Here is a 57,671-nt window from a genome sequence, read left to right on the forward strand (position 1 = left end):
GGCTCTATAATAATTGTTGGGGTATCCAAACAATTAGGTTAGTGGTGATATTCTTCTTTTTTGCTTCATGGGCGTAGCCCATGAAGCAAAAAAGAACACGCAACCTACCAATTCTTTTATACTTGAATTGACGAGAAACAAGTAAAAGATTGGGGTTGCGTGTGAGTGAATTTTATCATAGATTTGCCAGGATTGAAAGATGTGCTCATTAAGAAGGTTGAAGAGGTTGATCATGTCATACGATTTTTTGTGGAGGTGGAGCGTAAAGCTCAAAGGTGTCCTAGATGTAGGTCTATCACAAAACGAGTACATGATTATCGAATTCAACGTGTACAACACTTAAAGATGTTTGAGCGTTTAACACAGTTGTATTATAGGAAGCGCAGATATGTTTGTCGTTGTGGTAAGCGATTTGTAGAAAAAAACTCCATTGTAGAGCGTTATCAAAGAACATCGATCGAATGGAATCAAGCTGTTTCTATTCGGGCTATTAAAGGAAAAACGTTTAAAGAAACAAGTGAGATTTACGGTACTTCAGCTACGACAATCGTACGACGTTTTGATCGGATTTCAAAGAATGAGATTCGAAAGATAGAAGAGCTACCAGCGGTCATAGCTATTGATGAATATAAGGGAGATACAAAAGAAGGCAAATACCAATTAATCATCGCTAATGGTGAAACTCGTGAACCACTGGATATTCTACCAAACCGTTCGAAAAAAACANTTAAAGAGTACCTTAGAAAGCATGGTTCACAGGTAAAGATCGTCATTATGGATATGAGTTATTCATTTAAAGCAGCGGTTCAAGAAGCTCTTGGTCGCCCTGTTATCGTGGCAGATCGTTTTCACTTTTGTAGATATGTGTATTGGGCGTTAGATGGAGTAAGGAGACGTGTCCAAAAAACATTTCATGCCTATGATCGCAAGAAGTGTAAACGAATGAGGTATGTCTTTCATAAAGCAAATGATNTATTAACAGACGATGAAAGGTGGCACTTACACAGATATTTAGATATGTCAGATGAGCTAAGAAGCGCCTATGAATTAAAAGAAGCTTACCGTTTATGGTTTGATCGAGCAAAAAAGTTAGGTCCCGAAGACCTTAATCAAGTGAAAAATGAATTGTTTCAATTATACGAGAAGTTTCAAAAAGAGGGTATTTCGGAGTTGTCAAAGGTTGTACAGACGTTTAAAAATTGGCAGATCGAAATCTTAAATAGTTTTGTATACAAGTATTCAAATGGATTTTTGGAAGGGATAAATAATTCTACAAAAGTCTTAAAAAGAAATGCTTTTGGCTTTAGAAATTTTGATCGGTTCCGAGCGAAAATATTATTGTCACATCAGTATAAAAGAATAGGGTCTCATGTCGGATAGTAGGCTTTAGTATAAAACCCTTATCATTTTTCGAGGGAATTCCCTCGAAAAATGATAAGGCCACCAAGCGTAGCGCGGTAGCCTAAGATCTATCTACCCCAACATTTGACGTAGAACCNGAAGGGATAAATAATTCTACAAAAGTCTTAAAAAGAAATGCTTTTGGCTTTAGAAATTTTGATCGGTTCCGAGCGAAAATATTATTGTCACATCAGTATAAAAGAATAGGGTCTCATGTCGGATAGTAGGCTTTAGTATAAAACCCTTATCATTTTTCGAGGGAATTCCCTCGAAAAATGATAAGGCCACCAAGCGTAGCGCGGTAGCCTAAGATCTATCTACCCCAACATTTGACGTAGAACCAAAATTTCTAACTTGGAAACTGTCTAGCTTCAGCGCCCTATCGACTAGAAAGCTTCCTTCGTCTCGTCTACGATAAGTCGAGAACGAAAGTCTAACGACTTTCGACTCTCCTATATCTCACTCGACTCAGTCCAGCTTATTACGTCTAGAGCTGCGGCGCTTGCGCTTTTCTTACGGTGTTATACACTTTTCATGATTTATGTGGAGTTTTCCGATACAGTAGAAAAAGCATCTACATAGTGCAATTGGGTCCGTATCAAAAAAAGCCATACCACTTATCAATGCGTGGTACAGCTTTAAAGGTTTATTATGAAAAATAAGCAACCAAAATTGTGAAAATAAAAAACAAAACGGCCAAAATAACGGTAGACTTTTGAAGAACTGCATCAATTCCACGTGCTTTTTGCTTACCAATTAATTGCTCAGCTCCACCTGAAATAGCACCTGCTAAACCTGCACTGCGACCAGATTGTAGTAAAACAACAATGATAAGTAAAAGAGAAACAATTACTAATAACACTGTAAAAAACGCTTGCACGACATACACCTCCAACGTAAGTTCACATTATTTTAAATTTACCACAATAATTACGAATGTACAAGTCTGTCCCAGTAATATTATATATTAATGAAACAAAAACGGTGACACATACGTAGAACTAGAGTAAGATTGTTACAATTGCCAATATATTCTTAAACTATTTTTTGACCTACACAATCATCATTAAACTTCTTACATAGTAGACTCCGTAACGTATCTATTAAAAAGGTGAATGATCAAAGTATGCTACACTTATAAATAGTGGGTGATAAAATGATCGGTTGCTTATGTATTCATGGATTTACTGGAGAAGCTAAAGAAGTAGAACCCCTCACTAACTTTTTGAAAAAGAAAAGAAATTGGCTTGTTTACTCACCAACGTTACCGGGTCACGGTAGCAGGGATGGCTTAAAAAAAGCGACATTTAAGCAATGGCTCTATGCTGCAGAAGTTGCGGTTGAGGAGCTATTAAATCGTTGCCACAAAGTCTATGTACTTGGATTTTCTATGGGCAGTATGATTGCCACACATATAGCATCGAAATATCCGATTCATAAGCTAGTACTTTTAAGCGCCTCTGCCTATTACTTAAACCCGAAGCAAATAGTCGAAGATATGAAAGGCTGGATTATTGAAGGATGGCGAGGTGAGTTAAGAAGTGATGCCTTGTATAGGCTTTATCGGAAAAAAGTAAAAAACACACCATTGAAAGCTACTATAGAATTTGCCAAAATCGTGTATAATACTAGACCGATTTTAAAAAAAGTAATAGTTCCAACACTAATTGTTCAAGGCGAATGTGATGGACTTGTCCCAGCTAAAAAAAGTGCTGAATATATTTATGAAACAATAAGTTCGACTAATAAACAGCTATATTACTTTAAAAATTCAAAGCACTATATTTGGCTAGGAGAAGAGCGTGAAAAGTTATTATCAATCATTAATAATTTTCTTGAACAGTAGAACATACACGCGGACGGTAAGTCTGAAATAATCGAAGTTTCTACTAAAGCAAAGGTATGATGGAGGTTACATGAAATGAAAGCAATTGCGCCAAAACCATTCACTTTCACAGGAGGGGATCGTGCCGTCTTATTACTTCATGGGTTTACTGGGAGTTCCGCTGACGTTCGAATGTTAGGGAGACATCTTCAAAAAAAGGGCTATACGTGTCACGCCCCTCAATATAAAGGTCATGGTGTACCGCCAGAAGAACTTGTTCACACTGGGCCAGAGGATTGGTGGAATGATGTTGTTGACGGCTATCATTACCTAAAAGATAGAGGTCATGAGGAAATTGCTGTAGCAGGTCTATCTCTAGGAGGGGTATTTTCCCTTAAATTGGGTTACACTTTACCTATAAAGGGAATTATCCCAATGTGTGCGCCGATGCATATTAAGAGTGAAGAAGTCATGTATAGAGGTGTACTTGCTTATGCTGAGGAGTACAAAAGACGTGAACAAAAAAGCAATGAAGAAATTAGAGTTGAAATGGAACAGTTTCAAAAGACTCCGATGACTACTCTTAAATCCTTACAAGGTTTGTTGCAAGAGGTTCGTGACAATGTAGATATGATTTATACCCCAACATTTGTCGTACAAGCCCGACATGATGAAATGATTAATACTGAAAGTGCTACTATTATATTTGAAGAGGTCGAAGCTGAGTTAAAAGAATTAAAATGGTATGAAGAATCTACCCACGTTATTACGTTAGGGAAAGAAAAGGAACAACTACACGAAGATGTGTATAATTTCTTAGAAAAATTAGATTGGGGGGTCTGACCCCCACTGGTTTAAAGCTTTAAAGCGATGGGGGTCAGACCCCCAAAAAGGAGGTTAGAAACATGGATTATAAAAAAAGAACAGAACAGTTGCTAGCATTTATGCGAGAAGAGGCTTACAAGCCACTATCTGTCACAGAGCTAGAAGAAGCGTTCGGGATTGAAGATTCTAGTGAATTTAAAAATTTCGTTAAAGCATTAAACGAAATGGAACAAAAAGGTATGATTGTAAGAACGCGAAGTAACCGATACGGTTTACCAGAGAAAATGAATCTCGTTCGTGGTAAAGTACAAGCAAATGCAAAAGGCTTTGCTTTTGTTATCCCGGAAGATAATATGACAGAAAAAGATATTTATGTGACAAGTGCAGATATGAATAGCGCGATGAATGGTGATGTCGTTTTAGTACGACTTCATCCAAAATCTACAGGGGCTCGTCCGGAAGGGCAAGTTATTCGTATTTTAGAACGAGGGCTTACTCAAGTAGTAGGTACATATTCTGAAAACAAGCACTTTGGTTTTGTCATTGCTGATGACAAGCGGATCCCTAACGATATTTTTATCTCTAGGGAAGCTAACGGTGGAGCCGTTGACGGTCATAAAGTGGTTGTGAAAATCGTAAAGTACCCAGAAGGAAGAATGAGTGCAGAAGGGGAAGTTGTCACGATATTAGGTCACAAAAATGACCCTGGTGTTGATATTCTTTCAATCATTCACAAACATGGGTTACCGCAAGAGTTTCCAGAAGAAGTTATAGAACAAGCGAATGCCGTGCCTGATGAAATTGACCCTGAAGAAATTAAAGGTCGCCGTGATCTTCGGGAACAAACGATTGTTACGATTGACGGTGCAGACGCAAAAGATTTAGATGACGCTGTTAACGTAGAACGTCTTGATAACGGTAATTATAAGCTTGGTGTTCATATAGCCGATGTTAGTTATTATGTAAAAGAAGATTCACCAATTGATAAAGAAGCATTTGAGAGAGCTACTAGTTGTTATTTAGTAGACCGAGTAATTCCGATGATCCCACATCGTTTATCAAACGGTATTTGTAGTTTAAATCCAAAGGTGGATCGTTTAACCCTATCATGCGAAATGGAGATTGCACCTGATGGACAAGTGGTCGCACATGAAATTTTTCAAAGTGTAATCAGGACAACAGAGCGAATGACGTATACGGATGTACGAAAAATTTTACAAGATGAGGACGACGAAGTAACAAAACGTTATGAGCCACTAATTCCATTTTTTAAACAAATGGGTGAATTAGCTGATATTTTACGTAAAAAGCGTATGGAAAGAGGCGCAATTGATTTTGACTTTAAAGAATCAAAAGTGCTTGTCGACGAAGAAGGAAAACCAACAGACGTTGTTATTCGTGAGCGTTCAATTGCAGAACGCTTAATTGAGGAATTTATGTTAGCGGCCAATGAAACGATTGCTGAGCATTTTCATTGGATGAAAGTACCGTTCATGTACCGAATCCATGAAGACCCTGATGCTGAGAAGCTAACGAGGTTTTTAGAGTTTATTACGAATTTTGGCTATGTTGTTCGTGGAACTGCAAACACACTCCATCCAAGAGCGTTGCAAATGTTACTCGAAGAAGTACGAGGTGAGCCAGAAGAAACGGTCATTAATACTGTCATGCTACGTTCAATGAAGCAGGCAAAATATGATCCAGAGAGCTTAGGTCACTTCGGTCTTTCGACGGAATTTTATACACATTTCACATCGCCAATTCGTCGTTATCCTGACTTAATCGTTCATCGTTTAATTCGTAAATATTTAATCGAAGGAAGAACAGATGAATTTACAACAAGCCACTGGGCTGAAAAGCTGCCAGTAATTGCGAGTCATTCTTCTGAAATGGAAAGACGTGCGGTGGAAGCAGAACGTGACACAGACACATTAAAGAAAGTTCAATTTATGGAAGATAAAATTGGTGAACAATTTGAGGGAATGATCTCAGGTGTTACTAACTTTGGTATCTTTGTTGAATTACCAAATACGATCGAAGGGCTTGTTCATGTTAGCTACTTAACAGATGATTATTATCATTATGATGAAAAACAATATGCTATGATTGGTGAACGTACTGGAAACGTGTTCCGTATCGGTGATGAAATCGAAATTAAAGTTATTGGGGTCAATACTGAAGAAGCATCTATTGATTTCGAAGTTGTCGGTATGAAAGCAAGAAAAGAACGTGCACCAAAGTCAAAACCAAAAGTTATCGTAGGTGCTGGCAAACGTAAAGAGCGTGGCAAAGGTAATAGATCTGAAACAAAAAAACCAGATACAAATAAGTCTGCCGAAGACAAATCAAAACGCGGTAAAAACAAAAAGAAGAAAAAGTTTTATGAAAATGCTCCAAAAAACAAACGTAACAAAGGTAAGAAACGCAGTAGGTAAAAAACAAAGCCCCTTGTGGAATTCCAATTCCACAAAGGGCTTTGTTTAGTAAGGTTAACTCCTGTGAGAAACATAATAGAATGGATGGACTTGAGGTGGGTTTATTTTAATGATATTTTAAATCCAAATTGTATTACATAGTAGTCAATGTTCTACTCTTTTTTAATTTGATCCCTTATTAACCCCATCGATCCCTTGATATGTCAAAAGAAAAATGGTATTATTTCATTCTAGGACAACAAAGCTTAAAGCTTGTGTTTTCCTAGTCAAAGGTGTTGTAGAGGAGGTTCTAGTATGGCTAAGCTTGAGGGCAAAGTTGTTGCACAAAATAAAAAAGCTAACCACGATTACTTTATTGAAGAAACGTACGAAACGGGCATAGTGCTTACAGGTACGGAAATAAAGTCAATTCGAGCTGGGAAAGCTAATATTAAAGATTCTTTTGCTCGTATTAAAAATGGTGAAGTATTTTTATGGAATGCTCATATTAGTCCATACGAACAAGGAAATCGTTACAATCACGATCCTTTGCGAACACGCAAACTTTTAATGAAGAAAAAAGAAATTAGTAAACTGATCGGTACGACAAAAGAACAAGGATACACACTTGTCCCGTTAAAAATTTACTTAAAAAATGGTTTTGCGAAAGTATTAATTGGCTTAGGTAAAGGTAAGAAAAACTATGATAAGCGTGAATCTCTTAAAGAAAAAGATGCTAAGCGCCAAATCGAAAAAGCATTTCGCGAAAGGCAAAAACAATAATTACCATTTATGTCGAATGATCTTTGTGCTATAATTGTTTTTGTAAGAGAGAAACACCAACAATTAAATAAAGTTAGTTAAGCATACTTTGCACAAACTTTCTTATAAACAGTTGTCCAACAACTGTCTTACTCAGAGAATTATCTCTGAATCAAAAGGGGACGTTTTGGATTCGACAGGGATAGTTTGAGCTTAAGTTGCGAGTCGAGGGGGTCGGCCTCGTTAAAACGCCAACGCCTATAACTGGCAAAGATAATTACGCTTTAGCTGCTTAATATAAAGTAGCTGCTCCTCCCTCCATCGCCCATGTGGTAGGGGTCGGGGCTCAACTTAGTGGGATACGCCGGCTGTCCACCGTCTGAGGACGAAGGAAGAGATGAACCAGACTAGCATCAAGAACGCCTGTCACTAGGCAGATTTGATTGCGAAACTCGAATATAGTGACTACACTCGTAGAAGCTTAAGTGCCAATATTTCTGGACGTGGGTTCGATTCCCACCGTCTCCACCATACATACGAACATCAACCGAGTAGCCGTGTTAGGCTACTCGGTTGTTTTTATATTTTAAAGAAGTTTTCTGGCTCTATTTTCTTTTCAGGATACAAACTGAATCCCCATCTCTCCAAAGTGTTGAATAATAGTTAGGATATCTAATCTTTTACGTCCAAGATGAGAGATACTTTCAACAACAACCGTATCGCCTTTCTTACCACCTCAAACAACTGATATAAACCACTACGATCTTTAATGGTACCGGTGAACTTTTCCTTTATAATTTTTTCACAGCCGTATTCTGAAAGCATACTAATTTGTCGATCTAAAATTTGTTCGACAGTGTACACGAGTGTAACCAATAATCATATGCCACCCTCCAGAAAGTATGTTTATTTTACATAATAAGAATTTATAAATTTCTAACTTGGAAACTGTCTAGCTTCAGCGCCTACGAGCTCGGTCACTTCAGGCCCTTTCGGAAGCCAAAGAGCGACTTCTGTCAAAGGCCGCCCCAGTGAAGCTACTACTTGGATTACTTCGAAGCGGCTTTGCGACGAGCAAACGGAGTGGCACAGGAGCAGCTGCTCGTGACCAAGGCGCTTGCGCTTTTCTTGTTTTACTTCAGGTTTAATTGTTATAAAGGTATTTGGTAATATTTTTGGTAATCACTTTTGGTAATGAAGAAACTTAATAAAATCAGAGACTAGTAGCATGATAAGAGATTGTTACAAAAAATATGGTTTTTGGTAATGATATGTATTTAAATGACATAAATGTTATTCAGCAAACGGACCATATTCTTGAATAAGAGAAGGAATTATTCGTAAGTAAAATCGATCTATAAGTTATTCAATAACAGGGAGTTTAGTAAATAAGCTAGTTAATGAGAAGGGATTTTAATGGACATCAATCCAAAAATTGGTTATCCTAACAGCGGATCTGTTATCAAACAGAGGAATTATAAATCCGGTGATTGTCTGAAAAATCTGTTTACAAAATACAGAAAAGGAAGGTTCATTCACATGATGGGAATGGAGAGTAAAAAACAAGAAATTATAAAAACTTACCAGTTCGGTCATGCTTGCAAGGCATTTGATATCAACAAAAAGATTTCGGATGGAGATTTTCACTTTATTTTGGAAACAGGAAGATTGTCTCCAAGTTCATTTGGCTTCGAGCCGTGGAAGTTGTCGTGATCCAGGATGCAGCGCTTCGCGAAAAATTAGAACCTGTATCCGGAGGTGCCTAGGGACATCTACCCACTGCGAGCCATTTTGTAGTTATATTGGCAAGATGTAGTCTGGCTTAAAGAAGGTACTACTCCAGAAAAGGAATTAGAAAATGTTGATGACTAGGTTATGCTCTATATGAATAAATATATTAGGTTGTGATTGAACAGAAAAACAAGCAGGATTAAAAAGGAATGGAATTTAAGAAGGAGTGAAAAGCTTGAACAAAACATTTAATAAGTCACAAGAATTAGCAATTGAAGTAAAGAATCTTGTCAAAGAATTTGGTGAAAATCGTGCCGTAGATGGTGTAAACTTAACGATACCTAAAGGGACTGTATATGGTTTCTTAGGGCCGAACGGTGCTGGTAAAACAACTACAGTCAGAATGCTTGCTACACTACTTCCGCCAGATGGCGGCAGTGCAAGTATACTTGGTTATGATCTTGTAAAAGAAGCAGATGAAATTCGCAGTCGGGTAAGCTTGACGGGACAATATGCTTCAGTAGATGAGGTTTTAACTGGGTTAGAAAACCTTATCTTAATTGGTCGGCTCTTAGGTTTTTCAAGAAAGCAAGCAAAGGAGAGAGCGATGGAATTGTTGAATGCCTTCGGGTTGGAGGAGGCTGCAAATCGCCAAGTGAAGAAATATTCTGGTGGTATGCGGCGCAGATTAGATATCGCGGCAAGTATTGTCGTTACACCGGAATTGTTATTCCTTGATGAGCCAACGACAGGGCTGGATCCACGCAGCCGAAATCAAGTGTGGGATATCGTTCGAGCATTAGTTAACTCAGGAACTACTGTATTATTGACTACGCAATATTTAGAAGAAGCAGATCAACTTGCTGACAGGATTGCTGTCATTGATCAAGGTAAAATTATTGCGGAAGGAACGAGTGGGGAGCTTAAATCATCTGTCGGTTCAAGTACGCTACATGTTCGTTTACTAGACCCAAAAGAAAGACAAAAGGCAGAAAAAATACTTGCTCAAAAGCTAAATGTGCCTATTCTTTTTGCCTCTGATCCGACTGCACTTTCAGCACAAGTTTCGGACACGGAGAAGGCAACAGACGCATTAGGAGAATTGATTCGTTCTAATATTACGGTTACTGATTTTTCACTTGGTCAACCTAGCCTTGATGAAGTATTTCTTACATTGACAGGACAACCTCCTTTAGAAGAAGTTGATAAGGAGAATAAAACGGATAAAAATAAAAAAGTCAAGGAGGCAGTACAGTGAAAACATCCAATCAAACGACAGTAGACCAATCGATGACGGATAAAATCCAAAAAGTATTATCCGTACGTACACGTCCGCAAAGACCTAATGGTTTAAGATCTTCTATGACAATAGGCTGGCGTGCTCTTCTTAAAATAAAATACGTCCCTGAACAGCTTTTAGATGTTACTGCATTTCCAATCATGTTCCTGTTAATGTTCACCTACTTATTCGGCGGTGCTATAGCTGGCTCAACAAGTGAATATTTGCAGTTTCTTCTTCCGGGTATTCTAGTAATGACCGTTGTACAGATTACGATGTACACGGGGGTGGAATTAAACAATGATATTTCAAAAGGGATTTTCGATCGTTTCCGTTCCTTGCCTATTTGGCGTCCTTCTATTTTAGTCGGGATGCTCCTTGTGGATTCTGTCCGCTATACGTTAGCATCTGCGGTTATGATTTCCCTCGGTCTTATCATGGGCTTTCGGCCAGAAGGAGGAGCACTTGGTGTAGTTGCTACAGTGGCGCTTCTCATCTTATTTTCATTTAGCTTGTCTTGGATTTGGACGACACTTGGGTTAATTTTACGATCAGAGAAATCCCTCATGGGTGTAAGTATGTTAGTCATGTTCCCATTAACTTTCATCAGCAACGTTTTTGTCGATCCACGGACACTACCTTCCTGGTTACAGGCTTTCGTTGATGTGAACCCAATCTCACTGCTTGTAACAGCATCACGAGGTTTGATGCACGGTACGGCCACATTTGAACAAATTGGATGGGTAATTATAGCATCCGTAATCATTATGGCGATATTTGCACCTATTACGATGTATTTATATAAAAATAAAAAATAATGTGTTCGAGTAATTGGTAAATATGACTGGTATTACCGAAAAAACCTAGTGAGTTAATTCTCGCTAGGTTTTTTCGATTTAGTATTTAAAGTATTCTTATTATACAACTTCACTTAAAAAGGATCTTAATTCGTTCGGTCTTCCTCATTTATCTGAAAAGCATGCTCGATATAGGAGCGCTAGTTTGCACGAAGTTAGGAGCAATTTCTGCAATTCCGACTATAGATGAAGTTTCTGATTCAAAGGAACATAAACCGATGTCATCAAGTTAGGGTTACAAATAGTTACCGTAGTGTATATTATCGTTTTATAAGAATATATATTAATGTTGAAAAAGAAAAAGCGTGAAGGTTTAAAGGAGGTATTTGGAATAGGATGAATAATGATGGTATGATCATGTATCAAGTTCAGCCAGGAGAAACGATTTATTCAATCGCATGGAAATATAATGCCTCGGTTTTTGATATTATGACTTTGAACAGGTTATTATATCCTATTTTAGTTCCAGGTCAACTACTTCAAATACCTATTCGTTTTGTAAAACATGAAAGTCACCCATATCGTACAACAACGAGTTTTCCTGTTTCAAAGACAGAATCTTCATGTGAAGAAACTATATATGATCAATCTATCGATGGTACCTATTGTATATCTTCACCAGATGGAAAAGTTCAAGTTACTTTTATGCTACAGCAAGGTATTCCTTATTATCATGTACGATATTTCGATAAAGATATTATTAATCCTTCCGCACTTGGGCTTACTTTTAAAGATACTGAACCGCTCGATCATAACTTTCGCAGCGTAAATGTTACGTATGGCAGTTTTGATCAAAGTTGGACACAGCCTTGGGGGGAAGTGAAGGAAATTCGTAATCAATATAACGAACTTCGAGTCGCTCTTGAAAAGACCACTGAAACTCGCCTTAGAATGACCATAGCTTTTCGGGTGTATAATTGTGGGCTTGGTTTTCGCTATGAACTGCCTAAGCAAGAGGAACTTATTAATTTTAAACTAATAAACGAGGAAACTGAATTTGCACTTACTGATGATCATCAGGCATGGTGGATTCCAGCATACCAACCAGAACGTTATGAATACCTATATAGAAATACTCCCATTAGCTCTATCTCCAAGTCTTTCCGTGCTGTTCACACACCGTTCACCATGAAAACAGCAGACGGATTATATCTCAGTATTCACGAGGCTGATCTAAATGATTATGCCTCTATGACATTAATGCCTTATCAGAATCATACCCTAAAAGCTGATCTTGTTCCTTGGTCAGACAGTGTAAAAGTAAGAGGATCTTCTCCTTTAACAACCCCTTGGCGTACGATCCAGATTGCAGAAAAACCAGGTGATTTACTGACATGTTATTTGAATTTAAATCTTAACAAACCTAATAAGTTAGGAAATGTTTCGTGGGTAAAACCAGGTAAATATATTGGGATATGGTGGGGTATGCATCTTGGGAAATATACTTGGAGCTCGGGTCCTAAACATGGTGCAACCACTGAAAATGCAAAGAGATATATCGATTTTGCAGCTAAATATGGCATTCCAATGGTGCTCATTGAGGGGTGGAATATAGGTTGGGATGGTGATTGGCTAAAGCATGGAGAACAATTTGATTTTACAACCCCACATGAGGACTTTGATTTAGAAGAAGTAGCATCATATGCAGCGAAAAAAGGCGTAAAAATTATGGGGCATCACGAAACTTCTTCAGTTATTCAAAATTATGAACAGCAAATGGAAGATGCTTTTGCGCTTTATAAAGAATTAGGAATTGATTCTGTAAAAACAGGTTATGTAGGTCAGGATCCCGCGATTGAACGCCGAGATAATCAAGGAAACTTAATAGGGATGGAGTGGCATCATGGACAATATATGGTAAATCATTACAAAAAAGTAATAGAGACTGCAGCCAAATATCAAATCATGTTGAATGTCCATGAACCAATTAAGGATACCGGAGAAAGACGTACTTATCCAAATATGATGACACGTGAGGGGGCACGAGGGCAGGAATATAATGCCGGGAGTCCTGATGGAGGGAATCCACCAGACCACACGACGATCCTTCCATTTACGAGAATGCTTGCGGGTCCTTTTGACTACACACCTGGAATTTTTGATTTATTTTTTGACGAATATAGACCATATAATAGAGTGAAACATACTTTAGCAAAAGAACTAGCTTTATATGTTGTACTCTATAGCCCGTTGCAGATGTTAGCGGATCTCCCTGAAAATTATGAGAAAAACCTTCCAGCATTCAAATTTCTTTTAGATGTACCTGTAGATTGGCAAGATACGAAAGTATTAAATGGAGAAATAGGTGAATATATTACGGTTGCTCGTAAGGATAGAAATAGTGAGGATTGGTATTTAGGCAGCATCACGAATGAAATAGGGCGTATACTTGAGGTACCTCTCACCTTTCTTACCCCATCTAAAAAGTATATGGCTGAAATTTATGCTGATGGTGCTAATGCGGATTGGATCACAAATCCATATTCCCTTCATATTCATCAGTTACTAGTAGATAGCAATACCGTACTAAACATAAGGCTAGCTAACGGTGGTGGTCAAGCGATACGTTTTCAAGGTGTCTGAGACCCACCGAGTGAGAAATGAAAAGCTAAGTTTTAAGAACACCAATTCGGTGTTCTTTTCTTTTGAATCGCATATTGAAACTAGTAACTCAACAGAAGCAACTATTTCAAATGGAAAAAAAGAAGCATTAAAATTGCTCAACTTAAAAGATCCTCCAACGGCTATCTTTGCTTGTAATGTTTTATTGGCAATTGGAGTTATAGAAGCAGCAAGTGAAATGGGACTTCATATTCCAGCGGATTTATCCCACTCTTAAGGGGCAAGTAAGACCCCCACCTCAAAACTTAAGAAAATCGAGAAGTTTAGGTGGGGGATAAACTGCCCCTAAAGGTCCGATATAGAATAACTTTCATCAGCAAATGCTGATGATTAGTTATTCTTATGCCCGTGGTATAAGTTGAACTAACAATCAGTGGGGGATGAAGGAAAACCCCCACTGATTGAAGTTCAGCTTTAACTGTTGTTGGTTTTGATGATACTATACTTTCTAGAATTATTACTCCACGTATGACGACTATTTCACAACCGATTCAAGAAATGGGTAAGAAGGTTTTTGACATGTTACTAGATAAAGATTTTCAAAATCAGAAGGTACTTTTTTTACCAGAATTAGTTGTTAGGAATTCTACAGGAGAAATACGAAATAGATAATTACCCAGATTACCAAACGACCAAGATCTGTAAAGAGGAAAAGGTGCGTTGTGTATAACAGCGCCTCTTTGTCTTTTGTGAAAAAAGAGAGTTACGAAAAAGTAACTCTCAAAATGCATACTGTTGCTTATTTGTCGCCTGGAACAATAAAACCATAGTCTTCCATAATAGGTTTACCAATTGGTCCTTTAATAAAATTAATAAATTCTATTGCTAAATCTACTTCATTTGTGCGATTAATAACGGCGATGGATTGTTCAAGAGGAGCATGAAGAGCATCATCAATTAGATGAAAATTGACTTCACCTTCTTTATAGAGCGATAAAGCGATAATCCCTGCTTCAGCATTTTTTGTTTCAATAAAAGTAAGCGTTTCGGATATATTTCTACCAAAAACAAGTTTATGTTCTACTTGATCCCAGAGACCTGCAGTTTCTAGTGCTTGTTTGGCAGCTAGCCCATAAGGAGCATGTTCAGGATTAGCAATTGCAATCTTTACAACCTCTGGCTTTAACAAATCTTCTAATGTTTCGATTTCGATCGTCGTACTATCTGGTACAGTTGTAACACCAATTCTGCCGAATGCATATGTTGTTTGAGTGTCAGGAATAATTAAGTTTTTTTCGCGTAGGTTGTCCACAAAATCAATGTTTGCTGCCGCAAATATGTCAAATGGTGCACCGTGTTCAATTTGATCGGCTAATTGACCTGTTGATCCAAACGAAAAGGTAATTTTCGAATTTGTTTCTTCCTCAAATAATTTCCCTACTTCCGTGAAGGCTAATGTTAAGTCTGAAGCTGCAGCAACTGTTAACTCACGGACTTCATCATTTATTTCTTCTGATAATTGTTTTTCATTACAACCACTACTAAATAAAACAAGTAGGATGGTAAATGATATAATAAAATAAAAATTTATATTTTTCATTAATAGATTCCCTTCATTTATAATTAGTTATATCTAGTTATAATTATATATATCTAGTTATAATTATATATATCTAGTTAATGCTAGGCAATGGAAGGTGTCATAATATATTACCTTAAATATATCTATTAATCGTTCACGACTAAAAGGAGGTTTTTTAGTTGGAGAAAAAGTCATATACTACTGAAGAGGTTGCCCAAATATTAAAAGTTTCGAAACTAACGATTTATGATTTGGTTAAAAAAGGATTATTGCCGACTTATCGTGTTGGAAGACAGATGAGAATTGATCCTGAAGATTTAGAAGCTTATATTAATCGTTCTAAAAAAGGTGCCTCTACTATTTCTATTAAAGAAAACGAATTTCCAGAAAGCCCAGTTAGTAACGGTAAGGGGCAACGACAAGGATTTAATAATACTAGGCAAATCGTGATTAGTGGTCAAGATTTTAGTTTAGATATTTTAGCGAATCATATTGAAAACTCTTTAAATGGCATTCGACCACTTCGTTCTTATGTAGGAAGTCTCGAAGGATTAATCTCCATGTATCAAGGCTACTCTGATATCGTGAGTACACATCTGATTGAGGCTGAAAGTAGAGAATATAATTTACCGTACATAAATAAAATTTTAGTTAACTTTGAATATGTAGTTATTAACCTTTTATCAAGAAAGGCTGGCTTTTTTGTTCAAAAAGGAAACCCTAAAAAAATAAAAAACTGGCTTGATTTGAAATCCCCAAATATAAAAATAATCAATCGGGAAAAAGGGTCTGGCGCACGGGTTTTAATAGATGAAAGCCTAAAAAAACATCAAATTTCAATTCATGAAGTTAATGGTTATGGATATGAGGAAACAAACCATTTAAGTGTAGCGAGTGCGGTCGCAAAAGGGGTCGCAGATGTTGGTGTCGGAATAGAAAAAACGAGCAACCTTGTTCATGGTGTAGAGTTTATTCCTCTAATTAATGAAAGATACGACTTAGTGATTTTAAAGACTCCTGAAAATAAAGCACTAATTCCACAAATTCAATCAATATTAAATTCAAATAGTTTTAAAAGTGATCTAGACGCATTAGGCGGTTATGATCTGTCAAAAACAGGACAAATCATCTATGAAACGTAGGAATCCCCCTCAAGTTGAGGGGGATTATTACATGATGAATGGTTTTGGCAATTATGATTTGACTCAATTAATAAATTCAACACTTATCACCACTGAAAGAAAAACTTCATCGACATCGTAAGCGTCGTATAAGCTACTACTTTGACAATCTTCGACTTTTGTAATGTAATTTTAATAATACCTACATAATCTCTTCAAATGTTGTTGATAGATTCATCATGTAAAAAATTTATTTAAATAACAGCATTTAAGGAGTGAGTTGTTTTGAAGAAAGTAAGAGCAATAAAAGGGTTTATTTTGACTTCGGTCATTACGGGTGCATTAATGACAAATGCATCGTATAGTGAAGCTGCATTAGGAGACCAAATACTTCGAAAAGGAATGGTTCATTCAGATGTGATTGAATTACAGGAGAAGTTAAATATTAAATCCTACTATAACTATAGTATTGATGGAATTTATGGTCCAATCACAGCTCAGGCAGTTAGGGATTTTCAACGGAATAATAGTCTGATCGTTGATGGGATTGTTGGGCCACAAACAGTTTCCGCACTAAAGGAAAAAAGGATAGATGCTCCCGTAACAATGATAAAGTCAGCAGTTGCTTCAGCAGATTCATCCGTTATACTAAGACAAGGTGACAGAGGGAAGCACGTGTCTGAGTTACAAAAAATGCTACAGGCTCATGGTTACTACAATTATTCAATAGATGGGATTTTTGGGCCGATTACAGAGCAAGCGGTAAGAAACTTTCAACAACAAAAAAATATACAAGTCGATGGAATCGTAGGCGCACAAACGTTTCGTGTTTTAAAAGCTGCTGCATCAAATAATACATCAACTTCTAATAATAGTGAAAAAGGTTCATCGTTTAATATAAATAACTTAATAAATGATGCGAAAAGTTTACTAGGTTCACCTTATGTTTGGGGAGGAACAACTCCTAGTGGATTTGATAGTAGTGGTTTTATTACCTATGTATTTAATAAAAATGGGGTATCATTACCACGTACTCACAGCGAGTATTGGAAGTTAGGTATCGCCGTAAGTCAACCTAAAAAAGGAGACATTGTTTTCTTTGAAACATATAAAACTGGTCCTTCACATGCAGGTATATACCTAGGGGGTGGCGAGTTTATTCATAATAGTTCATCACAAGGGGTTATTATTTCAAGAATGGACAACCCATATTGGAATCCACGTTTTATTGGTGCTAAAAGATATTCATAATATTGTTGTTGAAAAACAGATTCTATACAAAAGGATCTGTTTTTTCATTTGAGCGGGAGAAATTTCTAAGAGTTAAGCAATCAACATATTTTCTTTATATCACCACCATACTTTTCACATAAATTACAGGTATGCTAAAAAATGAGAATTATTTCACTTACAAAATTCTGGGTATAAATTAAGGAGGATGTTTGATGACTGATGTATTAAAACGACCTAAAATTGCTAGAAATATTACGGAGTTAATTGGAAGAACTCCATTGGTACGACTTAACACCATAAGTGATGCTACTGGTGCCGAAGTTCTTGCAAAACTAGAGTATTTCAATCCGTTATCAAGCGTTAAAGACAGAATTGGGGATGCTATGATTCAATCTGCCGAGGTGCAAGGATTGATTACAAAGGAAACTGTAATTATTGAACCAACAAGTGGTAATACAGGGATTGCCTTAGCCTTCGTTTGCGCTGCGAAAGGTTATCGGTGCATTCTTGTTATGCCTGAAACAATGAGTATCGAACGACGAAATCTTCTAAAAGCACTAGGGGCAGAGCTAGTATTAACAGAAGGAGCAAAAGGGATGAAGGGAGCGATTGAAACAGCAGAAAAACTACTTGAAGAAACACCTAATGGTTTTATGCTACAACAATTTAGTAATCCTGCAAATCCACAAATACATCGCGAAACAACAGCAGAAGAAATTTGGTATGACACTGATGGACAGGTAGATATATTTATTAGTGGAATTGGTACTGGTGGAACGATCACAGGTGTGTCAGAAGTGTTAAAAGAAAGAAAACCTTCTATTCGTTCAGTTGCTGTTGAACCATATGATTCTCCTGTTTTATCAGGTGGAACTCCAGGTCCACATAAAATTCAAGGTATCGGAGCGGGGTTTGTTCCTGAAGTGTTAAATGTTTTAATCTTTGATGAAATCATTCAAGTGAAAAACAAAGAAGCATTTCAAGCAGCCCGTAGCCTTGGAAAGGAAGAAGGAATTTTAGTGGGTATTTCTTCTGGAGCAGCGGTTCATGCTGCAACGGTTGTTGCAAAGCGACCTGAAAGCAAAGGGAAGACAATTGTTGTTACTTTACCTGATACTGGTGAAAGATATTTGTCGACCGCATTATTTCAAGAGGAAGAATAAAACTAATTTTTTTTTCAAGAAAAGACCAATTTACTAAGTTGGTCTTTTTTACTTGCGTTCCTAGCAAGCCGTATTGGAGGAATAAGAGATGGAGAAGCAATTCGTAGGGAAGTTGGTGCAGAAATCTTATGGTTACATAATCTAGAAGCTGCAACAAAAGAGGATATCGACAATGGCGAAGACTATTTTAGTTTAATGAGAAAAAATATTGAAACATTAAAAATCGCCTTAAATTAAAAACGAAAAGCAACTTGGGATTCCCAGGTTGCTTTTCGTTTTATGGATTATATCAAAATCTCAGAAGATTTGTAAAAGCTTTATATAGCTTTAGTTAAAGTAAAGAAATAAGCCTAAATTCCGATTAATTTTCTCAATTTTCTTAGGGGAAATTCAGTAATGGTAACCGACAATAAATATTAAAAGTACTGTATTTACTGTTACCAATATATTTATGTTACTTTTGTCGAACTTTCAACAAACTTTCTTCGAATTTTAATGTTAATTTATATTTAATGAATCAAAAGGAGGAATTAGTGTGAAAAAATTAAAAATCGTGTTAATAATTTTGTTTTTAGGAGTACTATTTTCAGCATGTAGTAACCAATCTTCAAATGAGGAAGAAAGTATTGGGGAAACGACAGACATAGAAGAAACAGTTACACCAATAGAAACAGCATCAGATGATATAAAAATATTTACGATTGAAGCAGTAGAAGAGAATTGGCAATATACAACCGATAAAGTGACTAAAGCTTGGATGTATAATGGAATGCTTCCAGGTGAAGAAATTAGAGTAAATGAAGGTGACGAAGTGGAACTCCGCTTTTTAAATTCATTACCAGTATCGACGGCATTACACTTGCACGGATTACCCATTGTAAATGAAATGGATGGAGTTCCAGGAGTTACACAAAACGTTATACAACCAGGAGAAGAGTTTATTTATTCCTTCAAGGCAACTTTACCAGGGACGTATTGGTATCACTCACATGAAAATAGTGCAGAACAATTGTTTAGAGGTATGTACGGGGCAATTGTAGTTGAAGAAAGTACAAATAAAAATCATAAGATTGATCAGGTTGTATTTATTAGTGAATGGTCAGCGATGGTAGAAGAAATGTATGACGAGAGTGAAAAAGATGGTGGGGAGCATGGAAGTACTGGTGGTGCTCATGGTGCTCATGGAAACGGAAATGGCGTTGAATTACCTCACAATGAGATGATGAATGATGTATACAATACGGTTGTTATAAATGGAAAAGCAGGAGCAGATATTAGTGGATTTGTAGTGAAGGAAGGGGAATCTAATCGCTTAAGATTTATTAATTCAGGCTTATATACACAGACAATCGTTATTCCAAATCACGAATTTAAGGTAACACATTATGACGGTCAGCCTGTGAACGAACCAACAGTAATTAAAAATGAAAAACTTTTAATTGCACCTGGAGAAAGATATGATATTGAGATTATTTTAAACAATGCTGGAGCATGGGGCATAGAAATATTTGCTGAAGCAAATAAAGAAAAATTAAATAGTATCCTGCCTCTTGTTTATGAAGGCTATGAAAATGAACGTCTTCAGATTAACAATGAAAAATTGTCTACCTTTGATATGACTAAATATGGACAGAGTCAACAAATTGAAAGAATTAATAGTGTAACAAAGGAATTTGAGATGGTCTTAGCTTCAAATGATGGAGATGAGACATTCACTATTAATGGTAAGAAAGCCCCTGATTTAGAGGTATATGAAGTTAACGAAGGGGATGTAATCAAGATGACTATTACGAATATTAGTGGTGTTGATCACCCGATGCATAGTCATGGACACTTCTTTTATGTGATTTCAAAAAATGGAGTATCCGTTCAAGGTTCACCAATCTTAAAAGATACGTTAAATGTTAGGCCTGGTGAAACGTATGAAATAGTATTGATTGCAGATAATGCTGGAAAATGGTTTTTTCATTGTCATGAGCTTCATCATGCGGAAAGTGGAATGATCTCATTAATTGATTATGCAGGTAACTAATCAATATTGGAATAATAAAAACTTCTACATGACATGTTTCTGTAGGAGTTTTTGTTTTTACTAGTTAAATTTTTGAAATACGTAATTTTTTTAGGAGTTTGAAATTATACAAACTTTCTTTGTTGTTTTTTCAATAATTTATTTTTTAAGCAATAAAAATTTAAATATTTCGTGAATACATAATTTCTTTATAAAATAACCATATTTCTCACAAAACTTGTAGTTATTTTAAAAATTAAGTTTTATTTTTTTATCTAAAACCTACGTTTAAGAAAGAGGAAAGTCATCTTGGTAGAGATTAGAGTATATGGGCATCTGTTTCAGGACTAATAGATATTAGCTAAGAAACATGCAGTGGTAGAAAAAAGATTCGAAGAAAAATGGAGGTAACAAAAGATATGTCAATTAAGCGAAGAAAAATTTCCGTTATTGGTAGTGGATTTACTGGTGCAACAACTGCACTCATGGTAGCTCAAAAAGAACTTGGGGATGTAGTTTTACTAGATATTCCTCAATTGGATGGTCCTACGAAGGGTAAGGCGTTAGATATGTTAGAAGCAAGTCCAGTTTTAGGATTTGATGCAAATATTGTTGGTACTTCAAACTATGAGGACACCACTAGTTCTGACGTAGTTGTGATTACAGCAGGGATTGCTAGAAAACCAGGTATGAGTAGAGATGATCTCGTTAATATCAATTCTGAAATTATGAAAGCTGTTACGAAAGAAGTTGTAAAGTATTCGCCTAACTGCTTAATTTTAGTGTTAACAAATCCAGTAGACGCTATGACTTATATTGTTTCCAAAGAATCAGGGTTTCCAAAGAACCGTGTTATTGGTCAATCAGGAATATTGGACACTGCTCGGTTTCGTACATTTGTTGCTCAGGAATTGAATGTATCGGTTGAAGATGTTATAGGACTTGTTCTAGGTGGCCATGGGGATGATATGGTGCCATTAGTTAGATATTCCTATGCTGGTGGGATACCGATTGAGAACCTATTACCGAAAGATCGCCTAGATGATATTGTTGAACGTACACGTAAAGGTGGTGAAGAGATCGTTAATTTGCTAGGGAACGGAAGTGCCTACTTTGCACCATCTGCTTCAATTACACAAATAGTTGAAGCAATCATAAAGGATAAAAAGCGAATTATTCCTACAATTGCGTACCTTCAGGGTGAATATGGCTATCAGGACCTTTACTTAGGTGTTCCAACAATTATAGGTGGGGACGGTATAGAAAAAATTATTGAGTTAGAATTAACTAATGATGAAAAAGCAGCATTAAAAAAGTCGGTTCAATCTGTATATAGTGATAAAGAGTTTTTAAAATAGAGAAGATATAGGCGATGAGCAAAAGGAGACGTACAATACAAACCAAGAGATAAAGATGAGTTTAGGAGGAGAACCGATGCTAGCTTATGATGTAGTAGTAGTTGGAGCAGGTGGAGCTGGAATGATGGCAGCACTTTCTGCGAGTGAAGATAAAAGTTTAAAAGTTGCATGTATATCTAAAGTATTTCCGACAAGGTCACATACCGGTGCAGCTCAGGGTGGAATTAATGCAGCGATGGGGTACCGTGATTCAACGGACTCTCCTGAAAAGCATTTTATGGATACAGTAAAAGGGAGCGACTTTTTAGCTGACCAAGATGCAGTTGAATTTTTCACTTCAAAAATGCCAGAAATTATTTCTGAATTAGATTATTATGGTGTACCTTTCTCACGAGATGGAAATGGTAACATCGCACAACGTCCATTCGGTGGTGCATCAAGCCCTAGAACTTGTTATTCGGCAGATAAAACAGGGCATGTCATTCTTCATTCGATTTATGAACAGTGTTTAAAAAATGAAGTAGAGTTTTTTGATGAGTGGTTAATTCTTTCTTTAACTGTGGAAGAAGGAAACTGTACTGGATTAGTAGTGATGGACCTAAAAACGGGTGATATTGTTCCGATGAAAGCAAAAACAGTCGTCATTGCTACTGGTGGTTTTGGAAGAGTTTACTGGAATAGAACGACAAATGCGATCAATATGACAGGTGATGGTACAGCGGCTTGTTTTAACGCGGGAATTCCATTAAAAGATCCTGAGTTTGTACAGTTCCACCCAACAGGATTAGCTTCTACAGGAATCTTATTATCTGAAGCCTGTCGCGGTGAAGGTGGATATCTATTAAATAAAGATGGCGAACGCTTTATGGCTAGATACGCACCAGAAAAAATGGAATTAGGACCACGTGACTTAGTTTCTAGAACAATCGAAACAGAGATCAAAGAAGGCCGTGGTTTCGGTGAAGGAATGAATGCCTATGTGTTAATGGATTTAAGACACCTAGGTAAAAAGAAAATTATGGAGCGTCTACCACAGGTACGTGAGCTGGCGATGGAGTTTGAAGGAATCGATATGCTAGAAGCACCTGTACCAATTCGACCAAGCTGTCACTATATGATGGGTGGTATTCATGTAGTAGATCCACAAACTCTAAGCACAACGATTGATGGCGTACATGCTGCTGGTGAATGTGCTTGTGTATCGCTTCATGGTGCCAATCGTTTAGGTGGAAATTCAGTAGCAGATGTTGTGTTATTTGGAAAATATGTAGGGATTGGTGCGAAAGAATCAGCTCACCGTCGCTCATTTGGTTCAGAAGTTAAACTAGAACAAGAAACAGAAACATGGAAAGAGAAATTTAAAATGATTCGTAATAAAAAGAGCGGATCAAATATTGTTGAGATTCGAAATAAAATGGCTCAAACGATGTGGGATAATGTTGGAATCTTCCGTGAAGAAAGCGAAATGAAACAAGCTTTAGCGGATATTGAACACTTGCTCGTTGATTATCAAGATACGTATATCGGTGACCCGGCAGTTCGTTATAATATGGCATTTGTAAACTATGTTGAGATTGGCAACTGTTTAACGTTAGCAAAAGCCATCGTAATGGCTGCGCTCAATCGAAAAGAGAGTAGAGGCTCGCACACGAGAAAAGATTTCCCGACGCGTGATGATGCGAACTTCTTAGCACACACACTTGTTCATAAAAAGGGAGATCAGTATGAACTAGAATATATCCCTGTTAAGATTACAAAGTATAAACCAGAGGAGCGAAAATACTAATGGAAAAATTTATTTTTAGAATTCATCGCTATGACGGGACAACCAAGTGGGTTCAAGAATATCAATTCCCTTATGAAAAAAATAAAACTGTCCTTTGGGCATTAACAAAAATTAAAGATGAAATGGATCCGACATTAAACTTTACTTCTGCCTGTCGTCACGCTATTTGTGGGAGCTGTGGAGTAAGAATTAACGGAACATCTTATCTAGGCTGTAAAACGCCACTAGATGAAATCATCGAAACGTTCGAAACAAATGTTTTAACATTTGAACCGTTACAAAATTATGAAGTAATTAGAGATTTAGTTATTGATTGGAAGCCAAAAGTGGAGAAGCTTAAGCTTGTTAAGCCATGGTTAATCCCTTCTGAGGACGGAAGTGTAGAGAAAGGCTTTAAGCAAAGTGAAGCAGAATTTGCGAAAATTGCTTCACCAACTGCCTGTATTCTTTGTGGGGTATGTACATCAGAGTGTGGACAGCTAAATGTAAATGATGGTGGGTATCTTGATCCGTTCGTTTTAAATAAAGCTTACCGTTTTGCTGTTGATTCAAGAGATGCTGATCCACTACAACGTATTCAGCCAGTACTAGAAAATGAATTATGGAAATGTATTCACTGTATGCAGTGTGTAACGAACTGTCCAAAAGGTATTCCGTTAACAGACCAAATTGCCTACTTACGAAAAGTTTCGATGAAAATGGGTGCTAAAGATAACCAAGGTGCTCGCCATGCTTATGCATTCTATGATGATGTTCACAAGACTGGTAGATTAAATGAAATGATGTTACCAATTAAGACCGATGGAATGGCAAAGACAATTGGAAAACGAGTTCCGATGGCTACACGAATGATTTTAAAAGGGAAAATTAATCCACTACACATGCCAAAGAAAGTAAAAGGTATAGAGGGAATAAGAAAAATTTATCAATATGCCCAGGAGGTGAGCAAATAATGAGATACGGATTTTTTCCAGGTTGTACATTAGAATCTGCTGCTGGAGAATTAATGATTTCTACAAAAAAGGTAGCAAGTGCTTTAGGTATCGAACTCATTGAGCTTGAGGGGTGGACTTGTTGCGGTGCGAGTCACATTCAAGATGTTGATGACTTTTTAGCAACGAGCGTTAATGCTAGAAACTTAGCGTTAGCCGAAGAATTAAATGCTCCATTAATGACTGTTTGTAACACCTGTACGTTAATGCTTCGAACAGCAAAAAAAGATTTAGATGAAGACCAAGAATTAAAGGAAAAAGTAAACACGGGTTTACAACAATCTGGTTTAGAGTATAAAGGTACGAGCGAAGTAACTCATTTACTTTGGGCAATTATTCAAGACTATGGAATTGAAAATTTAAAGAAGCTAGTAAAAAGGCCACTAAAAGGTTTAAAAGTAGCTAACTTTTATGGGTGTCATATTGTAAGACCACCTCAAATCATGGGGTTTGAAAATCATAGAAATCCACGTTCAATGGAAATCGTTGCAGAAGCATTAGGTGCTGAATGTGTTGATTTTGATCAAAGATTAGCTTGTTGCGGATTCCATGCTGTTTTTCCAGCAGAGAAAGAAGTGTTAAAACTAACGGCGATCAATTGTATATCCCCTAAGATGGCAGGCGCTCATTGTATCGTTACACCATGTCCATTATGTCAAATGCAATTAGATATGTATCAACCAGATGCACAAAAAGGGTACAGTGAAGATATTGAAATGCCAATTTTACACTTACCACAGTTAATTGGTTTAGCATTAGGATTTAGTCCAGAAGAGCTTGCAATTAACCGTCATATTGTTGATGCAGTACCGTTTTTAAAAGAGAGTTTAGGAGTTTAATATTTTTAAGGGAGTAGCTTTATATGAAATACGTGCTTAAAAGACATGAGAAAAAAGCGAAACTTGTAGGAATGGCCAATTCAAACCAACTTTGGCTGCAAAATATGAGAGAAGAGTGGATCCATGATATCTATGAAGAAAGTGATATTCACTACGGTATGATTTATTCTATTCATAAATCTTTCCACCGTCTATCAACGTCGATTACTGGTTTCTTTCAAGATGAAGACACGCAAAAATGGATTTATGTTGAAAATGGTGTAGCTTATAAAGAGGCACCAGAAAACAGTGACAAACCATATGGTTGGGAAGACGATTTGCAAAAGTTAATGGTTAAGGAAATTGAGTATAATAAACAAATGTAGTAGATTAAATATTTAAATTAAAAAACACCTAATAAACTTTTTGTTTATTAGGTGTTTTTTATAAATAAAATATTAACTTTCACTGTTGTTTACCCTGTAAATAAGATTGATGTAGGTTAATTCACTTTCGTGGGTGTCTGACACCGAAAATGGACAAATCGTTAAAATGTCCGTGTGGGGTGGACGTAACTAGTTATTATGATGATTTAATCTCTAGTAAGTCAGCATCAAACGTAATACCAGCATCTTTTCTAGCGGCTTCCAGAACTTGAATAACTGAATGACTGTAATCAAGTAATTCGTAACACTTCTTTAAATCTTTTGATTGATAAATCTTGTTAAAAGCAAGCATTTCATAATACAATGCGTTCATTTCTGTTTGTGCATTTAATTCTACTTCTTTATCTTCTAAATGAAGGATGACTTTTCTACAACCGTTTGCCCCATGTTCAACATGAAGGTATCCTTTTTCTCCTTGGATAAGAACAAAGTTCAGACTATTCGTATCTTTGCACCCAACACATTCGCCAATAAAATTCGGATATTCTAATAATAAAATTCCGGAAGTATCAATTCCGTTTGGATGTTTGTTTGCTTTATATTGGACTGTTTGAGGTGTCCCAAACAAATTCATGACAAAGTGTAGGTTATAAATATTAATATCTGTTAGAGCGCCACCTGAAAATTTAGGATTGAAAACATTTGGAGTTTCTCCACGCAGAAGGGCGTTGTATTTACTCGAATACTGACTATAATTACATTGGATAAATTTAATTTGTCCAAGTTTATTGATGTTTTCTTTTATTAATTGATAGTTTGGCAGGTGGATCGTTGTGATAGCTTCAAATAACAGTAAATTTTTTTGTTTAGCAAGAGATATTAAACTCTCAAGTTCCTGTACAGTTGAAGTAAATGGCTTTTCACATATTACATTTTTCCCGTTTTGAAGTGCTTGATATGCTTGATCATAATGTAAGCTATTTGGCGATGCGATATAAACAAAGTTAACATTCGGATCAGCATACAGCTTATCTAAATCAGTATAAATCGTTTGTACATTGAATTTTTCAGCAAGTGGCTTAGCTGTTTCTTCTTTTCTAGAATATATCGCTTCACACGTAGCTTCCTCGATTTCGTTTAAGGCTGATAAAAACTTATCTACGATAGGTCCTGTTCCAATTGTTGCAATCTTCATTTCAAACACTCCAATCGACATATTATTTTAACTTCTATTTTATAAAGTGTATGTAGTCTTGGTTCTTCTGATTATTATACAATTTTTTCCGAATATATCCCAACCATAGCATCTAATTTTATGTAATTGTATGAATAAGTGGTTAATATGAGTATGTAAAATTATGAATGTTTATGTAGAAAATACCTATTTTCTATTGTAAAATGAATAGTAAAAATGACCCGGGTCAAAAGGAGATTGGATGAAAGCGTACATTAAAGAAAAAATGGACCGTTTAATAATTGATACTTTTATAAATGATGATATTCAAACGATCGTACTTGAATTTGTTCATGACCAAACAATTAGTAGAGATCTATTTTTTGGTGAACTTACAATCCTCCACTATGAAATGTTCAATGGAAAAAATATTGATATTTATTCAGCAGCAGCGGCAGTAGAAATACTAATTTTAGCTGCTGATATTTTGGATGATTTACAAGATATTGATAATCATTCTGCACCTTGGCAGAAATATGAAAGTTCAATCGTTCTTAATATAACAACAGGACTACTTTTATTAAGTAAAAAAATACTTGATGATTTGAATTGTTCAAACAGAAATTTGCTTGATAATATTTATTATTCAACTATCTTTCAAGCGATTACTGGACAACATATGGATTTACATAACTCTATTAATAGCGAAAAACAATATCTAGCTTTAATTGAAAAAAAATCAGGATCTTTAACAGCCCTTGCTTGTCTAGTTGGTGCAGTATTAGCTAATAGTAGTGCACTTGAGGAAGTAAGAAGCTATAGCAAAAAGATAGGGATGATTGCTCAAATTAATAACGATATAAAATCAATTTATAACTTCGATAAAAAAAGCGATATCTTTTTAAAAAAGAAAACATTACCAATTCTTTATATGCTTTCTTTAAGAGATAACATAGTATCAGAGTATTATACAAGTAAAAAGACCTATCAAGAGCTATTAATGATTAAAGAAGAAGTAATAAAGCAAATGTGCGATAGAGGTGCATTTCATTATGCTAGTGTCTTTATAGAGTTAAATAAGCAAGAGGCACTCGCGATTATCCGTAGTCTGAACATCTCTAATTTTTATGAAAAGAAATTAGAACTTTATACATGAATAAACAAATGAATATTGGGAGGGTTTATTATGCAAGAAATCATTCAGTTTTTAATTAAAAATCCAGATGTGTTAGAGAGAGTGAAAAATGGTTTAGCGAGTTTGGTTGGAGTAAGTTATGAAGAAGTGGCAGCGATATTGAATGTTTTTACTAATAGTGGAATTACCAGGGTGGAGCTTTGGAGGTGATTTTAACAGGTGTTAAATATAAGTAGTAATTATAAAAAGGTAATATTTATTATGATAGTGGCGTCTATTGTTGCTGTATATTTATTTTTTACTAACTTTACTCCTTATATTGGAATTAAGCTAAAAATAGAGGAGAATAATTTCTATGTGCAATCAGTAAATGAAATGGGGTGGGGGGCACAAACTGATATTCAGGTTGGAGACCAAGTTATTTTAATTAATGATTTACCACTAGAAAATCATTATACAGTAAGAAACTTTTTAAGAATTGAACAAGCAGAAACAATTACTGTATTAAAAGATAGTAGTCATAAAACCTATTTAATTAGTAATTCTTTAGAACTAACAAGGCAATATTTGTATTACCTAGTATTTCCTTTTCTTTACTTTCTTTGTAACACCCTAGTAAGTATTTTTATATTAAAAAGTCAAATACAAAAAAAGAGCTCTATATTATTAATTTGTTTCTTAAAGAATTTAGGTCTTTGCTTCATAAGTGCTAGTTCATCAGGAAAGCTAGATATAGTAGGAGGAGTTATTTTAAATTTTAGCTTTTTAGTTGCGCCGGTATTATTTTTACATTTTATTTATCATTATCTAATAGAAAAAGGGAGATCATGGATTGATAAGAAGATAATTCTTTGGATATATTTTATAAGTTTATCAGCTTTTTTTGTAGACACACTTAATTATTTAGAGATAATAGATTATTTTTTTAGTGAGAAATATATCTTATTAATTTCGTTTCTAATTTTAAATTATGTAGTTACGATAACTCTAGTAAAATGCTATCGATTATCCAAAAAGGATGAAATAAGAGAGCCGATTAGGTGGATGCTAATGGCATTTGTGCTTGCACTTGCTCCATTTATCTTTTTGTATACAATTCCATTTATTCTTATAGGAGATACGATTATATCGGGTGTAGTCGCCTCATTATTTATCTTTTTTATACCTACAATTATTTTTTATTTATTGTTGTCAAATAAGCTTTTTCCTATCAAAGTATATGTAGATCAATTTAAATATTATTCTTCTATTTTATTGTTTCCGACAATTGCTTTTACATACATCATTAAAGCTTATTATTCCAATGGTTATACACTTATTACAATTACCCGTACATTTTTACTAATATACGTTTTGTTGTTTTTATTTTTGGTGTTAAAGAATTACATAGATAGAAAATTACGGGCAGTATTATTTGTAGAAAGAGAACAATATCAAAAAAGCATTTACCGTTATAGTGAGTCAATTAAACGAGAAAATAAGGTGAGTGGTGTATTAAACAGTATTGAAAGAGAAGTGAAAGAAGTATTAAAAGTAAAGTTTATCAGTTACATTCAAGTTTCTAAAAAAGGAAATTTTATTTGTGCTGACACTGAAAATCAATTTATAGAAGGTGCTTTTGCTAAAAAAATCAATTCTCAAGTTTTAAATGTTGGGAAAATCATTGAACATAAAGAGTATTTCTTTCTTGTTATTGGTGAGCGCCAAAATTATTATTACTGTTTAATAGTAAAAAAATTAATCAACATACCTTTAAGTAAAGAGCAACAAGATTGGTTAGAGGTACTAGCCTATTACACGAGTATTTCAATAGAAAACATGATTAAAATTGAAGAACTACTAAAAAAATTAGAAAGTGTAGAAGCTGATCAAATGGTCGCAAATAAATCAAACTGGCTAAATCGATTAATGGTTAACTGGTCAGAAAAAGAAAGAAAGCAATTAGCTATGGATATCCATGATACGATCCTTCAAGATCTGATTGTTCATAAGAGGAAAGTTGAAGAGATAAAACGATTAGCTAAGGATAAGCCACTTATTCTAGAAAGTAGAATAGAAGAATTGGAAGAAGATGTTTTAGATATGATGTACACTATTCGCGAGACATGCCACGAGTTATCACCGCCACTTTTGGCAAAGTTAGGTCTCAAACACGCCTTGCAGGATTTAGAAGTGAAATTTAATTTGCTTTCTACTAGTAAATTAGTTTTCAAGATTGAAGGAGATAACCAAAGTCTTCAGTTAAAAAATGATTACGAGTTAGCTGTTTTTCGTAGCGTTCAAGAATTATTAAATAACGCTATTAAGCATGCTAAAGCAACTGAAGTAACTATTTTGGTTAAAATAAGTGATCAAACTTTGGAAATATACTATCAAGATAATGGAATAGGTACAGATCTTTCTACCCAAAATAAAAATCAAAAAAATATGGGGCTAATAGGTATGAAAGGTCGTGTTCATAGTTTTGGCGGAGAAATAAAGCTTACATCGAATCCAGGTAAGGGGATGAAAGTTCAAATCGTTATACCATTAAAATAAGTAGCTAAAAGCAGGTGATAGTTTGATTAATATTCTTATTGTAGATGATCATTCCATAGTGGGAGAAGGTACAAAAACTATATTATCAAGTGAAACCGACTTTAATGTCGAGTTCCATGGTTCAAGTTTAGAAATAATGAGTTTATTGAAAGTAAAAAAACATGATGTTTATTTAATAGATTTTGAAATGCCTGAATTAAATGGTTTAGAATTAACAAAGGAAATTTTGAACGTTCATCAAGATGCGAAGATTATTATTTTTACAGGTTATGAAATTACTTGTTATTTTAACCATCTAGTTGAAGTCGGCGTTTCTGCCTTTATAAGCAAGTCATCCTCTAAAGAACAGCTTATTCGTACAATCAGAGATGTGATCAATCATCAATCCGTTATTCCTACTGAGATATTACATCAACTTCGAAGGACCGAATCTAAACTTTGCTTCGAAAACGGTACCAAAATTTCATTTTCTCTAAAAGAAGAAGAAATTGTGATAAAGATCTCCAAAGGACTAACAAACGAACAAATAGCGAAGGAATTATTTACGAGTAGTAGGACTGTAGAAAGACATTTAAGAGAGATTTTCAAGAAATTAAATGTTAGTTCCAGAGTTGATGTTGTTGAAAAAGGACGTAAGCTAGGGTTAATACCAGAGGTTTTGATTTGATCATAGGATGCTCTCGATTTGAGGGCATCTTTTTGACGTCCATCAAAAATTTCATTTTCTATACAATTAACTTAGCATTCCAATTAGTCTAGTAAAAATAAAGTTAGTGACCGACAAAACTTGGTGAAACTCCGCCAAAAATGGCGGAACCGCGCCACATTTTGTCGGTTACTTTTTTACCAAGATATAGTAGGATAATTGGTAAGAGTTAGGAATTGATAATCTGTTAAATTAGACAAAGTTGGAACGAAATTCAAATGCTATTTTATAAAAAGTACCCTTATGTAAAACAACACGATGCTTCTGACTATGACGCTTAGTTACAGTAAAAACAGTAATTGTGTGAACAAGAAAAAATCGGTACCGTTACGTTTGGTGTATAGTTAAGTGGATATTCGAAGAATTCAAAAAAAACGCTCCTGTTAATAAATAATTTCAATATAATGTAAAATGAAATCAAAGAATTTATGATAAAGACTAATAAATTGATTTAGTGACTATTTAACTACTACAAAAATGGGGGTAGGTTTAAATGAATATGAAAACTAAAGAAATACTTGAATACAAGAAAAACATTGAATCTAAAATAGAAAAAAAATATAAGAGTTTAAGCAAGATGCTGAATATAGAAATTAAACAAAGAATTGATGGTAGGTATTTATTATTGCCTTACGCAATTAATGAAATATTCGAAGTTACAGATGAGCAATTAACTATATTAGAAGAAATAGCAGGTTTGTTTTTAGATCATATTAGTTCAATTGATATGGTAATAGATAGAGAAAGTAATGATATGACTTTCCTATCTGTAAAATACTTTTTAATATATGAAATAATAAATTCGTTCAGAAAGTTAAATCTGTCACAATCATTTTTTGAGGAATTAGTACAAGACGCTGCAGAATACATTTTTTCAATTAACAGAGTAAATTTTCCTATCGGAAGTGATAGTCTATATGAAAGAGTGGCAAGAGGAAAACTGAAAATGGTGAATTGTATTATACGTGCTATGAATGAATTAACCAGCAATATAACATCATATTCATTATTCGAAATAAGCCAATATTTCTCAAATATTTGTTTACTGGAGCAATTATTTGATGACTTACGTGACATTGATGAAGATTTAAAAAGTAAACAATATAATTATTTTAATTCTCAAACAGATGACAGAGATAATATTGCGTATAAATTGTGCGAAAAAATAATTAGTTTGTCGGAAGTTATTAATAAAAATAGCTCTAGTGAGTTTGAATTACTAAATAAAATTTTCTTAGATGATAATTTAATTAAGGTTAAAACCATTAGAGATAAGATAGAAGAAAAGAAAGTAATGATATAAAAAATCTAATTTTAATTACTATATAAATACTTTTTTGTATGTTAGGGAGATAAAATTATGTTAATTGTTTCAAATTATACTATATTTTCAACAATGAATTGTAAAAATAAATATATTGTGCATGGATATACGGGAAGTGTTGATTTATTAGAGGAAAATGTCTATAGCAAACTATTACAAATTTCAAAAATGAAGAAAGAAAAACAAGAAACGCTTCTGAGTTCGCTAAAGGATATTGATACCTTAATTGAAAGGGGCTATGTTGTTTCAAGTTATAAAGATGAAGAAAAATATTATAGGATAGCAAACCATTTATATGAAAGTAGATCAATGATTACATCAATTGTGATTGTACCGTCAATGGGGTGTAATTTTAGGTGCTCTTACTGTTTTGAACTAACAGACTTAGATATGGCCCCGATGAAAAAAATGGAATTAAGTGTAATTGATTCTACTTTTAAATATATTGACAAACTAGAAACAATTAAACAAATAACACTATTCGGTGGAGAGCCACTAGAAAAAGATAACTATAGTATTGTTGATTATATAGTGAATGAAGGCAAAAAAAGAAATATACAAGTTAATGCGGTAACTAATGGATATGATTTAGATAGCTACATAGAAATATTTAAAAATAATGTGAATTTTGATTCCATCCAAGTTACTTTAGATGGAACTAGAGAAAGACATGATTTATTAAGGTATTTGAAAAATGGGTCAGGAACGTTTAACAAGATAATTAAAAATATTCAAATGCTAATTAAAGAAATACCTAAACTAAATATTACAATTAGAGTAAATCTATCAATAGAAAACGAAAGCGATTATATAGCTTTAAAAGAATATTTAAAAGCCAAAGAAATTCTATCTGATTGTACCAATGTAAGTATTTACAATAAATGTCTACATACAGCTTACATTAATACTAAAAAAAAGTATATGGATAAAGATATTACAAAGAATGATGATATAAAACACGATAATCTAACATATAAGTTGCATAGATCACAAATAAAAGATTTACTAGGTAGAAATAGCATTCCATTTCGAACATCAGTCTGTGGTGCAACTGGAAATATGTTAGTCGTCACACCTAATAAGAATTTGTTTGCATGTTGGGAACAAATCCAAAATAATAACAAATCAATAGGTAAGATAAGTTTAGAAAAAGATAATAGGATACAGTTTAATGAAAAATATTTAAACTGGAAAAAAAGACATGTTCATATGTTGAAAAATTGTAGCAAGTGTAAATATAGTTTGTTCTGTGGTGGAGGTTGTCCGAATCATTCTGAAATAGTAAATAATGATATGTTTCAAAGTTACTGTCAAGATTCAAAGATTATGATTCATAAAAGTTTTGACGAAGCTATTGGAGAAAAAATTAATGAATGTTAATACGTTAGTAACTGATAAAAATCCCTCAATAAAAATAGCAGAATTTGATTATAACGGAAAGCAAAAAAAAATTGTTGCATACTCTAAGAAGTACAACAATGCAATATTATTAAATAAAGAGATTCCTATAGAAGTACTATTACAAAAAGAGGATAAATACTTTAATTTTAAAAAAGAAAAAACAATCTTTTTTAAAAAAATAATAGGGAGCAGTTGGGATTTTAGTTTTTTAAAATACTTTGAGTTTCTTTTAACTAAAACAGGAAAAATATTTTGTTTTTTTCTCTTATTTCCTTGTATTTTGACGTTTTCACTTATTAAATTTATTTCTCAACAAAGTAAATTATATAGTAATTTTTTTGATACAAATAGCCTTTTAGTGATTATTCTATTTTGCATATGTTTACTAATACAAACTATTTTTCATGAATTTGGACATTTAACTGCAATGAAAAAAAACAAACTTAGTTTGAGTGGGGTAGGTGTAGGAATATATTTAACATCGGTAGTATTATTTGTTCCAATGTATGAAAGTTGGTTATTAAAAAGAAAACAAAGACTGGAAATAGATATAGCGGGAATTATTTTTCAACTTTATTTTATCTTTATAGTATTAATGGTTAATTTATTTATTAAAAGTGAACTGGTTAACATATATATATTATTTTCTACTATGATACTATTAAATAACTTTAATCCATTCTTAAAATATGATGGTTATTGGATATTATCTGACCACCTTGGTGTTTACAATTTACACAAATGGATAAGAATATCTATCAAAAATATGTTCACTAATAGTGAAGAATTAACAGCAGTATTTTATAAGCATACAATCATAAAAATTAAATGTTACTCTTTAATTACAAGTATTTTTTTAGTGTTTTTCCTATTTATGCTATTTAGGATTAATGTTACAAATATAACAGAATTAATAGTTGAAGCAAATATTTTCAGGCTTTTTTACACTGTTTTTATCGCCTATTTTACATTGCTTGCATTTAAGTCAATTATTCGTGTTTTATGGAGGTAGATTATGAGGATAAAGGTACATAATTTAAAAGAAATAAAAGATAAAAGAGAAGTTTTTTCTAATGTGGATTTTGAAATAAAAGAAAACTCCCTATTTTGTATTACTGGACGATCGGGAGTAGGTAAAACTACATTATTTTTTTCAATGATGGGTTTAAGTAAAACTACAAGTGGTGAAATATATTATGGTAATTATTCGTTCCACGAGTTATCTGATAAAGAAAAGGAGGCATTTAGACAAAAGTTTTTCGGTTTTGTACCACAGCAGCACTTATTAATAGAAGAATTTAGTGTTTATCAAAATGTCACTATACCATTAAGGTTTTCTGATATGTCAAAGAAAGAAAAACAAAATAAAGTTAAAGAAGTATTAATTCAAGTAGGTTTAGAAGGATATGAAACAAAAAAAGTATCAAAATTATCAATTGGAGAAAAGCAGAGGGTTGCTATAGCAAGAGCAATTATCCATAGTCCTAAGATAATATTTGCTGACGAACCAACTGCATCTGTAGATAGACATAATCGTGAAAAAATATTAAATATTTTTAAAGAACTAGTGAATAAAGGTACAACAGTAATTATTATTACCCATGACCGTTATGTTGAAGAACAATGCAATATAATCTATAACTTAGAAACAAGAGAAATAACTCAAAATGATAATAATGGATTCACATCACTTATAAAGGAGATTAGTCGTCCAAATAAGAAAAAAAATAACTATTTTTCAGGTTTGATTTACTCGTTTCACCATTTTCAAAATAGTAAAGCACGAAACATACTTTTGATCTTTACCATTTTAATTTCATTAGTATTAACATTCTTCATTCAAGCGGTGAATAGAGGTTTGTTAAATAATTATTCAGAGTTTATCAATGAAACAAGTAATAGAACCTTAGTTATAATTGATCAACAAAATAGAGATATAGATGATATAAAGAATATTACTAATGAAACATTACATAAAGCGGGAAATAAGATAGAAAAAATTGAGGAAATTGGTGTATCCCAACAGTTTATTAAAATAGAGTTTAATGGCAAAACACATAACCCTCTTAATTTTTATAATAATTATTTACAAGAATACCCAGAAACTGTAACTTCATTACCTTATAATAACCCTAACAACGTAATTTTAGGTACTGAGAAAATAAATAGAAACGGAGTTATTATTCCAGAAACACTTGCAAAACAACTAACTGAACAAGGGGATTTAACAAATATAATTGGTGAAAGTATTACCCTTAAAATTCCTACTAATGTTGAGTTAAAATCAATAACTTTTGAGATTCAGGGTATTTTAGAATCGGATGGAAATTCAACTAATTATCCAATTTTCATTTCAAAACAGCGATATAACTCACTCAGTGATGAACTTAAAAGGGATAAGATTTACTTGGTGGACATGTTTGAAGAGGTAACTCAAGAAGATGTATTTAGTCTTGCAGTTGAAGCAAATATAACTGCCAATAATCCAGCTATTTCCCTTTCGAACTTTCTAAATACTGTAAATGCTGTAAAAATGTTAATGGTGTTTTTAACTTCCGCATTTATATTGGTTACTCTTACATTTACTTCTCTCTTATCTTATATAAATGTAGTTCAAAGGAAATCAGAATTTGCTATTTTTTCAATTTTTGGATTCAGTAAATTTAAAAATGCACAAATCTTTTTATTTGAATACTTTTTAGTTTTTTTAGTTGCAGGCCTAACTTCAGTTTTATTATTTAACTTCCTAATAGATCCAATAAATATATTATTTGAACAACAAAGCAATTTAAAAGAAGTTTTAAAAATGAATAGTTTAGATTACTTAATAGGTTTATCAACGTTTTTATTGTTCTTTGCTATAGTTTTAATAATACCTCTATACAAAATAGTAACAAATAGTGTATATAAAAATTTGCAATAAAATAGAACCCTCAAAAGGAAAGGTTATTTCAAAAACTGCTGAAAGGAGAATCTACAATGTTACCATTGAATGAACTCAGTGAAGTATTAGATGAATTAGAGAATAAAGAACTTTTATCGTGTAGTTGGAATGCTTGTCCAATAAATCATGGGAACTGCTTTGTTGTAACATGTAGTTTTGACATATCATGAGATCGTTAAATTCCGTCATTGATATAGAAGAACTAGAAGACAGAGAAGAGTTGGGCTGTTGGGTTAATATTTGCGGTATTAATCGTAGTGTATTACCTATCATGATTTGCAAAATCAATTTTATTTAATTGATAGGATAACTATGTTTTTTTAGGAAGATTAATTTCTTCTAAATTTCCCCATGTAGGTCAACTCAAATTTAATATGTTTTAAACTATATTAGCGCCTTTTGAGGAAGAGAAATAACCTGCTAAGAAAGAAAGGGGGAAATCTGAGGCCGATCAGCTAATTGTAAGTGTAGTGGAATTAGAAGAAAAATTAGAATTTGGTTGTGGTTAGAATAATTGCAGAGTTAATCTAATAGCATAATAAGCTTTAAAGATGGAGAGGAGAGCAAAAAAATATGAAAAATTTAAATCAGACTGATGAACTAATTAAGTGTGTAGAAGAACTTGAAGAAAAATTAGAATTTGGTTGCGGTTGGAATACTTGCGGAGCTAATTTAACATTATAATAAGCTTTAAAAAGTGAGAGGGGAGGAAATAAATATGAAAAACTTAAATCAGACTGATGAACTAATTAAGTGTGTAGAAGAACTTGAAGAAAAATTAGAATTTGGTTGCGGTTGGAATACTTGTGGACTTAATGGCTCCGCCTAGTTAATGTAAACAAGATTCTATTAAGACGCTTTTAAGATTTTTCATACATATATTACTTCTATAATAAAGCGTAATAAGAGATAAGGTTTACTTGGATGAGGGATCATGGAGTCGAAGTAATTTCAATCAAAGCATGAGCAATTTTACTAGAAGATATGGTAGTCGTGCTTTTGCATTTTCTGGTGGTGCATTATTAGCGCAAGTAGGTTGAGGGTATTGGACAACACTTATTAAAGTTGGTGGAAAAGTAGCAGCAGTAGTAGCTAAGATTGGAGCTGCATTTGGTGGAGCAAAAGGTGGGGCACTTGGAGCCTTGTTAGCTTTAGGAACTGATGCTCTTATAGTTATTTATTTGGGAAGAGCGGTAAGAACTTTTTAGTTAAGATTTAATCATTAAGGTCTAAGTGCAAGAATCGATAGACTAATCGATTTTTGCACTTATTCTATATTGGAGGAGTTATGTTTCGTAAAAAAATTCATGATGTCTGACACCCTAAATTCAAAAAGTTCAACTCGTTTAAACCAGTAGAGTTTAACTGTTTTTGTTTACCATGCAATTCATTTTTCAAAGCGAGGTGAGGACCAAATGATAAAAAGTTTATACTTTAAATATATTAAATCGGAATTTAACATTTTATTATTGAATAATTTGTTCAATAGTTATAGCGGACAGCTATTATTCAACAAATAAAGACTTCCAAATGTGGTTTGCTATGGTTGAATTAACAATGCAAGAAATGAAAGGTACTCATAAAGATCATTTCCTGGAATTTTTAAATAATTATAATGGGTTAACGTATTTTGATAACCTGTTATATTCTGCTAATCAATATCTTATGCTTTTGTTTGTTTTGTTGATTGGGTTTGGTATGCATTTGGTAGGAAATACTGTTACTTTTCAACAGAGGGATTTTCATAAAGGGCTTGTTGAAAATATCGTTTCAAAAACCCACATAAAAAATGTAATTGTCGCACAGGCACTTTATATTATGACATTTGTTGCATCTATTCTATTAATAGCAATAGGGGCTGCCATGTTATTGTGGGGCGGAAATATATTTCAACCATTCATTAATTCCTTTGTAGGTGAATTCTATGGCTGGAGTTATATATTAGTTATGATCGGTCATGTGTTATTACTAATTACATTCTTAGTTTTAGTAATAACAATTTCTTCACTTATTGTCCCGAATGTTAAAAATAAATTTGTCGTTAAAATGGTTCCGTTTATTCTTTGCTTGTTGACATTTTTAGTTGTTTTAACAATAGGGAATCTTCACTGGATATTAGATAAGATAACCTATTATCTCAGAGTAGATACGTATTTATTTAGCTTATATAATTTTATCAGTCAGGAATCATGGTCAACTAAGCACTTAGTATTAGAAATGTTGACGTTATTTATTAGTTTGCTAGTCTTGACCCTATACTTAATTAGAGTAAATAAGAGAAAATTCGAAACGATTGCTTAGCTAGCTCATATTGGAGATTAAACAGTTTTATTTAGTCGGCATCTTGTATATTCTTGTGACTGTTCGAGCTTTTAGTGGATTACGTATTAATCCATTTTATTTTATTGACTTTTTCTATCGGAAATTTACGAAAAATAATATGTTAGAACTTTTGGCTGCTAGTCTAGCAATTCTTTTTTACTATGTGATAAACGGGTATATTTATAGCTTTCCTGAGATTATTACGTTTCCGTTTATGACAATCTTTTTTTATAGTAGGTGCTTTATTGATGTGGAGGAAGTGTTAATGAAAAAAGGGAAGTCGGATATGGAGTCAAAAGTATAAGTTAAAAAAGCAGTTTCAGTGGAGAGCGCGATTCTTATCAACTGGTGCCAGATAGTGCATCTTGGTGCCAAACACTTAACTTATTGATAATGCCATGTATATGAAGACAAAAAGCCACCCTGGGTTAGTGTTTTAGATAGTGAAGTTAAAGACTGGTTTAAAGTTCAGCAAGATAAATATAAATGTTTAAAAAAAATGCCTTAGAGGAATAAAACGAGGGAGGGTTTTAATGAATGAGATTAAATTAACAAAAAAGGAAAATCAGTTTTTAGAAGTTGTATTAGATAAACTTATTATGAATGGAGTAAAAGAAAAGATAATAAACGATGCTCGGAACAATATATATGAACAAGTTAGAGAATCTAGAGTTAAAAATGAGGATCCCCTAATCGAATTAGGTGATCCAGAAGAAATGGCAAATGAATACTTGAAGATTACAAGTACGAATAAATCGAATAACAGGTGGTTACCTACATTAATATTTATAGCAATAATGCTCGTATTTTCTTTTTTAATTAGATGGTTTTTTATAATATGAAGGCAATAAGCTGGTTACGCAACCAACTTTCTCAATTTTCTAGTTTATAAATTAAGGCTTATTGTTACCATAAGATTATTAATTATAGAGAGAAGGCAATTATAATAGAGTTTATTCTTTATCATAAAATTGGTTATATAAAATTAAGAACCCGTTATTATCATTATTTCAGCCTTGGAATTTATACCAGAAGATTTTTTGGGCGGCTTTGGAGTTTTCCTGATTAGTATCCTTATTATTGTTATGCTTCTTATTGGTACGACATTATTCCTTGAAAAAATACTAAAGGCGTATAAGACGCCAGATTCTGAAATAAGAGAGCAGCTTTTGCATTTTTGTAAACAAGCAGAATTAGAACGTAAAGCTTTATATATGGTCAATGAAAAAAACAAAGTGACGAATGCTTTAGTAACTGGGATTACTCGAAAAAAACATATCTATATCACAGATTATTGAATTGAAAATATGACGTTAAAATAAAGTGAAGCGATCCTTGCTCATGAAATTGGACATATTAAAAAACTATTATAATGTGTGCAAGGTCTGTTACTTTTATACTCTAAGTCTAGTAGCTGTTTTTGTAAATCTGTTATTTTTGTAATATATAATTAAGAATATGATGTTGTAAAGCGAGGTGATTTCATAATGAAATATATGCCATATTATATGTCTTTACTTGGTTTCTTTCTAACTCTTATATTTTTAGCTATTATTGGCAAAGTCTTAAATATTGATTGGTTGATACTGCTCTATGATTTCAGAGAAATATCAAATGGTGGAATAGTCGAAGCGAGAATTTCTTGGATAACGATAATTTTAGCAACAATTGTTAGTTATTTGAGTTGGAAATTAGGTAAGAAAAAATTTCAGGACGATAAGCTGAGTTCATAAATAGCAAGTTTAAAATACTTTAGTAAAGCCGTTTATAAAATAGACGATGTCTTTACTAAAGTTTTTTTATTTAAAAGATTAGAACACCACGCCAAAATTGGCGGTATACCGCCAAAACTTGTCGGTTCGAAATCGAAGCTTTTATTGTATGATTAATTGTAGCTTTATGAACTTATATTATTTTAATCATATGTTTGAGAGGGTGGAGTAAATGTCAGAATTACATGAGAAAAGTAAAGAAATTATTGTGAAACTAGGGAAGCCGTCGGTATTTGGAATGTTTTTAAATCCAAGTGAGCAGTTTCAAAAGCTGAAAGCTAATCCGCTAGTGTTTGTACCGTTATTGTTAGTAACACTTTTATACACGATTGCAATGGCAATTATCGCTTTTGGAACGGATAGCTCGTGGTTGCTTGCAGAAATCGGTCCAGAGGATATAGAGATTTTTGCTGAAATGGAAATGTTCATGCGGATTATGATGTTAGTAACTGGGGTGTTTATTCCAGTTATGGGTGCACTAATTTTTGCTGTTGTTATCATAATCGTTGCAAAAATTAGTAAGAGTGAGGTTACTTTTAGGCAGCTATTTTCTTTAGCGGTATTTGTATCCGTCATTGGTGGAGTAGGAGTTTTATTTAATGCGATCATGACGACATTACTCGGAACAAATCCAGATATACCATTTACTAGTTTAGCTAGTTTATTTGGAGAAGAAAATGTGAGTCCATTATTCATAAGTATAGAGGTATTCTCGATTTGGCAACTTATTGTTGCTGTAGTCGGTTTAAGAAAAGTAGCGAATTTTGGTGCAGCGTTAGCATGGATCGTAATGATTTTATTTACTATCTTTAGTATCTTTTTAGCATTATTAGTTAGCTAAGAAAATATTCGTTAAATAAATAGGGCTTGCGCAAGTGAATCTGCGTTAACCCTTTTTATTACTATAAAATTATATGGATATAGCGACAAGCCTCATATCGAATGATAAAACAAAGGAGCTTTTATGGAAAAAAGAAAAAATGGATCATCGTAGGTGTAATAGTATTAATTGGGGTTATGACAACGGTAGGGGTTGCCCGTTCCATTGAAGAAACGATTTATGAGGTTGAAACAGTTAGTCCTGAGCTGACACTCCTAGTTTTGGCGGTAATGCTGCCAGGAACTCTATATGTCAAAAATGAACAAATCGTATATTATTCCCCTGAAATAGGACAACAATATGAGCTGTTAGTTGAAGAAGGAGATTTCGTAGAGAAGGGCACAGCGCTTATTAAATATAAGAGTCAACATTTGGAAATTGAAAAAGAGCAATATGCGTTATCGATACAGGCTATTGATTTACGTTTGTCAGAAATAAACAGACAGAAAGACGATGTAATAAAGCAAAAAGCTGAGCTTAACAAAAAGAAAGAAGATTTAAAGAAAAGAGATTGCGCTTTTCTTGAAAGGGAGAGGGTTTTTTGGAGCTTTATAAAATTTTATCAATATTAGCAGCAGTTTTTTCTATATTAGCAGCATTCCAGTTTTATCAGTTAGGGAGACGATTTAAAAAACTTCAAATAGGAGATACGCTTTCAAATGAACTTGTAGCTGAAGCTAGGTGGAAAATAAAGGTTTCTATAGTGCTATTTGTAATAGGATCTCTTTTAGCTATCATCGTTATTTTTATAAGACCTTATTAGTTAAAACGATTGATCTGAATTAATAGTATATTTTACAGGAATGAATATTTTATATGAGGTGGTAGCAAATTGTTAGCTCAATATTTATGGTCTAGGTCAGGTGAAATATTAATAAGATTGATTATTAATATATCCGTTGTGCTAGGATTTTTCTTTATAATTGGAAAGCTTTTTAATAAGGAGTTTTTCTATGGTAGTATCGCTATAGGGGTAGTTATTTCCTTCTCGATAATAGAAATATTCACATATAAAAAGTGGTTGCGCGAAAATACTGAATAATGTTGTATGCCATTAAAACAGTTCTATTTACTTAATGACTTGTGAGGATAACCAGAATTAATATAGAGGAAAATGTTTTAAACAGAAGGAACTTAATACGAGGTGAAAAATGAAGAAGTATGAAATAAGGTATTTATTATATTTTGTAGCCGTATTGTGGTTTATTTCTTTAATATTCATACCTTTAATGTCAGAAGTGACAATTAGCGTATCCCTTACGAAAGTATTAGTCAGTATACCTTTTTTGTTGGTGATTATAGGAAAAATTTTGGCTATCATAGAAAAGAGAAACAAGAATAAAAGTCTTGCTGGAGATGTAGGTATCAATATTGGTTTAACAATAGCGTTGTTAATGTATTTACTTAGTGTTTAAGTTTCCCATAATGTGATTATACATTTAGGCATATAGAATTTTTTATACGAAACAAAATGACCATAAGAATATCACATGTACTTACTCTTTAGTTTATACTTATGGTCAACACGAATTACTAAAGTGAAAAATCATTGGAACAACTTTCGTCTAGTTTTATCCCACTCTTAAGGGGCAAGTAAGACCCCCACCTCAAAACTTAAGAAAATCGAGAAGTTTAGATGGGGGATAAACTGCCCCTAAAGGTCCGATATAGAATAACTTTCATCAGTGATAGCTGATGATTAGTTATTCTTATGCCTGTGGTATAAGTTGAACTAACAATCAGTGGGGGATGAAGGAAAACCCCCACTGATTGAAGTTCAGCTTTATTTTCATTAGTGTGTAGATGGTTGTAAACGTCTAGAGAGCGGCTTCCGTCAAAGGTCGCCCCAGTGAAGCTGCTACTTGGATTACTTCGAAGCGGCTTTGCTCTTGAGCAAACGGAGTGGCACAGGAGCAGCTGCTCGTGACCAAGGCGCTTGAGCTTTTCTGGTGTGCTTTAATTGGATGTTAATATAAAAAGAAACCTAATACAACAATGATGCCAACACCCAGTCCGCAATTTGTCAATATTTGTTTCCAAAAGATTTTATCTCTGTTTTGTGCCTGATATGCTTCAATTAAACTTAGCTGTAGCTCTTCAATACGATAGGATCTCCCTTCACTTTTGAAGGAAATCCGATAGTCTTTCGTTTCATCACCTAAGATCCCGCCATCAATGCTAATTTTTGTTGCCTCTTCAGTTATAGAATAAATAGCTTCTTCATCATGAAAGCCGTCTTTTTCCTCAAATGAAAAGCCCATATCTCTAAGCTTTGTTTTTAAAATAGGAAAAATGATTTCCGAACGTGCTTCATAAATGACAATCGTTTTATTCCCTTTAAAAACTCTAATAAGTATGATGATGATAAAAAAACTAAATAAGATCGTAAATGAAATCATTGGATTTATATCAAAATTCGCAATTACGAATAATTGAAAAAACGAAACAAAAGTCATTGTATGATAGAATAGCTTAGTTTCAGTAATAACTCCGTTTTGCTTATAAATTCTGTAAGCTTCATAGAATAATAATAATGCACCGAATGTCCCAATCAACATCCAAGAGGTAGTTTCTTGGAAAAGTAGATTATTCATATAACATCTCCTAAATTTTATCATTTTTATTTCCTTTGAGAATTGTATCATATAAGACTTTTGAAGTATAAGAATATTATAAATATTTTGTTAGGTGTAAGGTATTGTCTTTTAAATTTATTTTCCACTGTATAAGGAAAATATCGTAGCTTCACGATAAACATTCAAATCAACTTACACCGCCAAAAGTTGGCGGAACTCCGCCATATTATGGCGGTTATTTTTTTATTAGGATATAGTAGAATGTTTAGTAAGAGTTGGAAAATTATGAGGAATTCTAGAACTTAAAAAAAAATGAAGAATGGAGCGGTATAATGAAACGAGTATTTTTAGGTATTTTTATGGTTTGGGCTTTATTTGTATTAGGAGCGTGTAATTCTGAAAGTGTAAATGAAGATGTTGAAAGTTCAGAAAGACCAGGTGGTTTTTTATGGAAAGTGGAAGATGGAGAGACAACTGTTTATCTACAAGGGACTGTTCATGCTGGTACCGAAGACTTTTATCCTTTTCATGAAACGATTGAGCAAGCTTATGAGGAAGCTGATGTTGTAGTACCTGAAATTGATATAACAGATTTGGATTTAATGGCTGTACAAACATTAATTGTCGAGTTAGGTCTTTTTCAAGATGGTAGTAAACTAGAAGATCACCTCCCTCAAGAAGTATATTCTAAAATATCGGATACACTAGATGATTTGGGTTTACCATTAGAAATGTTTGAGAGCTATCAACCATGGTTATTAGCTATAACGATTCAACAATTAATTTTGGAAAAATTAGATTATATTCATGGTGTTGATGAATATTTTCTAATCCGGGCAAATGATGATGGGAAAGAAATTATAGAGTTAGAATCAATGGAATCACAGTTTCAAATCTTCGCTGATATGTCACTAGATTTACAAATTGAATTTTTAGAAGATTCATTGTCGAATATAGAAGAGTACGAAGAAGAGATGATTGAGCTGTTCACTTATTATAAGAACGGTGATATAGATGGACTTTTAGAATTGTTAATTGAAGTGGAAGGGTTAAATGAAAGCGAAGAAGCACAAAAGTTTACGGAAGCACTTAATGATAAAAGAAACTATGAAATGGCCGAAAAGATTATCGAGTTCCTCCAGGAAGACAGTGACAAAACCTATTTTGTCATAGTCGGAAGCCTACATTTAATCATGGAGCCACATATTGTCTCTATTTTAGAGGCAGAAGGGTATGAAGTAGAGCATATTCATTAAATAAATGGTAGAACTAGTTTAAACTCAAAAACAAGTCATAACCGACAAAAATTGGCGAAACTCAATCATATTTTGTCGGTTATTTTTTACCAAAGTATTTCTTACTTTTTACTGTTAACTTTGAAAAAAAGGATTTAGCATTATTCATATTCGGAGAAATCCTTTAATAATTAAGAGGAAATGGGGATATAATGATAGAATAAAAGACAAAAAGAGCGTTTGTAGAGGATGGGGGTTTATAATGGATTCATTGAAGGATATCAGATGGAAGCAAAGGTTTGAAAATTTTGAGAAATCCTATTTGCGACTTGAAAAATATTCTAATCAGCCAATAAGTACAGAATTAGAACGGGCGGGGATTATTCAATTTTTTGAAATGACATTTGAATTGGCATGGAAGGTTTTAAAGGATTACTTAGAAGCACAAGGTTATGTGGTCAAAAGTCCGAGGGAAACAATAAAACAAGCATATCAAATAGAGTTAATAAATGATGGGCACGTATGGTTAGATGCTTTAGCTAAGCGAAACTTAACGACACACACTTATGATGATGCATTAGCAGAAAAACTAGTTAATGAAATTAAAACAGAATTCTTACCAGAATTAAAAAAATTATATGAAAAACTACTAGAGGAATGATTCGATGTTTGGGTTATTAGATAAAGATTTGCATTATATAACTAAGGCGATAAAAAAGTATGCTGAAATAGAGAGAGTAAAGGTTTTTGGTAGTCGAGCACTGGGAAACTATAAAAAAGGTTCAGATGTTGATATGGCAATTTTTGGTGAAAGTATTAACGGAAAAATAGTGGCAGGCTTGAGTGACATTTTAAATGAAGAGTATCCACTTCCTTATTTTTTTGACGTTATCCATTACGAGAGTATTTCTAATCAAAAATTAGCAGAACACATAGATAATTCAGGGATTGAAATTTTTCCCACTCTTAAGGGGCGGTAAGACACCCACCTCAAAAGATAAGGAAATCGAAAAGTTTAGGTATCTAAATCACAACAGAATAGATGATTTATTATAAGAATTTGGAGGTTTTCAAAGTGTATAAAGATAAACAGAAAATAATTATTGAACATTTAGTTGAAAACTTATCTCCATTTTTTATTATTTTGTTTGGATCAACAGTAAAAGGAACTGCAAATAAACATAGTGATTTTGATGTTGCATTCTTAAATAATCAAAAGATAGATAGTTATCACTTATTCATGATTTCCCAAGAACTTGCCTCTAAACTAAATCGTGATGTAGACTTAATCGATTTGAATCAGGCAAGCACAGTTTTTCAAGCACAAGTCATATATACTGGTAAAGTTATATATTGTTCGGATGAACAAAAGAAAGCTGAATTTGAATTAAAGGCTCTAAAAATGTATACGAAATTAAATGAGGAGCGTTTACCTATATTGAAAAGGATAGATGAAAGTGGGTCTATTTATGAAAAATGATGTTATTTTAAATAAAATAAGTATGATTGAAAGATGTATTAGACGGATTCATGAGGAATATGCCGATACACCTTCTAATTTAAAAAACTATACAAAACAAGATTCTGTCGTTTTAAATTTACAACGTGCTTGCGAAGCTAGTATAGATCTTGCTATGCATATTGTTGCAGAGAAAAAATTAGGTTTGCCGCAGAACAGTAGAGACGCGTTTTCCTTTTTAGAAAACGAAGGGATTATTTCTTCTTCCCTTTCAAATAAAATGAAAGCAATGGTGGGGTTTAGAAATATTGCTGTCCATGATTATCAAGAACTTAATTTAGAGATCTTGCAAAAAATTCTCGACAATCATTTAGTTGATTTTGCAGAGTATACAAAAACGATACTTCGTTATTAATCTTATAGATGATTGTAAGGAGCGTAAGTGCGTAATAGTTGAAGTATAGGTACAATTTGAAATGATCTGAAGTAAGAAGTCTTACAAGTAGCAAGAATATAATATGAAGAAACGCTAACTATAAAAAAGCTGAACTTAAGTATTCTTCTTAAGCTCAGCTACTGTGATTACGATATTATGCTTTTACAACTTCTTTTTTACCAAAAAACTGTGGTAAATGCTCTTTGTGAGCTTCCATCATTTCATCTACGATTTGTTTTGCGATCGTATCAGATGGGCTAAGTGGATTAATTGTCATTGCTAGAACAGCAGTATTGTAGTCTCCTGTTACGGCAGCTTCTGCACCAATACGCTCAAACGATTTAATTTGTTGAACAAGTCCGCGTACTGGAACTGGAAGGTCACCAATTGCAATTGGCTTTGGACCATCTTTTGTGATCACACAGCTAATTTCAACTGCAGAATCTGCTGGAATACTAGCAATAGCGCCATTGTTCATTGTATTTACTGGTTGAATATCGCGTTTGTCCGTGTAAATCGAAGTGATTAAACGGACTGCAGCATCTGAATAGTATGCTCCACCACGTTTTTCTAATTGAGGTGGTTTGATCGCTAAGTTTGGATCTTTGTATAGCTCGAATAATTCAGTTTCTAGCTTCTGTACCACTTCGGCACGTGTTCCTTCGCCATCAGCATTTTTCATGTCTTTTTCAAGCATTTGTCTCGTTTTATAGTAGTACATGTGGTAAGGACAAGTTAGAACACCTAATGATTTAATAAACTCTGGCTCCCAACCAATACCTTCAATATTTTTAACAAAACTGCTATTTGCAGGATCTGTTAACTTTTCAATTACTTCTTCTCTTACACTTACGCCATCAACATAAACATCTAACCCATAAACCATATGGTTTAATCCAGCAAAATCAATACGGATACGAGAATGGTCAACATCTAATAATTTTGCAATCCCCATCTCAATGCCGATTGGAACATTACATAACCCTACCACTTTTTTAATGTTTGAGTAACGTAGGACTGCTTCCGTTACCATACCTGCTGGATTTGTGAAGTTAATTAACCATGCATTCGGACATAACTCTTCCATGTCTTTACAAATATCTAGAATTACTGGGATCGTACGTAATCCTTTAAATAAACCACCAGGGCCATTAGTCTCTTGACCAAGAACACCATACTTAAGAGGAATTCTTTCGTCTTTAGCACGAGCTTCTAATAACCCAACACGGAATTGTGTAGTAACGAAGTCTGCATCTTTTAAAGCTGCGCGACGATCTAGTGTTAAGTGTACATCAATTGGTAAACCAGCTTTTTCAATCATACGTTTTGCTAAGTTTCCAACGATCTCCATTTTTTCTTTCCCTGCTTCAATATCTACTAACCAAAGCTCACGAATTGGTAGTTCATCATAACGTTTAATAAAACCTTCTACTAATTCTGGTGTGTAACTAGATCCCCCACCAATTGTTGCGATTTTTAATCCTTTTGTCATAACTTGCACCTCCGGATATTTTTAAACAAGAAATTGTTATTTACTAATCTACAAACTAATTGTATGGAAGAAAAGACGGAAAGTATATACGCTTTCATCATCTTGTTCTTTATTACAGATACAGTTATTTGTTTCATAGATGTTACAGCATGTTTTCTCTTCGGTGTTATGGTAAAATAAAGAAGAACATTTTAGGGAAGGGGAAAGTGATATGTTTACCAATGAAGAAATTGCTTCATTTAATGAACTTGATATGACCTTGTACAACTATATCACTCAACATGCTGATAAAGTTGCTTATATGCGAATAAGAGAATTAGCAGATGAAACCCATGTTTCAACAGCTACCATATTGCGTTTTTGCCGGAAAATTGGTTGTGAAGGTTTTTCAGAATTTAAAGTAAAGCTGAAACTGTATGTAGAAAATAATGAAAAATCAGTGATTAAGACCGGCGAACAATCGATTACAGAATTTTTTGAACGTACGTTATCAGGTAATTTATCTGAAATTATTAAACAAGCGGCTGCTTTAGTAGCAAAAGCAGATACGGTCATTTTTATTGGAATAGGTAGTTCGGGAATTTTAGCTGAATATGGTGCGAGGTATTTTTCGAGTTTAGGGAAGTTTTCGATGTATATTAAAGATCCTCATTTTCCAATTCATTCAAATATATTACATAATAGTGTTACAATTGCTTTATCTGTATCAGGGGAAAATCCTTATACGGTTAATCATATTCATCAATTAAACCAAGAAGGAAGTAAGGTTATTAGTATAACAAATAGTAAACATTCAACGATTGCGAAAATTTCTCATTTAAATATCCCCTACTATGTTACAGAAGAACGATTTGAAGGTTCGAATATTACGACGCAGATCCCAGTCGTATATATTCTAGAAATATTAGCCCGTGAAACGTATAATCTTAGATAAGGAGTTAAGACCTCCTCAGGGTGACTAAAAATTTCTAAAACAAGATCTGAAAGAAAAGATGAATTCGGAGTTGAGAGCATGAATACAATTGCAGATATCGCTAAAATAGCTGGAGTAGCTAAAAGTACGGTTTCCAGGTATTTAAACGGTGGTTCGATCAGTGATAAAACGAAAAAAAAGATTGAAAAAGTAATGGAAGAAACGGGATATATGCCTAACACTTTCGCTCAAAGCCTTAAAGCGAAAAAAACTAATATCATTGGAATTATTGTACCGCGCCTAGATTCTTATGCAACAGCTAGAACGTTAATTGGTATTGACGAGTATTTACGAGAATGTAACTATCAAATGTTTGTTTCGAATACGAGTCTAGATTTAGAACGTGAAATCGAAAGTATTCTAACATTAACAAAGCAAAAGGTTGCAGGGATTATTTTACTTGCAACTGAGATTACTGAAAGACACATAGAAATAATTAAGACGATCCAGATACCAGTTATAGTTGTTGGTCAAGAACATCAACAGTTGTATAGTATCGTTCATAATGATTATGAAGCAGCTTATGAATTAGGGAAATATGTTCTTGAGCAAGGCCATCGAAAGATAGCATATTTAGGTGTAAGTGAAAAAGATATTGCTGTTGGAGTAAAACGAAAAGAAGGTTTTAAAAAGGCTATGCAAGAAATAAAAGGTTGTGAAGTGAAATATTTTGAAACAAGCTTTAAAATTGCTGAAGCTTTAATAAAGGTGCCTTCCATCATTAAAGAATACCAACCGTCAATGATTGTATGTGCAACGGATAATATTGCAATCGGAGCTCTTAAGGCGGCTTACATGAATGGGTTAACAATTCCAAAAGATCTGTCAATCACTGGTTTTGGAGGGTATGAAGTGACTGAAATGATGAATCCAGGCTTGACGACGGCTAAATTTTTTTATCAGGATGCAGGGAGAATGGCGGCAAATAGTATCGTAAAGTTAGTGAATGGAGAAAAAATTTCAAAAAAAACTTTGTCTAAATTTGAAATTATTATTCGTGAAAGCGTTGACAAGTTAAATGTAAATCAGCTATAATTAAATTAAGAAATCGGATCTACAAAAAAGGAACCGGTTCCAAATTCATTTTATGAACTTATTGTTTTTTATTTTTAAAAGAGAACCGGTTCTTGATTGTGTGCTTTTTTATGCTACAAAAAGGAACCGGTTCCAAAGAAATCGAAAATTTTAAATCAGGAGGTATTTTTCATGAATTACAAGGAAACCGCACAAGAATTATTACAGGCACTTGGTGGTAAGGAAAATGTTTCAGCAGCTACTCATTGTGCTACAAGGTTGCGTTTAGTTTTACATGATGAGTCAAAAGTAGATCAAGAAAAGTTAGACAATATGGAGGCAGTGAAAGGGACATTTTCAACTGGAGGGCAATACCAAGTAATCTTGGGTGCAGGAATTGTGAATAACGTTCATAAAGAATTCTCAAAAATGGTAGGGCTTTCGGAAATGTCTACGCAGGATGTGAAAAATGCTGGTGCGAAAAAACTCAATGCCTTGCAACGTTTTGTAAAGATGCTTTCTGATATATTTGTACCAATTATACCAGCGATCGTAGCCGGCGGTTTATTAATGGGTATCAATAACTTGTTGACGGCAGAAGACTTATTTATTAAAGGCGAATCACTAGTAAGTGCCAATCCTGGAATTGCGGATTTAGCAGCGTTAATTAATACGTTTTCGAACGCAGCGTTTGTATTTTTACCAATTTTAATTGGATTTTCCGCAACTCAGCGGTTCGGTGGTAACGCTTACCTAGGTGCAGCGCTAGCGATGATCATGGTTCATCCAGACTTATTAAATGGCTGGGGATATGGTGGTGCTGTAGTTAGTGGGGAAATTCCTGTTTGGAATATTTTTGGTTACGAAATTGAAAAAGTAGGATATCAAGGTTCGGTGTTACCAGTATTAGCAGCGTCATTTATTTTAGCAAAAGTAGAAACGTATTTAAGAAGAGTTATTCCTTCAGCATTAGATAATCTTTTAACACCATTATTTACAATTTTTATTACAGGAATCTTAACATTTACATTTGTAGGACCAATTACTCGTAACGCAGGTCACTTATTATCTGATGGATTAATTTGGTTATATGATACTACAGGATTTCTTGGAGCAGCTGTATTAGGGCTAGCTTATGCACCAATTGTTATTACAGGGATGCATCACAGTTTTATTGCGGTAGAAACACAATTATTAGCAGATATTGCAAGAACAGGTGGAACATTTATCTTTGTAATCGCAGCAATGTCTAACGTAGCCCAAGGTGCAGCAACTTTAGCAGTATTATCTACTACTAAAGACAAAAAAATGAAAAGTATTGCCTCTGCATCAGGTATTTCAGCACTATTAGGAATAACAGAGCCAGCAATGTTTGGTGTTAACTTGAAACTTCGTTACCCGTTTATCGGTGCGATTATTGGAGCAGCAATTGCTTCTGCATTTGTAACGATCTTTAAAGTAAAAGCAGTCGCTTTAGGCGCAGCTGGTTTACCAGGTGTTATTGCTATTATTCCAGATGTATTAATTTACTTCATCATCGGTATGGCGATTTCATTTGCCATTGCATTTAGTATCACATGGGTTTTAGCGAAAAAAGAAATGAAAAAGACTGATATCGTTGAAAATCAAAAAAATATTGCTTAAGTTTAGCAAATAAGAGGAGAATCGTATGATTCTCCTTTAATTATTTAATTAGTGTGAATTTCATCATTCATCAAACTGATTTGAACTTAAGGGTCATAGCCCCCCCACCTCTAAGCGTAGCGTAGGTGGGAACTTCCATTCAGGTGAAGTTGAGACTCCATCTGAATTTCCGATGTTCGAGCGTTGCTAGAACGAGTTCTCTTTAGGGGAAAATGAAATTCACGATATTATGGAGAGGAGTTTTTGATAAACATGTGGACTGTAGAAAAAAGGTACCGTCGAATAGAGGAAGTAGAAATAGAGGAAATCAGTAACTTAATGGCAAAAGTTAAAAATTGTCCATGGAGACAAACGTTTCATATTCAACCGGAGATTGGACTTCTTAATGATCCAAATGGATTTTCTTTTTACAATGGTGAATACCATTTGTTCTATCAATGGTTTCCACTCGGGCCAGTACATGGTTTGAAATATTGGTACCATAAAAAATCTAAAGATCTTGTAAATTGGGAAAATGTTGGAATAGCCATAAGGCCGAATGATTATTTTGATAGTCATGGGGCTTATTCTGGAAGTGCAATTGAGCACAATGGAAATTTATACTTCTTCTATACGGGTAACACTCGAGATGAAAATTGGAAACGCCACCCATACCAATGCATAGCTGTCATGGATACAAATGGTCATATTACAAAAATGGAAAAACCAGTTATTTCTGAAATTCCAAAAGGGTATACTGATCATTTCCGTGATCCGAAAGTATGGAAAGAAAATGACACATTTTATGCTGTATTTGGGGCGCAGCGAACAGAGGAAACAGGTTGTATATTGCTCTATAGTTCTCTGGATCTTATAGAATGGACATTTGAAGGTGAAGTTGGTACGAATTTAGAAAAGTTTGGTTTCATGTGGGAGTGTCCAGATTACTTTGAACTTCAAAATCAAGGAGTACTCGTTTTTTCACCACAAGGAATTGAACCAGAGGGAGATAAGTTTCAAAACATTTACCAATCTGGTTATGTACTTGGTGAGAGGCTAGATTTAGAAAAAAAGGTATTAGAGCATGGTCAATTCATAGAATTGGATCGTGGATTTGATTTTTATGCACCACAAACGATGCTCGACCCAAAAGGTCGTCGAATATTAGTTGGATGGATGGGCTTACCTGAGATTGACTACCCAACGGATAAAAATGAATGGGCCCATTGCTTAACAATTCCTAGAGAATTATCAATTCACGAAGGGAAACTATTACAAAAACCTATTAAAGAACTTGAAAAACTTCGTAAAGAAAAAGTGGAAATAGATACTGAGATTGATAATGAAACAAGAAGATTTAAAGGTTTTTACGGGGAAAGTTATGAACTAAGCGCAGAGTTTACTAACTTTACTGCTGAAGAGTTTGGTATCGAACTTCGAGTCGGTGAAAATGAAAAAACAACGATAAAATATGATTCAAGGACAAAACAGGTTATCTTTGATCGGTCCTTATCAGGAGAGCCGGTCGGTGAAGCATTTGGAACAGAGAGAAAATGCACAATCGGATCTAGTACATTGACATTTCGTATTTTTGTAGATACTTCCTCGATCGAATTATTTATTAATGATGGAGAAGAAGTATTTACAGGAAGAATTTTTCCTTCCAAGGAAAGCCAAGGGATTCAATTTTATGCTAAAGGTGGTGCTGTCAATTTAGAAACATCTTTGTGGCAGTTAGATAATTCCCTAAATGAGTGAATTTCATAATTACCGAAAACGAGCCACGTAAACCTATATACAGTATCTAAGTAGTTAGGATATTAAATCAGTGGGGTTTTCCTTCATCCCCCACTGATTGTTAGTTTAACTTATACCACAGGCATAATAATAACTAATCATCAGCTTTCACTGATGAAAGTTATTCTATATCGGACCTTAAGGGGCAGTTAATCCCCCACCTAAACTTTTCGATTTTCTTAAGTTTTGAGGTGGGGGTCTTACTGCCCCTTAAGAGTGGGATAAAAGAAAAAGTATAACTCTCAATGAGTGGCGTATTTCTCTTTTCCACTAATTGAAAGTTAAATGTAGTCTAATAATAAAGGGGTGGCCAGATGTTGTGAATTTTCGTTCCTAATGCATCAGCAATCAAACGAGCAGTTTCAATGTTAGGTTTTTTGACTTTTCCGGTTCGTAAATTAGAGATTGTAGCAACGGTTAGACCAGTTAATTCGGCTAACTCTGAAGAATTAATATCCATTTGGGCCATAAGTACTCTTAGGTTTTTTCCAGGATCATCACTCACATATGCGGTTAGGTGATCGGTAGAAGTGTTTTCGAAAGAGTAATTGGCAATAGTTAAGAAAACCTTTTCGTTATTAAATGTCGAAATACACGTTCGTAATTCAACAGGAAGTTTCTTACCTTTTTTGTCTATATGCATGGATTTTAGTATAGTAACCCTTTCTTCTTGTAGATTATTAAGACTTTTCATTCTTAGTGAAAGGTATTCTTTTGCGATAATGTCTTTAAAAGACTTCTTTATTAATTCGGACCTACAATACCCCAGTATCTCACATGCCTTATTGTTTACCTCTAGAAATCTCCCTTTTTCCTGATTAGTTGTAATTTCTGAAATGAATATTGGAAAAGTAACCTCATTAAATAGCTTATGAAAAGTATCTTCCTCTGAGGTTAAGTTTTCAATAAGTGTATCTTCTTCGGTTGTATCTTTAAATACACCAAAAACACTTTCAACTTTACCATTCATAAAAATGGGTATTGTTGTTAAATTACCATAGATATGTTTCCCGTTTTTATGAATTAAAGTTAATTTTTCTGTAGGTGGTTGATCTTTCATTTCAGAGATCTCTCGAAAGCGTTCAGACCCCCACTTAATTTCTTTTGGATGTAACAAATTCATAAAGTTCATGTTAAGAATTTCCTCTTTTGAATATCCAACAATTTTATGTCCAGTAGGATTAATCTCAATAAATTGTCCGAATGAATTTACTTGGAATATCCCATAAGGGTAATTATCTAACAAGTTATGATACTTAATATTTAACCATTGTAATTGAAGTTCTGTATTTTTGTATTGAGTTATATTCTTTGAAATACCATAGATCTTTTGAACTTGATTGTTAACGATAGCTGGAATTAAGGATACGTGTACATGGATAAGCTTTTTTGACTTATGATAAAAAGTAGTGTCAAAGTTTTGAATATACCCTTGTTTAGCAAGATCTATTTTGTGTAACACTTTAGGTAACTCAATAATTGGTATAAAAGGTATGTAGCTCTTTCCAATTAATTCTTCTTTTGTATAACCAGATAAACGTTCTCCGGCAAGGTTTATATCTTTAATGATTCCGTTTGGAGAAATAGAAAAGATAGTATCTTCAAGATGGTTATATAGTGTGTTATCTGAATTTAATGATTGATTAATAACTTTTTTATCAATGGGTGGTAATGCTTCAATTGTTATACTAATGATTTTGTTTTCATGATTGATGTTAGGGATAAGTTTTGCTTTTACAAGTGTTGATTTATTTTCCTGATTAAGTAAACGTATTGAAATTGAAGATTTTGTCTTCTTTTGTGTAACTTGGTAAAGCATTTCTTGAGTATTTTTTCGATCATCCTCATGTATGTAATGGATGAACATTTTTTTACCGTGTGATATTTTGGACTCCATTGTTGGAAACTGTTGTTGAGGTGACGTATATAGGACAGTTCCATCAAGATCAATAACAATAATGAACAATTTGAATTCATTCCCTTCTTAGAAAATGTCCAAATTTAACTTTGGCCACACGCTGATGTTGTTATGCCAGTTTAAACTATATAGCCTTTTATATTAGATCAATTGTAACATATTGTAAAAAGAATGTGTTTTTTTCAAATATATTTATATGTATTTTACAGAAAAAACTTTATCCCACTCTTAAGGGGCAAGTAAGACCCCCACCTCAAAACTTAAGAAAATCGAGAAGTTTAGGTGGGGGATAAACTGCCCCTAAAGGTCCGATAAGTTGAACTAACAATCAGTGGGGGATGAAGGAAAACCCCCCACTGATTGAAGTTCAGCTTTATATACGAAAAAGTTTTTATGTTTTTGGTAATTATGAAATTTACTCAGTTATATAGAAATAAGGAAATAATGGAGGTGTTCTTAGTATATTTACGGAGACAAAGATGAGTTTGAATTAACTTTCATAGTAAGGGATAAAGTGACCTATCCTACTATGAAAGTTAAATTTTACTAAACTAAAATCGACTTTAATAAAAATGAAATCCTTAACCTCAACGTTTCATCTGCACTTTTTAAATCTCTTCCTATTATGTCTTCACACTTCTTAATTCGGTAAATGACGGTATTTCGATGTATATACATACTTTTTGCTGTCTCAGAAATTTGGCAGTTATTATTAAGAAAACAAGAGAGGGTTTGTACAAGATCTTGTTTTTCTTTATCTTCTGGATAGGCTAATTCCTTTAAAGTAGATTTGTAAAACTCCTTTAATTTTTGTGACGGTATTGTTTTCAATAACTCTGTTAGTTC

At 33.8% G+C, this 57,671-nt stretch carries 53 protein-coding genes, 1 other RNA gene and 4 pseudogenes (1 of these 58 running past the window's edge); 50 read left to right on the forward strand and 8 right to left on the reverse strand.

All coding sequences use genetic code 11. From position 1 onward, the window contains the following. Positions 1-165: 165 nt before the first annotated feature. Both BKP45_RS16195 and BKP45_RS21780 read left to right on the forward strand, forming a co-directional pair. Positions 166-1,380: an ISL3 family transposase gene (locus BKP45_RS16195; RefSeq protein WP_071389646.1), complete on the forward strand. Its 1,215-nt coding sequence runs from the start codon at positions 166-168 to the stop codon at positions 1,378-1,380. A gap of 119 nt (positions 1,381-1,499) precedes the next feature. Further along, positions 1,500-1,625, forward strand: a pseudogene (locus tag BKP45_RS21780) (transposase); the annotation flags it as partial. Between the two features lie 425 nt (positions 1,626-2,050). On the opposite strand, the gene secG reads toward BKP45_RS21780, so the two are convergent. After that, positions 2,051-2,281 (reverse strand): preprotein translocase subunit SecG, encoded by a 231-nt coding sequence (gene secG, locus BKP45_RS16200; protein WP_071389647.1) that lies wholly within the window; start codon positions 2,279-2,281, stop codon positions 2,051-2,053. A 276-nt stretch (positions 2,282-2,557) separates the two neighbouring features. On the opposite strand from secG, the gene BKP45_RS16205 reads away from it, so the two are divergent. The 5 genes from BKP45_RS16205 to ssrA all read left to right on the forward strand — a co-directional run bounded on the left by BKP45_RS16205 (position 2,558) and on the right by ssrA (position 7,758). Beyond that, positions 2,558-3,247 (forward strand): alpha/beta hydrolase, encoded by a 690-nt coding sequence (locus BKP45_RS16205; RefSeq protein ID WP_071389648.1) that lies wholly within the window; start codon positions 2,558-2,560, stop codon positions 3,245-3,247. A 75-nt stretch (positions 3,248-3,322) separates the two neighbouring features. Next, positions 3,323-4,069 carry an alpha/beta hydrolase gene (locus BKP45_RS16210; RefSeq protein ID WP_071389649.1) on the forward strand — a complete coding sequence of 249 codons (747 nt, stop codon included), beginning with the start codon at positions 3,323-3,325 and terminating at the stop codon, positions 4,067-4,069. 62 nt (positions 4,070-4,131) lie between these two features. Beyond that, complete coding sequence (gene rnr, locus BKP45_RS16215; protein WP_071389650.1) at positions 4,132-6,486, forward strand: ribonuclease R; 2,355 nt, start codon at positions 4,132-4,134, stop codon at positions 6,484-6,486. A 294-nt stretch (positions 6,487-6,780) separates the two neighbouring features. Continuing rightward, a complete protein-coding gene (smpB, locus tag BKP45_RS16220) occupies positions 6,781-7,248 on the forward strand; it encodes an SsrA-binding protein SmpB (RefSeq protein ID WP_071389651.1) in 468 nt (155 codons plus the stop codon). Positions 7,249-7,405: 157 nt separating this feature from the next. Continuing rightward, positions 7,406-7,758, forward strand: a transfer-messenger RNA (tmRNA) gene (gene ssrA, locus BKP45_RS16225). An 88-nt stretch (positions 7,759-7,846) separates the two neighbouring features. Here the strand turns inward: ssrA and BKP45_RS16230 are convergent. Beyond that, a pseudogene (locus BKP45_RS16230) lies at positions 7,847-8,110 on the reverse strand (recombinase family protein); the annotation flags it as partial. A gap of 665 nt (positions 8,111-8,775) precedes the next feature. Between BKP45_RS16230 and BKP45_RS16235 the strand changes: the two are divergent. From BKP45_RS16235 to BKP45_RS23595, 6 genes and pseudogenes are all read left to right on the forward strand, one after another. Beyond that, a pseudogene (locus tag BKP45_RS16235) lies at positions 8,776-8,990 on the forward strand (nitroreductase family protein); the annotation flags it as partial. A 203-nt stretch (positions 8,991-9,193) separates the two neighbouring features. Beyond that, complete coding sequence (locus tag BKP45_RS16240) at positions 9,194-10,216, forward strand: ATP-binding cassette domain-containing protein (RefSeq protein WP_071389652.1); 1,023 nt, start codon at positions 9,194-9,196, stop codon at positions 10,214-10,216. Positions 10,217-10,248: 32 nt separating this feature from the next. Beyond that, a complete protein-coding gene (locus tag BKP45_RS16245; protein WP_071390129.1) occupies positions 10,249-11,055 on the forward strand; it encodes an ABC transporter permease in 807 nt (268 codons plus the stop codon). Positions 11,056-11,430: 375 nt separating this feature from the next. Beyond that, positions 11,431-13,677, forward strand: coding sequence for a glycoside hydrolase family 97 catalytic domain-containing protein (locus tag BKP45_RS16250; protein ID WP_084787828.1), 2,247 nt, complete (start codon positions 11,431-11,433; stop codon positions 13,675-13,677). Between the two features lie 10 nt (positions 13,678-13,687). Beyond that, positions 13,688-13,933: a substrate-binding domain-containing protein gene (locus BKP45_RS16255; protein ID WP_071389653.1), complete on the forward strand. Its 246-nt coding sequence runs from the start codon at positions 13,688-13,690 to the stop codon at positions 13,931-13,933. Between the two features lie 209 nt (positions 13,934-14,142). Beyond that, positions 14,143-14,328 (forward strand): annotated as a pseudogene (locus tag BKP45_RS23595) (substrate-binding domain-containing protein); the annotation flags it as partial. A 127-nt stretch (positions 14,329-14,455) separates the two neighbouring features. Here the strand turns inward: BKP45_RS23595 and modA are convergent. Beyond that, positions 14,456-15,256 (reverse strand): molybdate ABC transporter substrate-binding protein, encoded by an 801-nt coding sequence (gene modA, locus BKP45_RS16260; RefSeq protein ID WP_071389654.1) that lies wholly within the window; start codon positions 15,254-15,256, stop codon positions 14,456-14,458. 161 nt (positions 15,257-15,417) lie between these two features. Between modA and BKP45_RS16265 the strand changes: the two genes are divergently transcribed. From BKP45_RS16265 to BKP45_RS16305, 9 genes are all read left to right on the forward strand, one after another. After that, complete coding sequence (locus BKP45_RS16265) at positions 15,418-16,380, forward strand: substrate-binding domain-containing protein (RefSeq protein WP_071389655.1); 963 nt, start codon at positions 15,418-15,420, stop codon at positions 16,378-16,380. A 264-nt stretch (positions 16,381-16,644) separates the two neighbouring features. Beyond that, positions 16,645-17,610: a C40 family peptidase gene (locus tag BKP45_RS16270; RefSeq protein ID WP_245747431.1), complete on the forward strand. Its 966-nt coding sequence runs from the start codon at positions 16,645-16,647 to the stop codon at positions 17,608-17,610. A 194-nt stretch (positions 17,611-17,804) separates the two neighbouring features. Beyond that, positions 17,805-18,755: a cysteine synthase A gene (gene cysK / locus BKP45_RS16275; RefSeq protein ID WP_071389656.1), complete on the forward strand. Its 951-nt coding sequence runs from the start codon at positions 17,805-17,807 to the stop codon at positions 18,753-18,755. A 535-nt stretch (positions 18,756-19,290) separates the two neighbouring features. Continuing rightward, on the forward strand, positions 19,291-20,787 hold the full coding sequence (locus tag BKP45_RS16280) for a multicopper oxidase family protein (protein ID WP_071389657.1): 1,497 nt from the start codon (positions 19,291-19,293) through the stop codon (positions 20,785-20,787). A 398-nt stretch (positions 20,788-21,185) separates the two neighbouring features. Further along, positions 21,186-22,124, forward strand: a complete 939-nt coding sequence (gene mdh, locus BKP45_RS16285; protein WP_071389658.1) for a malate dehydrogenase — start codon at positions 21,186-21,188, stop codon at positions 22,122-22,124. Positions 22,125-22,200: 76 nt separating this feature from the next. Then, a complete protein-coding gene (locus BKP45_RS16290) occupies positions 22,201-23,910 on the forward strand; it encodes an FAD-binding protein (protein ID WP_071389659.1) in 1,710 nt (569 codons plus the stop codon). Then, positions 23,910-24,863: a succinate dehydrogenase/fumarate reductase iron-sulfur subunit gene (locus BKP45_RS16295; RefSeq protein WP_071390740.1), complete on the forward strand. Its 954-nt coding sequence runs from the start codon at positions 23,910-23,912 to the stop codon at positions 24,861-24,863. Before BKP45_RS16290 ends, BKP45_RS16295 begins: the two co-directional genes overlap by 1 nt. Then, positions 24,863-25,741: a CoB--CoM heterodisulfide reductase iron-sulfur subunit B family protein gene (locus BKP45_RS16300; protein ID WP_071389660.1), complete on the forward strand. Its 879-nt coding sequence runs from the start codon at positions 24,863-24,865 to the stop codon at positions 25,739-25,741. Before BKP45_RS16295 ends, BKP45_RS16300 begins: the two co-directional genes overlap by 1 nt. Positions 25,742-25,764: 23 nt before the next feature. After that, positions 25,765-26,106 carry a hypothetical protein gene (locus BKP45_RS16305; protein WP_071389661.1) on the forward strand — a complete coding sequence of 114 codons (342 nt, stop codon included), beginning with the start codon at positions 25,765-25,767 and terminating at the stop codon, positions 26,104-26,106. 196 nt (positions 26,107-26,302) lie between these two features. Here BKP45_RS16305 and BKP45_RS16310 read toward each other — a convergent pair whose 3' ends face one another. Then, positions 26,303-27,301, reverse strand: a complete 999-nt coding sequence (locus BKP45_RS16310) for a Gfo/Idh/MocA family protein (protein ID WP_071389662.1) — start codon at positions 27,299-27,301, stop codon at positions 26,303-26,305. A 241-nt stretch (positions 27,302-27,542) separates the two neighbouring features. On the opposite strand from BKP45_RS16310, the gene BKP45_RS16315 reads away from it, so the two are divergent. The 19 genes from BKP45_RS16315 (at position 27,543) to BKP45_RS16395 (ending at position 43,717) form a co-directional block, all read left to right on the forward strand. Then, complete coding sequence (locus BKP45_RS16315) at positions 27,543-28,436, forward strand: polyprenyl synthetase family protein (protein ID WP_071389663.1); 894 nt, start codon at positions 27,543-27,545, stop codon at positions 28,434-28,436. A gap of 30 nt (positions 28,437-28,466) precedes the next feature. Next, on the forward strand, positions 28,467-28,625 hold the full coding sequence (comX, locus tag BKP45_RS21790) for a competence pheromone ComX (protein WP_084787834.1): 159 nt from the start codon (positions 28,467-28,469) through the stop codon (positions 28,623-28,625). Between the two features lie 9 nt (positions 28,626-28,634). After that, positions 28,635-30,953: an ATP-binding protein gene (locus BKP45_RS16320; RefSeq protein WP_071389664.1), complete on the forward strand. Its 2,319-nt coding sequence runs from the start codon at positions 28,635-28,637 to the stop codon at positions 30,951-30,953. 22 nt (positions 30,954-30,975) lie between these two features. After that, positions 30,976-31,620 (forward strand): response regulator transcription factor, encoded by a 645-nt coding sequence (locus BKP45_RS16325; RefSeq protein WP_071389665.1) that lies wholly within the window; start codon positions 30,976-30,978, stop codon positions 31,618-31,620. A 532-nt stretch (positions 31,621-32,152) separates the two neighbouring features. Further along, the gene (locus BKP45_RS16330; RefSeq protein WP_071389666.1) at positions 32,153-32,962 is read left to right on the forward strand and encodes a hypothetical protein; all 810 of its coding nucleotides are present in this window, start codon (positions 32,153-32,155) and stop codon (positions 32,960-32,962) included. Between the two features lie 57 nt (positions 32,963-33,019). After that, the gene (locus tag BKP45_RS16335) at positions 33,020-34,363 is read left to right on the forward strand and encodes a radical SAM/SPASM domain-containing protein (RefSeq protein WP_071389667.1); all 1,344 of its coding nucleotides are present in this window, start codon (positions 33,020-33,022) and stop codon (positions 34,361-34,363) included. Further along, on the forward strand, positions 34,353-35,396 hold the full coding sequence (locus tag BKP45_RS16340; protein WP_071389668.1) for a zinc metalloprotease: 1,044 nt from the start codon (positions 34,353-34,355) through the stop codon (positions 35,394-35,396). The genes BKP45_RS16335 and BKP45_RS16340 overlap by 11 nt, the downstream gene beginning before the upstream one ends. A 3-nt stretch (positions 35,397-35,399) precedes the next feature. Further along, the gene (locus BKP45_RS16345; protein ID WP_071389669.1) at positions 35,400-37,307 is read left to right on the forward strand and encodes an ABC transporter ATP-binding protein/permease; all 1,908 of its coding nucleotides are present in this window, start codon (positions 35,400-35,402) and stop codon (positions 37,305-37,307) included. 56 nt (positions 37,308-37,363) lie between these two features. Further along, entirely contained in the window at positions 37,364-37,498 is a 135-nt protein-coding gene (locus BKP45_RS23380) for a hypothetical protein (RefSeq protein WP_281243153.1), read from the forward strand. A 1,372-nt stretch (positions 37,499-38,870) separates the two neighbouring features. Continuing rightward, positions 38,871-39,629 (forward strand): hypothetical protein, encoded by a 759-nt coding sequence (locus tag BKP45_RS16350; RefSeq protein ID WP_071389670.1) that lies wholly within the window; start codon positions 38,871-38,873, stop codon positions 39,627-39,629. Between the two features lie 10 nt (positions 39,630-39,639). Beyond that, a complete protein-coding gene (locus BKP45_RS16355; protein ID WP_139193808.1) occupies positions 39,640-39,954 on the forward strand; it encodes a hypothetical protein in 315 nt (104 codons plus the stop codon). 229 nt (positions 39,955-40,183) lie between these two features. Beyond that, positions 40,184-40,492, forward strand: a complete 309-nt coding sequence (locus BKP45_RS16360) for a DUF1700 domain-containing protein (RefSeq protein ID WP_071389672.1) — start codon at positions 40,184-40,186, stop codon at positions 40,490-40,492. A gap of 198 nt (positions 40,493-40,690) precedes the next feature. Then, positions 40,691-40,948, forward strand: a complete 258-nt coding sequence (locus BKP45_RS16365) for a hypothetical protein (RefSeq protein ID WP_071389673.1) — start codon at positions 40,691-40,693, stop codon at positions 40,946-40,948. 189 nt (positions 40,949-41,137) lie between these two features. After that, positions 41,138-41,383, forward strand: a complete 246-nt coding sequence (locus BKP45_RS16370; RefSeq protein WP_071389674.1) for a hypothetical protein — start codon at positions 41,138-41,140, stop codon at positions 41,381-41,383. A 211-nt stretch (positions 41,384-41,594) separates the two neighbouring features. Then, positions 41,595-42,263, forward strand: a complete 669-nt coding sequence (locus tag BKP45_RS16375) for a YIP1 family protein (RefSeq protein ID WP_071389675.1) — start codon at positions 41,595-41,597, stop codon at positions 42,261-42,263. A gap of 101 nt (positions 42,264-42,364) precedes the next feature. After that, a complete protein-coding gene (locus BKP45_RS16380) occupies positions 42,365-42,874 on the forward strand; it encodes an HlyD family secretion protein (protein ID WP_071389676.1) in 510 nt (169 codons plus the stop codon). After that, positions 42,844-43,065: a hypothetical protein gene (locus BKP45_RS16385; RefSeq protein WP_071389677.1), complete on the forward strand. Its 222-nt coding sequence runs from the start codon at positions 42,844-42,846 to the stop codon at positions 43,063-43,065. The genes BKP45_RS16380 and BKP45_RS16385 overlap by 31 nt, the downstream gene beginning before the upstream one ends. A gap of 69 nt (positions 43,066-43,134) precedes the next feature. Next, entirely contained in the window at positions 43,135-43,344 is a 210-nt protein-coding gene (locus BKP45_RS16390) for a hypothetical protein (RefSeq protein ID WP_071389678.1), read from the forward strand. A 109-nt stretch (positions 43,345-43,453) separates the two neighbouring features. Beyond that, complete coding sequence (locus tag BKP45_RS16395) at positions 43,454-43,717, forward strand: hypothetical protein (RefSeq protein WP_071389679.1); 264 nt, start codon at positions 43,454-43,456, stop codon at positions 43,715-43,717. A gap of 552 nt (positions 43,718-44,269) precedes the next feature. Here BKP45_RS16395 and BKP45_RS16400 read toward each other — a convergent pair. Then, entirely contained in the window at positions 44,270-44,896 is a 627-nt protein-coding gene (locus BKP45_RS16400) for a hypothetical protein (protein ID WP_071389680.1), read from the reverse strand. Positions 44,897-45,210: 314 nt separating this feature from the next. Between BKP45_RS16400 and BKP45_RS16405 the strand changes: the two genes are divergently transcribed. The 5 genes from BKP45_RS16405 to hepT all read left to right on the forward strand — a co-directional run bounded on the left by BKP45_RS16405 (position 45,211) and on the right by hepT (position 47,987). Next, positions 45,211-46,134 (forward strand): TraB/GumN family protein, encoded by a 924-nt coding sequence (locus tag BKP45_RS16405; RefSeq protein ID WP_084787836.1) that lies wholly within the window; start codon positions 45,211-45,213, stop codon positions 46,132-46,134. Positions 46,135-46,375: 241 nt separating this feature from the next. Beyond that, positions 46,376-46,774: a nucleotidyltransferase substrate binding protein gene (locus BKP45_RS16410; protein ID WP_071389681.1), complete on the forward strand. Its 399-nt coding sequence runs from the start codon at positions 46,376-46,378 to the stop codon at positions 46,772-46,774. Positions 46,775-46,778: 4 nt separating this feature from the next. Further along, positions 46,779-47,093: a nucleotidyltransferase family protein gene (locus BKP45_RS16415; protein WP_071389682.1), complete on the forward strand. Its 315-nt coding sequence runs from the start codon at positions 46,779-46,781 to the stop codon at positions 47,091-47,093. A gap of 95 nt (positions 47,094-47,188) precedes the next feature. After that, positions 47,189-47,593, forward strand: a complete 405-nt coding sequence (gene mntA, locus BKP45_RS16420) for a type VII toxin-antitoxin system MntA family adenylyltransferase antitoxin (RefSeq protein ID WP_211272966.1) — start codon at positions 47,189-47,191, stop codon at positions 47,591-47,593. Beyond that, a complete protein-coding gene (hepT, locus tag BKP45_RS16425) occupies positions 47,583-47,987 on the forward strand; it encodes a type VII toxin-antitoxin system HepT family RNase toxin (RefSeq protein ID WP_071389684.1) in 405 nt (134 codons plus the stop codon). The genes mntA and hepT overlap by 11 nt, the downstream gene beginning before the upstream one ends. A gap of 175 nt (positions 47,988-48,162) precedes the next feature. On the opposite strand, the gene BKP45_RS16430 is transcribed toward hepT, so the two are convergent. Further along, positions 48,163-49,500 carry a 6-phospho-beta-glucosidase gene (locus BKP45_RS16430; RefSeq protein ID WP_071389685.1) on the reverse strand — a complete coding sequence of 446 codons (1,338 nt, stop codon included), beginning with the start codon at positions 49,498-49,500 and terminating at the stop codon, positions 48,163-48,165. A gap of 211 nt (positions 49,501-49,711) precedes the next feature. Here BKP45_RS16430 and BKP45_RS16435 point away from each other — a divergent pair, with 211 nt between their 5' ends. The 4 genes from BKP45_RS16435 to BKP45_RS16450 all read left to right on the forward strand — a co-directional run bounded on the left by BKP45_RS16435 (position 49,712) and on the right by BKP45_RS16450 (position 54,868). Continuing rightward, positions 49,712-50,434, forward strand: coding sequence for a MurR/RpiR family transcriptional regulator (locus BKP45_RS16435; RefSeq protein ID WP_071389686.1), 723 nt, complete (start codon positions 49,712-49,714; stop codon positions 50,432-50,434). A 78-nt stretch (positions 50,435-50,512) separates the two neighbouring features. Continuing rightward, on the forward strand, positions 50,513-51,508 hold the full coding sequence (locus tag BKP45_RS16440) for a LacI family DNA-binding transcriptional regulator (protein ID WP_071389687.1): 996 nt from the start codon (positions 50,513-50,515) through the stop codon (positions 51,506-51,508). A 171-nt stretch (positions 51,509-51,679) separates the two neighbouring features. After that, positions 51,680-53,131 (forward strand): sucrose-specific PTS transporter subunit IIBC, encoded by a 1,452-nt coding sequence (locus BKP45_RS16445; RefSeq protein ID WP_071389688.1) that lies wholly within the window; start codon positions 51,680-51,682, stop codon positions 53,129-53,131. A gap of 252 nt (positions 53,132-53,383) precedes the next feature. Continuing rightward, complete coding sequence (locus BKP45_RS16450; RefSeq protein WP_071389689.1) at positions 53,384-54,868, forward strand: glycoside hydrolase family 32 protein; 1,485 nt, start codon at positions 53,384-53,386, stop codon at positions 54,866-54,868. Positions 54,869-55,199: 331 nt separating this feature from the next. On the opposite strand, the gene BKP45_RS16455 is transcribed toward BKP45_RS16450, so the two are convergent. Together BKP45_RS16455 and BKP45_RS16460 are read right to left on the reverse strand one after the other, a co-directional pair. Beyond that, complete coding sequence (locus tag BKP45_RS16455; protein WP_071389690.1) at positions 55,200-56,873, reverse strand: PAS domain S-box protein; 1,674 nt, start codon at positions 56,871-56,873, stop codon at positions 55,200-55,202. A 498-nt stretch (positions 56,874-57,371) separates the two neighbouring features. Then, positions 57,372-57,671, reverse strand: the 3' portion of a protein-coding gene (locus BKP45_RS16460) for a PucR family transcriptional regulator (RefSeq protein WP_071389691.1). It continues 1,350 nt past the right edge of the window; only the last 300 of its 1,650 coding nucleotides appear in the window; its start codon lies beyond the right edge, outside the window — the gene reads right to left on this strand; the stop codon is at positions 57,372-57,374.

Source organism: Anaerobacillus alkalidiazotrophicus (assembly GCF_001866055.1).

What these genes read in the sequence shown, in the direction of transcription:
- BKP45_RS16205 (WP_071389648.1), top strand. Translation starts at nt 2,558, where the DNA reads ATGATCGGTTGCTTATGTATTCATGGATTTACTGGAGAAGCTAAAGAA.
- BKP45_RS16210 (WP_071389649.1), top strand. Translation starts at nt 3,323, where the DNA reads ATGAAAGCAATTGCGCCAAAACCATTCACTTTCACAGGAGGGGATCGT.
- rnr (WP_071389650.1), top strand. Translation starts at nt 4,132, where the DNA reads ATGGATTATAAAAAAAGAACAGAACAGTTGCTAGCATTTATGCGAGAA.
- smpB (WP_071389651.1), top strand. Translation starts at nt 6,781, where the DNA reads ATGGCTAAGCTTGAGGGCAAAGTTGTTGCACAAAATAAAAAAGCTAAC.
- BKP45_RS16245 (WP_071390129.1), top strand. Translation starts at nt 10,249, where the DNA reads ATGACGGATAAAATCCAAAAAGTATTATCCGTACGTACACGTCCGCAA.
- BKP45_RS16250 (WP_084787828.1), top strand. Translation starts at nt 11,431, where the DNA reads ATGAATAATGATGGTATGATCATGTATCAAGTTCAGCCAGGAGAAACG.
- modA (WP_071389654.1), bottom strand. Translation starts at nt 15,256, where the DNA reads ATGAAAAATATAAATTTTTATTTTATTATATCATTTACCATCCTACTT.
- cysK (WP_071389656.1), top strand. Translation starts at nt 17,805, where the DNA reads ATGACTGATGTATTAAAACGACCTAAAATTGCTAGAAATATTACGGAG.
- mdh (WP_071389658.1), top strand. Translation starts at nt 21,186, where the DNA reads ATGTCAATTAAGCGAAGAAAAATTTCCGTTATTGGTAGTGGATTTACT.
- BKP45_RS16290 (WP_071389659.1), top strand. Translation starts at nt 22,201, where the DNA reads ATGCTAGCTTATGATGTAGTAGTAGTTGGAGCAGGTGGAGCTGGAATG.
- BKP45_RS16295 (WP_071390740.1), top strand. Translation starts at nt 23,910, where the DNA reads ATGGAAAAATTTATTTTTAGAATTCATCGCTATGACGGGACAACCAAG.
- BKP45_RS16300 (WP_071389660.1), top strand. Translation starts at nt 24,863, where the DNA reads ATGAGATACGGATTTTTTCCAGGTTGTACATTAGAATCTGCTGCTGGA.
- BKP45_RS16305 (WP_071389661.1), top strand. Translation starts at nt 25,765, where the DNA reads ATGAAATACGTGCTTAAAAGACATGAGAAAAAAGCGAAACTTGTAGGA.
- BKP45_RS16310 (WP_071389662.1), bottom strand. Translation starts at nt 27,301, where the DNA reads ATGAAGATTGCAACAATTGGAACAGGACCTATCGTAGATAAGTTTTTA.
- BKP45_RS16315 (WP_071389663.1), top strand. Translation starts at nt 27,543, where the DNA reads ATGAAAGCGTACATTAAAGAAAAAATGGACCGTTTAATAATTGATACT.
- comX (WP_084787834.1), top strand. Translation starts at nt 28,467, where the DNA reads ATGCAAGAAATCATTCAGTTTTTAATTAAAAATCCAGATGTGTTAGAG.
- BKP45_RS16330 (WP_071389666.1), top strand. Translation starts at nt 32,153, where the DNA reads ATGAATATGAAAACTAAAGAAATACTTGAATACAAGAAAAACATTGAA.
- BKP45_RS16335 (WP_071389667.1), top strand. Translation starts at nt 33,020, where the DNA reads ATGTTAATTGTTTCAAATTATACTATATTTTCAACAATGAATTGTAAA.
- BKP45_RS16340 (WP_071389668.1), top strand. Translation starts at nt 34,353, where the DNA reads ATGAATGTTAATACGTTAGTAACTGATAAAAATCCCTCAATAAAAATA.
- BKP45_RS16345 (WP_071389669.1), top strand. Translation starts at nt 35,400, where the DNA reads ATGAGGATAAAGGTACATAATTTAAAAGAAATAAAAGATAAAAGAGAA.
- BKP45_RS23380 (WP_281243153.1), top strand. Translation starts at nt 37,364, where the DNA reads ATGTTACCATTGAATGAACTCAGTGAAGTATTAGATGAATTAGAGAAT.
- BKP45_RS16350 (WP_071389670.1), top strand. Translation starts at nt 38,871, where the DNA reads ATGGTTGAATTAACAATGCAAGAAATGAAAGGTACTCATAAAGATCAT.
- BKP45_RS16360 (WP_071389672.1), top strand. Translation starts at nt 40,184, where the DNA reads ATGAATGAGATTAAATTAACAAAAAAGGAAAATCAGTTTTTAGAAGTT.
- BKP45_RS16370 (WP_071389674.1), top strand. Translation starts at nt 41,138, where the DNA reads ATGAAATATATGCCATATTATATGTCTTTACTTGGTTTCTTTCTAACT.
- BKP45_RS16375 (WP_071389675.1), top strand. Translation starts at nt 41,595, where the DNA reads ATGTCAGAATTACATGAGAAAAGTAAAGAAATTATTGTGAAACTAGGG.
- BKP45_RS16380 (WP_071389676.1), top strand. Translation starts at nt 42,365, where the DNA reads ATGATAAAACAAAGGAGCTTTTATGGAAAAAAGAAAAAATGGATCATC.
- BKP45_RS16395 (WP_071389679.1), top strand. Translation starts at nt 43,454, where the DNA reads ATGAAGAAGTATGAAATAAGGTATTTATTATATTTTGTAGCCGTATTG.
- BKP45_RS16400 (WP_071389680.1), bottom strand. Translation starts at nt 44,896, where the DNA reads ATGAATAATCTACTTTTCCAAGAAACTACCTCTTGGATGTTGATTGGG.
- BKP45_RS16405 (WP_084787836.1), top strand. Translation starts at nt 45,211, where the DNA reads ATGAAACGAGTATTTTTAGGTATTTTTATGGTTTGGGCTTTATTTGTA.
- BKP45_RS16410 (WP_071389681.1), top strand. Translation starts at nt 46,376, where the DNA reads ATGGATTCATTGAAGGATATCAGATGGAAGCAAAGGTTTGAAAATTTT.
- BKP45_RS16415 (WP_071389682.1), top strand. Translation starts at nt 46,779, where the DNA reads ATGTTTGGGTTATTAGATAAAGATTTGCATTATATAACTAAGGCGATA.
- hepT (WP_071389684.1), top strand. Translation starts at nt 47,583, where the DNA reads ATGAAAAATGATGTTATTTTAAATAAAATAAGTATGATTGAAAGATGT.
- BKP45_RS16430 (WP_071389685.1), bottom strand. Translation starts at nt 49,500, where the DNA reads ATGACAAAAGGATTAAAAATCGCAACAATTGGTGGGGGATCTAGTTAC.
- BKP45_RS16435 (WP_071389686.1), top strand. Translation starts at nt 49,712, where the DNA reads ATGTTTACCAATGAAGAAATTGCTTCATTTAATGAACTTGATATGACC.
- BKP45_RS16440 (WP_071389687.1), top strand. Translation starts at nt 50,513, where the DNA reads ATGAATACAATTGCAGATATCGCTAAAATAGCTGGAGTAGCTAAAAGT.
- BKP45_RS16445 (WP_071389688.1), top strand. Translation starts at nt 51,680, where the DNA reads ATGAATTACAAGGAAACCGCACAAGAATTATTACAGGCACTTGGTGGT.
- BKP45_RS16450 (WP_071389689.1), top strand. Translation starts at nt 53,384, where the DNA reads ATGTGGACTGTAGAAAAAAGGTACCGTCGAATAGAGGAAGTAGAAATA.